General features: G+C 70.3%; 49 protein-coding genes and 4 tRNA genes (2 of these 53 running past the window's edge). 36 read left to right on the top strand and 17 right to left on the bottom strand.

The genetic code is table 11. The features are described 5' to 3' along the window. The 5 genes in view from AC5RV6_RS10580 to kdpF are tightly spaced (at most 26 nt apart) and all read right to left on the bottom strand, a layout consistent with a single transcriptional unit that may run on beyond the window. Positions 1-1,792 carry the 5' portion of a sensor histidine kinase gene (locus tag AC5RV6_RS10580; protein ID WP_494007257.1) on the bottom strand. 692 nt of this gene lie to the left of the window's left edge, so the window shows 1,792 of its 2,484 coding nt (coding positions 1-1,792); the start codon lies at positions 1,790-1,792; its stop codon lies beyond the left edge, outside the window. Between the two features lie 3 nt (positions 1,793-1,795). Further along, on the bottom strand, positions 1,796-2,404 hold the full coding sequence (kdpC, locus tag AC5RV6_RS10575; RefSeq protein ID WP_494007256.1) for a potassium-transporting ATPase subunit KdpC: 609 nt from the start codon (positions 2,402-2,404) through the stop codon (positions 1,796-1,798). A gap of 26 nt (positions 2,405-2,430) precedes the next feature. Then, a complete protein-coding gene (gene kdpB, locus AC5RV6_RS10570; RefSeq protein WP_494007255.1) occupies positions 2,431-4,590 on the bottom strand; it encodes a potassium-transporting ATPase subunit KdpB in 2,160 nt (719 codons plus the stop codon). A gap of 2 nt (positions 4,591-4,592) precedes the next feature. Then, complete coding sequence (kdpA, locus tag AC5RV6_RS10565; RefSeq protein ID WP_494007254.1) at positions 4,593-6,266, bottom strand: potassium-transporting ATPase subunit KdpA; 1,674 nt, start codon at positions 6,264-6,266, stop codon at positions 4,593-4,595. Continuing rightward, positions 6,266-6,355, bottom strand: a complete 90-nt coding sequence (gene kdpF, locus AC5RV6_RS10560) for a K(+)-transporting ATPase subunit F (RefSeq protein ID WP_494007253.1) — start codon at positions 6,353-6,355, stop codon at positions 6,266-6,268. Before kdpF ends, kdpA begins: the two co-directional genes overlap by 1 nt. A gap of 449 nt (positions 6,356-6,804) precedes the next feature. Between kdpF and AC5RV6_RS10555 the strand changes: the two genes are divergently transcribed. The 4 genes from AC5RV6_RS10555 (at position 6,805) to ettA (ending at position 10,489) form a co-directional block, all read left to right on the top strand. Continuing rightward, the gene (locus tag AC5RV6_RS10555) at positions 6,805-7,350 is read left to right on the top strand and encodes a hypothetical protein (RefSeq protein WP_494007252.1); all 546 of its coding nucleotides are present in this window, start codon (positions 6,805-6,807) and stop codon (positions 7,348-7,350) included. A gap of 191 nt (positions 7,351-7,541) precedes the next feature. Beyond that, a complete protein-coding gene (locus AC5RV6_RS10550) occupies positions 7,542-8,213 on the top strand; it encodes a single-stranded DNA-binding protein (protein WP_494007251.1) in 672 nt (223 codons plus the stop codon). Between the two features lie 58 nt (positions 8,214-8,271). After that, on the top strand, positions 8,272-8,769 hold the full coding sequence (locus tag AC5RV6_RS10545; protein ID WP_494007250.1) for a DUF6993 domain-containing protein: 498 nt from the start codon (positions 8,272-8,274) through the stop codon (positions 8,767-8,769). 37 nt (positions 8,770-8,806) lie between these two features. Continuing rightward, positions 8,807-10,489 carry an energy-dependent translational throttle protein EttA gene (gene ettA, locus AC5RV6_RS10540; RefSeq protein WP_494007249.1) on the top strand — a complete coding sequence of 561 codons (1,683 nt, stop codon included), beginning with the start codon at positions 8,807-8,809 and terminating at the stop codon, positions 10,487-10,489. 100 nt (positions 10,490-10,589) lie between these two features. Here ettA and AC5RV6_RS10535 read toward each other — a convergent pair whose 3' ends face one another. Then, positions 10,590-11,492: an acyl-CoA thioesterase gene (locus tag AC5RV6_RS10535; protein ID WP_494007248.1), complete on the bottom strand. Its 903-nt coding sequence runs from the start codon at positions 11,490-11,492 to the stop codon at positions 10,590-10,592. 122 nt (positions 11,493-11,614) lie between these two features. On the opposite strand from AC5RV6_RS10535, the gene AC5RV6_RS10530 reads away from it, so the two are divergent. After that, positions 11,615-12,106 carry an acyl-CoA thioesterase gene (locus tag AC5RV6_RS10530; RefSeq protein ID WP_494007247.1) on the top strand — a complete coding sequence of 164 codons (492 nt, stop codon included), beginning with the start codon at positions 11,615-11,617 and terminating at the stop codon, positions 12,104-12,106. Next, a complete protein-coding gene (locus AC5RV6_RS10525) occupies positions 12,106-12,777 on the top strand; it encodes a DUF8185 domain-containing protein (protein ID WP_494007246.1) in 672 nt (223 codons plus the stop codon). Before AC5RV6_RS10530 ends, AC5RV6_RS10525 begins: the two co-directional genes overlap by 1 nt. A gap of 7 nt (positions 12,778-12,784) precedes the next feature. On the opposite strand, the gene AC5RV6_RS10520 is transcribed toward AC5RV6_RS10525, so the two are convergent. The 5 genes from AC5RV6_RS10520 to AC5RV6_RS10500 all read right to left on the bottom strand — a co-directional run bounded on the left by AC5RV6_RS10520 (position 12,785) and on the right by AC5RV6_RS10500 (position 20,375). After that, entirely contained in the window at positions 12,785-13,192 is a 408-nt protein-coding gene (locus tag AC5RV6_RS10520; RefSeq protein WP_494007404.1) for a globin, read from the bottom strand. A gap of 50 nt (positions 13,193-13,242) precedes the next feature. Next, positions 13,243-13,983: a mechanosensitive ion channel family protein gene (locus AC5RV6_RS10515; protein ID WP_494007245.1), complete on the bottom strand. Its 741-nt coding sequence runs from the start codon at positions 13,981-13,983 to the stop codon at positions 13,243-13,245. Positions 13,984-14,039: 56 nt separating this feature from the next. Next, the gene (locus AC5RV6_RS10510) at positions 14,040-14,534 is read right to left on the bottom strand and encodes an OsmC family protein (RefSeq protein ID WP_494007244.1); all 495 of its coding nucleotides are present in this window, start codon (positions 14,532-14,534) and stop codon (positions 14,040-14,042) included. A gap of 58 nt (positions 14,535-14,592) precedes the next feature. Next, complete coding sequence (gene pepN, locus AC5RV6_RS10505) at positions 14,593-17,145, bottom strand: aminopeptidase N (protein WP_494007243.1); 2,553 nt, start codon at positions 17,143-17,145, stop codon at positions 14,593-14,595. Between the two features lie 179 nt (positions 17,146-17,324). After that, positions 17,325-20,375 (bottom strand): FG-GAP repeat domain-containing protein, encoded by a 3,051-nt coding sequence (locus AC5RV6_RS10500; RefSeq protein ID WP_494007242.1) that lies wholly within the window; start codon positions 20,373-20,375, stop codon positions 17,325-17,327. 211 nt (positions 20,376-20,586) lie between these two features. On the opposite strand from AC5RV6_RS10500, the gene AC5RV6_RS10495 reads away from it, so the two are divergent. Further along, entirely contained in the window at positions 20,587-21,060 is a 474-nt protein-coding gene (locus AC5RV6_RS10495) for a ribose-5-phosphate isomerase (protein WP_494007241.1), read from the top strand. Next, positions 21,060-21,962, top strand: coding sequence for an Fpg/Nei family DNA glycosylase (locus AC5RV6_RS10490; RefSeq protein WP_494007240.1), 903 nt, complete (start codon positions 21,060-21,062; stop codon positions 21,960-21,962). The genes AC5RV6_RS10495 and AC5RV6_RS10490 overlap by 1 nt, the downstream gene beginning before the upstream one ends. Before the next feature lie 132 nt (positions 21,963-22,094). On the opposite strand, the gene AC5RV6_RS10485 is transcribed toward AC5RV6_RS10490, so the two are convergent. Continuing rightward, positions 22,095-22,165 (bottom strand) — tRNA-Gly (locus tag AC5RV6_RS10485). 145 nt (positions 22,166-22,310) lie between these two features. Between AC5RV6_RS10485 and AC5RV6_RS10480 the strand changes: the two genes are divergently transcribed. The 6 genes from AC5RV6_RS10480 to AC5RV6_RS10455 all read left to right on the top strand — a co-directional run bounded on the left by AC5RV6_RS10480 (position 22,311) and on the right by AC5RV6_RS10455 (position 27,516). Continuing rightward, positions 22,311-22,384 (top strand) — tRNA-Pro (locus AC5RV6_RS10480). Between the two features lie 50 nt (positions 22,385-22,434). After that, complete coding sequence (gene tig / locus AC5RV6_RS10475) at positions 22,435-23,802, top strand: trigger factor (RefSeq protein WP_494007239.1); 1,368 nt, start codon at positions 22,435-22,437, stop codon at positions 23,800-23,802. A gap of 271 nt (positions 23,803-24,073) precedes the next feature. Continuing rightward, entirely contained in the window at positions 24,074-24,694 is a 621-nt protein-coding gene (locus AC5RV6_RS10470; RefSeq protein ID WP_494007403.1) for an ATP-dependent Clp protease proteolytic subunit, read from the top strand. Positions 24,695-24,732: 38 nt separating this feature from the next. After that, complete coding sequence (locus AC5RV6_RS10465; protein WP_494007238.1) at positions 24,733-25,407, top strand: ATP-dependent Clp protease proteolytic subunit; 675 nt, start codon at positions 24,733-24,735, stop codon at positions 25,405-25,407. 162 nt (positions 25,408-25,569) lie between these two features. After that, a complete protein-coding gene (gene clpX / locus AC5RV6_RS10460; RefSeq protein ID WP_494007237.1) occupies positions 25,570-26,865 on the top strand; it encodes an ATP-dependent Clp protease ATP-binding subunit ClpX in 1,296 nt (431 codons plus the stop codon). A gap of 36 nt (positions 26,866-26,901) precedes the next feature. Then, the gene (locus AC5RV6_RS10455; protein ID WP_494007236.1) at positions 26,902-27,516 is read left to right on the top strand and encodes a mycothiol-dependent nitroreductase Rv2466c family protein; all 615 of its coding nucleotides are present in this window, start codon (positions 26,902-26,904) and stop codon (positions 27,514-27,516) included. Between the two features lie 85 nt (positions 27,517-27,601). Here the strand turns inward: AC5RV6_RS10455 and valS are convergent, their stop codons facing one another. Continuing rightward, complete coding sequence (gene valS / locus AC5RV6_RS10450; protein ID WP_494007235.1) at positions 27,602-30,229, bottom strand: valine--tRNA ligase; 2,628 nt, start codon at positions 30,227-30,229, stop codon at positions 27,602-27,604. Positions 30,230-30,422: 193 nt separating this feature from the next. On the opposite strand from valS, the gene AC5RV6_RS10445 reads away from it, so the two are divergent. Then, positions 30,423-30,794: a DUF488 domain-containing protein gene (locus tag AC5RV6_RS10445; RefSeq protein WP_494007234.1), complete on the top strand. Its 372-nt coding sequence runs from the start codon at positions 30,423-30,425 to the stop codon at positions 30,792-30,794. Positions 30,795-30,817: 23 nt separating this feature from the next. Here the strand turns inward: AC5RV6_RS10445 and AC5RV6_RS10440 are convergent, their stop codons facing one another. Continuing rightward, entirely contained in the window at positions 30,818-31,291 is a 474-nt protein-coding gene (locus AC5RV6_RS10440; protein ID WP_494007233.1) for a PGPGW domain-containing protein, read from the bottom strand. Positions 31,292-31,429: 138 nt separating this feature from the next. Here AC5RV6_RS10440 and AC5RV6_RS10435 point away from each other — a divergent pair, with 138 nt between their 5' ends. The 6 genes from AC5RV6_RS10435 to AC5RV6_RS10410 all read left to right on the top strand — a co-directional run bounded on the left by AC5RV6_RS10435 (position 31,430) and on the right by AC5RV6_RS10410 (position 38,916). Then, complete coding sequence (locus AC5RV6_RS10435; RefSeq protein WP_494007232.1) at positions 31,430-32,176, top strand: SDR family oxidoreductase; 747 nt, start codon at positions 31,430-31,432, stop codon at positions 32,174-32,176. 329 nt (positions 32,177-32,505) lie between these two features. Beyond that, on the top strand, positions 32,506-35,775 hold the full coding sequence (gene ileS, locus AC5RV6_RS10430; protein WP_494007231.1) for an isoleucine--tRNA ligase: 3,270 nt from the start codon (positions 32,506-32,508) through the stop codon (positions 35,773-35,775). Further along, the gene (locus tag AC5RV6_RS10425) at positions 35,772-37,133 is read left to right on the top strand and encodes a bifunctional folylpolyglutamate synthase/dihydrofolate synthase (protein ID WP_494007230.1); all 1,362 of its coding nucleotides are present in this window, start codon (positions 35,772-35,774) and stop codon (positions 37,131-37,133) included. The genes ileS and AC5RV6_RS10425 overlap by 4 nt, the downstream gene beginning before the upstream one ends. A gap of 6 nt (positions 37,134-37,139) precedes the next feature. Then, positions 37,140-37,658, top strand: coding sequence for a DUF4233 domain-containing protein (locus tag AC5RV6_RS10420; RefSeq protein ID WP_494007229.1), 519 nt, complete (start codon positions 37,140-37,142; stop codon positions 37,656-37,658). Further along, positions 37,655-38,074 carry a nucleoside-diphosphate kinase gene (gene ndk / locus AC5RV6_RS10415; protein ID WP_494007228.1) on the top strand — a complete coding sequence of 140 codons (420 nt, stop codon included), beginning with the start codon at positions 37,655-37,657 and terminating at the stop codon, positions 38,072-38,074. The genes AC5RV6_RS10420 and ndk overlap by 4 nt, the downstream gene beginning before the upstream one ends. Before the next feature lie 146 nt (positions 38,075-38,220). Further along, a complete protein-coding gene (locus tag AC5RV6_RS10410) occupies positions 38,221-38,916 on the top strand; it encodes a CG0192-related protein (RefSeq protein WP_494007227.1) in 696 nt (231 codons plus the stop codon). Here the strand turns inward: AC5RV6_RS10410 and AC5RV6_RS10405 are convergent. Next, entirely contained in the window at positions 38,913-40,022 is a 1,110-nt protein-coding gene (locus tag AC5RV6_RS10405; protein ID WP_494007226.1) for an SDR family oxidoreductase, read from the bottom strand. The genes AC5RV6_RS10410 and AC5RV6_RS10405 overlap by 4 nt on opposite strands. Positions 40,023-40,110: 88 nt before the next feature. Further along, entirely contained in the window at positions 40,111-40,746 is a 636-nt protein-coding gene (locus tag AC5RV6_RS10400; RefSeq protein ID WP_494007225.1) for a vitamin K epoxide reductase family protein, read from the bottom strand. Between the two features lie 410 nt (positions 40,747-41,156). On the opposite strand from AC5RV6_RS10400, the gene AC5RV6_RS10395 reads away from it, so the two are divergent. From AC5RV6_RS10395 to AC5RV6_RS10325, 15 genes are all read left to right on the top strand, one after another. Beyond that, positions 41,157-44,879, top strand: a complete 3,723-nt coding sequence (locus AC5RV6_RS10395; RefSeq protein ID WP_494007224.1) for an Rne/Rng family ribonuclease — start codon at positions 41,157-41,159, stop codon at positions 44,877-44,879. A 384-nt stretch (positions 44,880-45,263) separates the two neighbouring features. Next, complete coding sequence (rplU, locus tag AC5RV6_RS10390) at positions 45,264-45,575, top strand: 50S ribosomal protein L21 (protein WP_494007402.1); 312 nt, start codon at positions 45,264-45,266, stop codon at positions 45,573-45,575. A 63-nt stretch (positions 45,576-45,638) separates the two neighbouring features. Beyond that, complete coding sequence (gene rpmA, locus AC5RV6_RS10385; RefSeq protein ID WP_494007223.1) at positions 45,639-45,899, top strand: 50S ribosomal protein L27; 261 nt, start codon at positions 45,639-45,641, stop codon at positions 45,897-45,899. 103 nt (positions 45,900-46,002) lie between these two features. Next, positions 46,003-47,553 (top strand): GTPase ObgE, encoded by a 1,551-nt coding sequence (obgE, locus tag AC5RV6_RS10380; protein WP_494007222.1) that lies wholly within the window; start codon positions 46,003-46,005, stop codon positions 47,551-47,553. 50 nt (positions 47,554-47,603) lie between these two features. Then, entirely contained in the window at positions 47,604-48,905 is a 1,302-nt protein-coding gene (proB, locus tag AC5RV6_RS10375) for a glutamate 5-kinase (RefSeq protein WP_494007221.1), read from the top strand. 9 nt (positions 48,906-48,914) lie between these two features. After that, a complete protein-coding gene (locus AC5RV6_RS10370) occupies positions 48,915-50,273 on the top strand; it encodes a glutamate-5-semialdehyde dehydrogenase (protein ID WP_494007220.1) in 1,359 nt (452 codons plus the stop codon). Positions 50,274-50,401: 128 nt separating this feature from the next. Further along, positions 50,402-50,632: a hypothetical protein gene (locus tag AC5RV6_RS10365; RefSeq protein WP_494007219.1), complete on the top strand. Its 231-nt coding sequence runs from the start codon at positions 50,402-50,404 to the stop codon at positions 50,630-50,632. A 38-nt stretch (positions 50,633-50,670) separates the two neighbouring features. Further along, entirely contained in the window at positions 50,671-51,372 is a 702-nt protein-coding gene (nadD, locus tag AC5RV6_RS10360) for a nicotinate-nucleotide adenylyltransferase (RefSeq protein ID WP_494007218.1), read from the top strand. After that, on the top strand, positions 51,365-53,038 hold the full coding sequence (locus AC5RV6_RS10355) for a hypothetical protein (protein WP_494007217.1): 1,674 nt from the start codon (positions 51,365-51,367) through the stop codon (positions 53,036-53,038). Before nadD ends, AC5RV6_RS10355 begins: the two co-directional genes overlap by 8 nt. Before the next feature lie 18 nt (positions 53,039-53,056). Then, entirely contained in the window at positions 53,057-53,440 is a 384-nt protein-coding gene (rsfS, locus tag AC5RV6_RS10350; protein ID WP_494007216.1) for a ribosome silencing factor, read from the top strand. Positions 53,441-53,448: 8 nt separating this feature from the next. Then, entirely contained in the window at positions 53,449-54,144 is a 696-nt protein-coding gene (locus AC5RV6_RS10345) for a histidine phosphatase family protein (RefSeq protein ID WP_494007215.1), read from the top strand. 139 nt (positions 54,145-54,283) lie between these two features. Beyond that, positions 54,284-54,356: transfer RNA gene (locus tag AC5RV6_RS10340), tRNA-Ala, on the top strand. Positions 54,357-54,360: 4 nt separating this feature from the next. Continuing rightward, a tRNA-Ala gene (locus AC5RV6_RS10335) sits at positions 54,361-54,433 on the top strand. A 172-nt stretch (positions 54,434-54,605) separates the two neighbouring features. Next, positions 54,606-56,255, top strand: coding sequence for an FAD-dependent oxidoreductase (locus AC5RV6_RS10330; protein WP_494007214.1), 1,650 nt, complete (start codon positions 54,606-54,608; stop codon positions 56,253-56,255). A 41-nt stretch (positions 56,256-56,296) separates the two neighbouring features. Then, positions 56,297-57,199 (top strand): NUDIX domain-containing protein, encoded by a 903-nt coding sequence (locus AC5RV6_RS10325; RefSeq protein ID WP_494007213.1) that lies wholly within the window; start codon positions 56,297-56,299, stop codon positions 57,197-57,199. 9 nt (positions 57,200-57,208) lie between these two features. Here AC5RV6_RS10325 and AC5RV6_RS10320 read toward each other — a convergent pair whose 3' ends face one another. Next, positions 57,209-57,282, bottom strand: the 3' end of a protein-coding gene (locus AC5RV6_RS10320) for a lysoplasmalogenase (RefSeq protein WP_494007212.1). Its footprint extends 694 nt past the window's final position; 74 of the gene's 768 nt are visible here — the last part of the coding sequence; the start codon falls outside the window, past its right edge; it ends in the stop codon at positions 57,209-57,211.

The raw sequence follows: 57,282 nt of genomic DNA, 5'->3' as shown, positions 1-57,282 counted from the left end.
GCGGGCCGATGCCGCGGGCAGCGGCCTCAAGGTCGGCGTGTTCCAGGGCGGCGTCCACCTGCGCGGCGATGACGCCGAGCAGCCGGCGCTCCGAAGCCTCGGGTTCGCCGCCATGCAGTTCCAGGACGGCGTGCGGGCCCGCCGGAATCACCGTGGCGGCGTCGTGCGGGCCCGGCTCCCCGTCACCGGCCACCACGCGCCCGTCGACGAGCACCCGGGCGCCGGTGAAGCCGAACGCCTCCCGGGTGCGGCTGAGCAGCGCGGGCAGTGCCTCCTGCCCGCGCAGGACGTTCCCCGCGATCGTGGCGAGCAGCGCCGACTCGGCCGCCGCGCGGCGCGCGGTGCGGGTGCGCCGCGCGGCTTGGTCCACGACATAGCTGACCAGCACGGCGTTGAGCACGTACAGGCCCAGCGCCAGCATGTGGATGGGTTCATCGACCGTGATCGTGTGCAGTGGTTCGACGAACAGGAAATCCAGGGTGATGCCGGAAAGCAGGGCGGCGAAAAGCGCCGGAAAGATGCCGCCGACCAGGGCGACGACGACAACCAGCAGCTGGTAGGCGAGGACATCGCTCGTGATGGACTCCGCGCTGCGGAACGAGACCAGCAGCCAGGACAGCAGCGGCCCGGCCGCCAGGGCCAGCGCGAAGCCGAGCAGCCGCCGGCGAACGGTGAGCGCGCCGCCGAGCCGGGGCAGCCAGATGCCGCCGCCCGCAGCGGAGTGATTGACGATATGGACGTCGATGTCCCCGGACTCCCGGATGACGGTGGCCCCGATGCCGGGCCCGCTGAGTGCTGCGGACAGCCTCCCGCGGCGGCTGACCCCGATCACCAGCTGGGTGGCGTTGGCGCCGGAGGCGAACTCGACGAGGGCGTGCGGCACATCGGCCCCCACCACCTGGTGGTAGGTGCCGCCGAGTTTCTCCACCAGCGCCCGCTGGCGGGCCAGGGCATCGGGGTGGGCGTCCCGCAGGCCGTCCTGCCCGCTGACATGGACGGCGAGGAGCTCCCCGCCGGCCGTCCGGGCGGCGATCCGGGCCCCGCGGCGGATGAGCGTCTCGCCTTCGGGGCCGCCGGTCAGGGCGACCACCACGCGCTCGCGGGTCTCCCACCGGCCGCGGATGCCGTGTTCGTCCCGGTAGTGCTGCAGCGCGCTGTCCACTTCGTCGGCCAGCCAGAGCAGCGCCAGCTCGCGCAGGGCGGTGAGGTTGCCCAGCCGGAAGTAGTTGGACAGGGCCGCGTCGATCCGCTCCGCCGGATAGATCCGCCCGGCGGCCAGCCGGTCACGCAGCGCCTGCGGCGCCAGGTCCACCACCTCGATCTGGTCCGCCCCGCGCAGCACCTGGTCGGGAACGGTCTCCCGCTGGGGAATGCCGGTGATTTCCTCCACGACGTCGTTAAGGGACTCGATGTGCTGGATGTTGACCGTCGAGATCACGTCGATCCCCGCCTCCAGCAGCTCCAGCACGTCCTGCCAGCGCTTGGCATGGCGGCCGCCGGGCGCGTTGGTGTGCGCCAGCTCATCGACCAGGGCGAGCTGCGGGCGGCGGGCCAGGACGGCGTCGAGGTCCAGGTCCGCCAGCTCGACGCCGCGGTGCACCGCGGTCCGGCGGGGGATCACCTCCTGGCCCTGCGCCATGGCGGCCGTGGCGGCGCGGCCGTGGGTCTCCACGACCGCGACCACCACGTCGGTTCCCTCGTCGGCCAGCCGCCTGCCCTCCTCGAGCATGGTGTAGGTCTTGCCGACGCCGGGGGCGGCGCCGAGGAGCACCCGCAGCCGCCCTCGTTTCATTCCTTAGTCCTCCAGCCCGTCGAGGGCGATGTTCAGTTCCAGCACGTTCACGGTCGGTTCCCCAAGGTAGCCCAGGTCCCGGGCTTTGGAGTGCTCCTCGACCAGGCCGCGGACCCGCGCCTCGTCCAGTCCGCGCGCCGAGGCCACCCGCGCCGCCTGGAGCAGAGCGTATTCGGGGCTGATATGCGGATCCAGCCCGGAGGCGGAGGCGGTGAGGGCATCCACCGGGACCTGATCGGGATCGACGCCGTTGAACTGCGCAACCCGGGTGCGGCGTTCGGCGATCGCCGCCGCCAGCTCCGGGTTCTCCGGGCCGAGGTTGCTGCCGCCGGACGCGCCGGCGTCGTACCCGTCGCCTGCGGCGCTCGGCCGGGGCTGGAACCATTCGGGCAGCGGCTCGCCGGCGTCGTCGGTGAAGGGCTGGCCGATCAGGGTCGACCCGACCGGGACGCCCTGGACCTCGGCGACGGAACCGTTGGCACGGGCCGCGAACGCCAGCTGGCCGACGCCGGTGACGGCCAGCGGATAGGCAAGGCCCAGGGCCAGGGTGAGGACGGCCATGGCGCGCAGGGCGGTCCACACCGGGCGCAGGCCTGAACGGGAGAGATTCATGGGAGGGGGTGCTTTCTCTGGGAGGGCTAGAAGCCGGGAAGGAGGCTGATGGCCATGTCGATGAGCTTGATGCCGAGGAACGGGGCGACGACGCCGCCGACGCCGTAGAGCAGCAGGTTCCGGCCCAGCACCTTCGAGGCGCTCAGCGGCCGGTAGGCCACGCCCCTGAGGGCGAGCGGAATCAGGACCACGATGATCAGGGCGTTGAAGATGATCGCGGAGAGCACCGCCGAGGCCGGGGAGCTCAGTGCCATGATGTTCAGCGCCGCCAGCCCGGGGAACGCGCCGACGAACATCGCCGGAATGATGGCGAAGTACTTGGCCAGGTCGTTCGCGATCGAGAAGGTGGTGAGCGCTCCGCGGGTGATCAGCAGCTGCTTGCCGATCGCCACGATGTCGATGAGCTTGGTCGGATCGGAGTCGAGGTCGACCATGTTTCCGGCTTCCTTCGCGGCGGAGGTGCCGGTGTTCATCGCCACCCCGACGTCGGCCTGGGCCAGGGCGGGGGCGTCGTTGGTGCCGTCACCGGTCATGGCCACCAGGTTCCCGCCGGCCTGTTCGCGGCGGATCAGGGCGATCTTGTCCTCGGGCGTGGCCTCGGCCAGGAAATCATCCACCCCGGCCTCGGCGGCGATGGCCTTGGCGGTCAGCGGGTTGTCGCCGGTGACCATGACGGTGCGGATGCCCATGGCGCGCAGCTGCACGAAGCGTTCCTTCAGTCCGTCCTTGACCACGTCCTTGAGGTGCACGACGCCGAGGACCCGCATCTCGCCGTCGGGGGTGCGGACGGCCACCAGCAGCGGGGTGCCGCCGTCGGCGGAGATGCCCTGGACGGTGTCCTCGACGGCCCGGCGGACGTCGATGGCGATGCCGCCCGAGACGGAAACCCAGTCCAGCACCGCTGATGCGGCGCCCTTGCGGATGCAGGTCCCGTCGGGCAGGTCCATCCCGCTCATGCGGGTCTGCGCGGTGAACGGCACGCCGAGTGCTCCCGACGGCAGCTCGGGGGTGTGTCCGTTCGCGGCGGCCAGGTCCATGATGGAGCGGCCCTCGGGGGTGGGATCCTCGACGGAGGACAGCGCGGCGGCCGTGATCAGCTCCGCTGCGGGCGCGCCGTTGATCGGCAGGAAGCCGGCGGCGCGGCGGTTGCCGTAGGTGATGGTGCCGGTCTTGTCGAGCAGCAGGGTGGTGACGTCGCCGGCGGCCTCGACGGCGCGCCCGGACATGGCCAGCACGTTGCGCTGCACCAGGCGGTCCATGCCGGCAATGCCGATCGCGGACAGGAGCGCACCGATGGTGGTCGGAATCAGGCACACCAGCAGGGCGATGAGTACCGGCAGGGTGACGCCGACGCCTACGGCGGACGCGATCGGGTTCAGGGTGAGCGTGACCATGAGGAAGACAATCGACAGGCTCGCCAGCAGCACGTTCAGGGCCACCTCGTTGGGCGTCTTCTGACGTGCGGCTCCTTCGACCAGGGCGATCATCCGGTCCACGAACGTCTCACCCGGCTTGGAGGTGATGCGGACGACGATCCGGTCCGAGAGGACCCGCGTGCCGCCCGTGACGGCGCTGCGGTCGCCGCCCGATTCGCGGACCACCGGGGCGGATTCGCCGGTGATCGCCGACTCGTCGATGGACGCGATGCCGTGCACGATGTCGCCGTCGCCGGGAATGGTGCCGCCGGCTTCAATGACGACGACGTCGCCGCGGTTCAGGTCGGCGGAGGAAACCTCCTCCAGCCGGGCCTTCCCGGCGCCGGGATCGCGGGCGCCGTCGTACGCCGCCACCCGGCGGGCCGTGGTGCCCGTGCGGGTGCGGCGCAGGCTTTCGGCCTGGGCCTTGCCCCGGCCTTCCGCGAGGGACTCGGCGAGGTTCGCAAACAGCACGGTCGCCCACAGCCAGGCGGCGATGGCTGCGGTGAACGCTGCGGGGACCGGGCTTCCGCCGGAGCTGCCCGGGCCGCCCAGGAACGGCTCGGCCACGGCCAGGACGGTGGTCAGCACCGCTCCGATCTCAACAATGAACATGACGGGGTTCCGCCACATCACCCGGGGATCCAGTTTGCGGAACGCTCCGGGCAGCGCCGCGGCGATGGTGCCCGCGGTCACGGCCCGACGTGCCGGCAGCGGGTCGGGGCCGGAACCGCCGCGGACGGCGGGAGGAGTCTCAATGGTGGTGGACATGGTCAGAGCAGCCCTTCTGCGATGGGACCGAGGGTGAGGACCGGGAAGAACGTGAGTGCGGTGATCAGCACGGTCACGCCGGTGAGGAGGCCGATGAGCAGCGGCCGGTGGGTGGGCAGGGTTCCGGCGGTGGCCGGCACGCGGTCCTGCGCCGCCAGGGAGCCCGCCAGCGCCAGGACAAGGGCGATGGGCAGGAAGCGGCCAAGAAGCATTGCGGCCCCCAGCGCCGTGTTGAGCCAGGGCGTGTTGGCCGTGAGCCCGGCGAAGGCCGAGCCGTTGTTGTTGGCGGCCGAGGTGAAGGCGTAGAGGACCTCGGAGAGCCCGTGGTGCCCGGGGTTCCAGATGGAGACCGCCTCGACGTCGGCCCGGATGCCCGGAACCGCGAAGCTCAGGGCGGTTCCGGCCAGGACCAGGGTGGGGGTGACGAGGATGTAGAGGCTGGCCAGCTTGATTTCCCGGGGGCCGATTTTCTTGCCCAGGTATTCGGGGGTGCGCCCGACCAGCAGGCCGCCGATGAAGACCGTGATGACGGCCAGCATCAGCATGCCGTACAGGCCGGAGCCGACGCCGCCGGGGGCCACCTCGCCGAGCATCATGTTCAGCATGGGCATCATCCCGCCGAGTGCGGTGTACGAGTCGTGCATCGAGTTGACGGCACCGGTGGAGGTCAGCGTGCTGGTGGACCCGAAGAGCGTCGAGGCGAAGATGCCGAACCGCTGTTCCTTGCCTTCCAGGGCGCCGCCGGCCAGTTCCGGGGCGGTGCCTGAGCCTGAGCTCTCCAGCGCGGTCAGAAGGGTCAGGGAGGCCAGGTACAGGGTGGCCATGGCCGCGAGGATCGCGTAACCCTGGCGGTTGTCCCCGATCATCCGGCCGAAGGTGCGGGGCAGGCTGAACGGAATCATCAGCATCAGCACGTTCTGCGCCAGGCTGGTCCATGCCGCCGGGTTTTCGAAGGGGTGCGCGGCGTTGGCGTTGAAGAACCCGCCCCCGTTGGTGCCCAGGTTCTTGATCACTTCCTGGGAGGCCACCGGCCCGCCCGGCAGGGTCTGGGTGCCGCCGCTGAGCGTGGTGACTTCGGTGAAGCCGTTGAAGTTCTGGATCACTCCGCCGGCGATCAGGGCGACGGCGCCGAGAAGCGAGATCGGCAGGAGCAGGCGTACCACGCCGCGGGTGAGGTCCACCCAGAAGTTGCCGAGCGTGCCGGTCCGGACGCGGGCGAAGCCACGGACGAGGGCGACCGCGACGGCGATGCCGACGGCTGCTGACACGAAGTTCTGCACCGCCAGGCCGGCCAGCTGCACGCTGTAGCCCATGGTCAGTTCAGGAGAGTAGGACTGCCAGTTGGTGTTGGCCACGAAGGATGCGGCGGTGTTGAAGGCCAAACCCTCAGGCACGGGCGGCAGCCCGAGCGAGTAGGGCAGCAGGGCCTGCCCGCGCTGGAGCAGGTACAGAAGCACGAACCCGACGAGTGAGAACGCCAGCACCGCCCGCAGGTACGCCTGCCAGCTCTGTTCCGCGTCCGGGGCCACGCCCACCAGCCGGTAGAAGCCGCGCTCGGCCCGCAGATGCCGCCCGGAGGTGTAGATGCGTGCCATGTAATCGCCCAGCGGACGGTAGAGGACAGCCAGGATCAGGGCGAGGGTGGCTGCCTGGAGCACCGCGAACAGGACGCCCATCAGAACCGCTCCGGTTTCACGAGTGCGTACACGAGGTACACGACGGCGGCGACGGCCAGGACGGCGGCGGCGAGGGAGAAAGCGGTCACAGCTTCCGCACCCCCCTCGCGGTGAGGCTGACCAGCCCGAACACGGCAAGCGCGCCGAGCAGGTAAACGATGTCAAGCACAGTGGCTCCTTGAGGAATGAATCGGTGCGCCCGGTCGGGTGCACGGGGGCCGCTGTCCGCGGCCCGGACACCGATTCAACCGCCGCCCGGTGGGGTCCCGGGCACGTCCTAACGGAATCCAAACGGGGCACGGCGGAAACCTAACGCCGCCCAAACGCCGGCGCCGAAAACACCTTCCCCGGGGCCCGACGGGCGCGGCGCACCTTCGTCGGCGCTGCTGCGGCGGCCGGAGGCTGCGGCTGTTTGGATTCCGTGTGGCCCGGCCTCCGGGCGCTTCGGCAGAGGTAGGACTGGGCATTGACAGCAGCACAGCCGCCACGAGGAGCGCCCGGCTACGGGAGCCGGCGGCGGGAACGAAGGGAAACAGATATGAACAGCATCCTGGCCGCCCGGCGGATGGCCCTTGTCTCAGCACAGCAGTGCTGGCCGGACGGCACCGTCCTGACCCGCGCGGACGTGATCGTCAACGGATCGTCGCTGGCCCGGGCCGGCCGCCGGGAGGCCACGCCCTCCGTACGGATCGGTCTCGCCGGCGTCGGTTCGGGGCCGGACGGGCGCAGGGAGCGGTTCAGCACCGTGCTCCTGACCCGGGTCACCGCGGTCTTCGAGCCCGGCAGGCACGGCCGCTCCGAAGTGTGGGTCGATGCCGACCTGGGGCGGTGCCGTGCCGTACTTGCCGCGGCCCGGCTTGTGGGGCGGCGGGCCCGGACGCGGCGCCGCAGCGTGCGCCTGCTCTCCGAGGCCTCGGAGCTGACCGGCGGCCCCGTGCTCCTGCCGGCGGACATCGCGGTCGGGGACCTGCTGGCGATTCCCTGCCAGGGCGCGGTGTCCCTGGCGCAGGTGCGGCTTCGCTTCCCGGGGGCGCGAGAGGAGGACGGCGGGGAACTTCCCCCGGCGCCTGCCTGCCGCAGGTAGCGTCCCGGCTGCCGGCACGGCCTGGCCCGGTCCTCCACAGGCGCCGGCCGGCGCGGGAGAACAGTGATCCCTCCCCAAGGATGCGGCGGCCGGTCCGCACGCCGGTGGCCTCCGGAGATGCTGGTGCCGGACGCCGCCACGGGGCGGCTGCCCGGGCGGCAGCCCGGAGGGACGACAGGGCAGGGGCAACGATGAACGACACCATCACCATTCGCGGCTATGTGGCCACCGAGGTGCGCAGCACGACGACCGAAAGCGGCCTCCCGGTGGCCGGTTTCCGGATCTGCACCACTGAACGGCGCTTCGACAGGATGCTGGGCACGTGGCGCGACGGGCAGACCAACTGGTACACCGTGAACCTGTTTCGCCAGCTGGCGGTCAATGTCGGCGTGAGCGTGCAGAAGGGCGACCGGGTCCTGGTGACCGGCCGGCTGAAGGTCCGGCCCTGGACACGAGATGACGGCCGAAGCGGAACCGCGGTCGAGGTCGACGCGGAGTCGGTGGGGCACGACCTGCAGTGGGGGACGGCACGGTATCGCCGCAACCCGGCCGGCCGGTCCGCGGAGGACGTGGGGTCGGTGGCGGGCGGCCTGTCGGGCGGAGCGGGCCTGGGCGGCGGCGGGATGACCGGCGGCGCAGTGAACGGCGGGGCGGCGACCGGTGGCGAAGCGGCGGACGCCGCCGGCGGGTTCGGGACGTTCACCGACGCCGCCGGCCCTGCCGACGACGGGGACACGCCCGGTCTTCCCGGCACCGGCTGGAGTGTGTCATCCCTGGAGGACGAGCCCGGGGAGGACGGCGGATCGGCGGAGGACATGCCTGCCGATCCGGAGCGGGCCGACGCCCAGGCGGCTCCCTACTGAGATTCCCCGGCCGCCCGGGAAAGGAACCGGCCCGGGGGCGCGTGGCAGAATGATGCGCATGGCCCACCGCTCCGCCTCCCGTCGACGACCCTGGCTGCTGATCACCGTCCTGGCCGTCCTGCTGCTCGGTGCGGCGGGGGCGGCCGCGCTGGTCCTTTCGGGCGGCGACTTTCAGAGCAGCGCCGCTCCCCGGCTGACGGCTCCCGCATCGGCGCCCGGCACCGGTGACGCGGCCGCGGCGCCCTCCGACTCCCCGCCGACGGTCGCAGAGCAGGTTGCCGAACGGGTCCGCACCGAGCTGTCGGCGCTCGCCGCCGACGGCGGCACGCCCGACCGGGAACAGGTCGCCGCGGCGATGACCGCAGCCGGGCTTCCCACGGAAACCCTCCGGGTCTCCCAGGACATCACCCCCACCGGCCTGGCGGTCGACTCGGTCGTGGCCGCGGGAAACGTTGAAGGCAGCTGTGTGTTCGGCGAGGTTCGGAACGGAGCCGTGAACGTGGCCGTGCTGCCGGCACTGGACGACGGCAGCTGCTTCATCGGGGGAGAGGTCTGAATGGCACTTGCCCTGTGCACCCACTAGCCTTGAAGGCATGGCGGAATTTATCTACACGATGACCAAGGCCCGCAAGGCCGTTGGCGACAAAGTCATCCTTGACGACGTAAGCATGTCCTTCTTCCCCGGCGCCAAGATCGGCGTGGTGGGCCCCAACGGTGCAGGTAAGTCCACCATCCTGAAGATCATGGCCGGGCTCGACACCCCGTCCAACGGTGAGGCGCGCCTGAGCGCCGGCTACACCGTCGGCATCCTGCTGCAGGAGCCGCCGCTGAACGAGGAAAAGACCGTCCTGGGCAACGTCCAGGAAGGCGTGGGCGAGATCTACGAAAAGATCCAGCGCTTCAACCAGATCTCCGAGGAGATGGCCGACCCCGACGCAGACTATGACAGCCTGCTCGAGGAGATGGGCAAGCTGCAGGAAGCGATCGACGCCGCCGACGCCTGGGACATCGACTCCCAGCTGGAGCAGGCCATGGACGCCCTGCGCTGCCCGCCGCCGGACGCCGACGTCACCGTGCTCTCGGGCGGTGAGCGCCGCCGGGTCGCCCTCTGCAAGCTGCTGCTGCAGAAGCCGGACCTGCTGCTTCTCGATGAGCCCACCAACCACCTCGACGCCGAAAGCGTGCTCTGGCTTGAGCAGCACCTTTCCAGCTACCCGGGCGCCGTCCTGGCCGTGACCCACGACCGGTACTTCCTGGACCACGTTGCCGAATGGATCGCCGAGGTCGACCGCGGCCACCTCTACCCGTACGAAGGCAACTACTCCACCTACCTGGAGAAGAAGCGGGCCCGCCTCGAAGTGCAGGGCAAGAAGGACCAGAAGCTGGCCAAGCGCCTCTCCGACGAGCTGGAATGGGTCCGCTCCAACGCGAAGGGCCGCCAGACCAAGTCCAAGGCCCGACTGGCCCGTTACGAGGAAATGGCGGCCGAAGCCGAGCGCACCCGCAAGCTCGACTTCGAGGAGATCCAGATTCCCCCGGGACCGCGGCTGGGCTCCCTGGTCCTCGAAGCCAGCAACCTGCAGAAGGGCTTCGGCGACCGCAAGCTGATCGACGGCCTGTCCTTCTCGCTGCCCCGCAACGGCATCGTGGGCGTGATCGGCCCCAACGGCGTCGGCAAGACCACCCTGTTCAAGACCATCGTCGGCCTCGAGCCGCTGGACGGCGGCGACCTGAAGATCGGCGACTCCGTCAAGATCTCCTACGTCGACCAGAGCCGCGGCGGCATCGACCCCAACAAGACGCTGTGGGAAGTGGTTTCCGACGGGCTGGACCACATCCAGGTCGGCCAGGTGGAGATGCCCTCCCGTGCCTACGTCTCCGCGTTTGGCTTCAAGGGGCCGGACCAGCAGAAGAAGGCCGGCGTGCTCTCCGGCGGTGAGCGCAACCGGCTGAACCTGGCCATGACCCTCAAGCAGGGCGGCAACCTGCTGCTGCTCGATGAGCCCACCAACGACCTCGACGTCGAGACCCTCTCCAGCCTGGAAAACGCCCTGCTGGACTTCCCCGGCTGTGCCGTGGTGGTCTCCCACGACCGGTGGTTCCTGGACCGGGTGGCCACCCACATCCTGGCCTACGAAGGCACGGAGGAGAACCCGGCGAACTGGTACTGGTTCGAGGGCAACTTCGAGTCCTACGAGAAGAACAAGGTCGAGCGCCTGGGCCCCGACGCGGCGAAGCCGCACCGGGTCACCCACCGCAAGCTCACCCGCGACTGATTCCCGGGACAAGCAAAGGGGCCGGAACCGCTGATGCGGTTCCGGCCCCTTTCGCTGTCCCGGGCAGCGCCTGCCCGGGAGGCCTGCGGAGGGCGCGCAGTCAGTCGGCGGGGCGGGACTCCTCCGGCACCCGGACCATCCCCTCCTGGGCCACGGTGGCGACCAGCCGGCCTTCCCGGTTGAAGATCCGGCCGGTGCTCAGGCCGCGCGCCGAGGAGGCGCTGGGGGATTCCTGCACGTAGAGCAGCCACTCGTCCACACGCAGCGGGCGGTGCCACCACATGGCGTGGTCGAGGCTGGCCACGCTCATGCCGGGAGCCGTCCAGGCCAGGCCGTGGCGCCGGAGCACCGGCTCCAGCAGCGTGTAGTCACTGGCGTAGGCCAGAGCGGCGCGGTGCAGGTTCTGGTCGTCCGGCATCGGGTCAAAGGTCTTCATCCAGACGGCGTTGCGGGCGCTGCGTTCCGCCCCCGCTTCGACGTAGAGCGGGGACGTCACATGGCGGATGTCCATGGGGCGGCGGTGCGCCCAGGCCTTCGCCACCGGATGGTCGTAGCCGCCGAGCAGTTCGGCGGTGGTGGGCAGGGACTCCGGGTCCGGGACCCCCTCCGGCATCTGTTCCTGATGGTCAAGCCCATCGACGGGGGTCTGGAAGGAGGCAATCAGGGACAGGATCGGCGCTCCGTCCTGATAAGCGTGCGTCCGCCGGGCCGAGAACGAACGCCCGTCGCGCAGCCGCTGCACTCCAAAGGTGATGGGCTGCTCCGTGTCGCCGGGGCGCAGGAAATAGCCGTGCATGGAATGCATCAGCCGGCCCGGCTCCACGGTGCGGGCGGCCGCGACCAGCGACTGGGCCAGCACCTGCCCGCCGAACACCCGGCGCCGCGGCTCCGGCAGGGACGTGCCCACGAAGACGTCCTCGTCCGTCCGCGCGCCGCCGCCGTTGCTGAGGTCCAGCAGGTCCAGCAGGGCCCGGGTCGGATTGAACGTTGGATCGATCGTCATGCGTGTTCTCCCATGGGTAGTGCCGCGCCGCCGGCGCCGTCCTTCGAGAATATGCACTCCCGCCGGGAACCCCCAAACGTGCCGGTTCGGCGGCGGTGGCGGCGTTTGAGAGGATGGAAGGCATGCCAGTTCATCGGTTTCCCATCCAGCTGCGCTTCGGCGACGAAGACGCCAACGGCCATGTCAACAACGTCCGGTACCTGCAGTTCCTCGAAGATGCCCGGGTGCGCCTGGGAATGCTGCCGATCCCGGGCGAAGCGGCCGGGGGCGAAGAGGCTGCCGTGACGTTCCGCCGGCTGGTCGGACCGGCCTGCCGGACCTTCGTGGCCCGGCAGGAGATCGAATACCTCGCCCCGCTGACCTACCGGCCGGAACCCTTGCTGGTGGAGACCTGGACCACGACCATCGGGACCTCGAGCTTCGGCTATGGCTTCCGGCTGACCGACGACGACGGCGTGCCCACCTATGCCCTGGCGGAGGCGACGATGGTCCTCGTCGACGCGGAGTCCGGTGCTCCGCGCCGGCTCAGCGACGCCCAGCGGCGGGTCCTGGCGTCCTGGCAAGCCGGGCCGGTGCCGTTCCGGCGCCGTCCGGTGGCTGCGGGGGAGCGCTGATGGCGGGGGAGGAGCTGGTCCTGGCAGACGCCCAGGTGACGGCGGACCTGCGGACCTTCGTGGTCAGGGCCCGCGGCGCCGCCGACGGCGCGATCCGCCTGCAGGCCTCCGGCACGGTGCTGGCGGCCTGGGTGTGTGCACTGCGTCCCCGGGGGCTGGGCGAAGCCGGCCCGACGGTCCTCGGGCTGCGCACGATGCCGCTTGCCGAGCCCGCCGAGGTGGACAGCACCGTCGAACTCTCCGCGGTGGCGGACCGGCTGGCGCGGATGGCAGGCGGCGCCACGGCCCTGTCGCTGCCTCCGGTCCAGGTGCACGAGACCTGGGCCGGGATCAGCCCGCCCCGCTCGGGGTGGGAGCCGGCAGGCACCGTGTCCGCCGCGACGCTGACCGACGCAGCGGCCGAGGGAATGCGGCTGGTCGCCCAGGCGGTGCCGCAGAATCCCGGCGCCGCCGTCGTGGAATCGGCCCGTAACGCGGTCTGGGGCCGGCCGCTGGAGGACTCGCCCGGTCCGCTGCCGGCCGGTGCGGCCTTTGCCGCCGTGACGCTCGGCTTCCTGCCCCGTCCGGAGCAGGCTGAGCCCGCTCCCGTCCTGCGCAACGGGCGCTGGCTGCGGCTGAGCCTGCCGCACGGACATGTGCTGGTGCGCGAGGGCGCTGCCTTCGCCTTCTGAGGTCAGCTCAGGCGCTGTTGACCATGGAGTGCGCGGCGCGTTCGAGGTAATCCCACAGGGTCGCTTCGTGCAGGGGAGAGAGCTCCAGCTTGTCCACGGCCCGCCGCATGTGCAGCAGCCAGGCGTCGCGGGCGGCGGGCGAGACGGCGTAGGGCATGTGCCTCATGCGCAGCCGGGGGTGCCCGCGCTGTTCGGAGTACGTCCGCGGTCCGCCCCAGTACTGCTCGAGGAAGAGCAGCAGCCGCTCCTTGGCCGGCCCGAGGTCCTCCTCGGGATACATCGGCCGCATCAGCGGATCAGTGGCGACGCCGTCGTAGAACTCGTCCACGAGGCGGACAAAGGTGGCGTGGCCGCCCACGGCCTCATAGAAGTTGTAGCCCGGCTGGGTGAAGGGCCCTCCCGGGGCGGCGCCCAGGGGAAGTGCCGCACCCTGCTGCGGGCGCGGAAGCGGCTGGGGTGCCTCTGTCACGGCTGGTCCTTTCGGGTTTCTGCAGGGGAACCGCTGGCGGTGCTTCCGGGCGCGTCAACGGGCACCGGCTCGGGGTCCGCAGGCTGCACGTAGCGGCCCTGCGAGCGGTTGCCGACCTTGGCGATCTCGCCGTTGCGGACATACCAGACGACTCCGCGCTCATCGGTGAGGCGGGTGATGCGGATGCCCACGGACTGGACGGTGCCCACGATCTCGCCCACTTCAATGGTGTCACCGATCCCGTACTGGTCCTCGATGGTGATGAAGAAGCCGGAGATGGCGTCCTGGATCATTTCGCGCGCCCCGAAGCTCAGCGCCAGGCCAAGCACGCCCACGCTGGCCAGCAGGGGAGCGATGTTGATGCCGATGGCCTCCAGCGCCATGATTCCGGTGATGATGCCGACGGAGAGGGTGACGGCGCTGCGCAGCAGCGCGCCGATGGTGTCCGCGCGCTGGGTGCGCCGCTGGCTCTCGGCCTTCGCCCGGGCGGGGCGGGCCCACTTCAGCTGCCGGCCGCCGAAGAAGGTGTAGCCCTTCTGCGCCCGGGCCACGAGGCGGTTGATGAGGAACCGTGCCACGGCCAGCACCGCCAGGCCGATGACGATGATGATGCCGGCTTCGATCAGTCCCGAGACGTCGAAGTCCCGGACCTCGATGTTGGGCATATCGGCTTCCGCGGCGTGCAGCACGTATTGTCTTCCTTCCCTCTGCAGGCGGCGGAACCGTTGTTCCGCCACCTAAGCAGATTACCGGTGGCGGCCGGGTCCTCCGGACGCGGACCCGGACGCCGTCGTCAGGACGGGCCGGCCGCCGGGAGCACGGCGGCGGGCTCGTGCCGCACCGGGAACGCGACGCTGCGGGCAATGAAGCAGAGCCGGTTCGCCTCGGCGTGCAGCCGCCCGTGCTCCTGCTCCGTGGGCGCCGACCCGGGATCGAAGCTCACGCGCGGCCGGAGCAGGACGTCGGTGAACTCTCCGCTGCCGTCCCGGTTCAGGCGCAGCGTTCCCGCGGCGTCGTCGGCGTAGCCGGTGACGACGTGGCCATGGCGCACCGCCACATGCAGGAAGGAGAGCATGTGGCATTGGGACAGGGCTGCGAGGAGCAGCTGTTCCGGATTCCACCGGTCCCGGTCGCCGTGGAAGGTGGGATCGGCGGTGCCGGCGATGTCCGGCAGCCCGTCGGCGCTGAGGACGTGGTCCCGCCCGTAGGCACGGTACCCGGAGGTGCCGCTGCCGCGGTTGCCCGTCCATTCCAGGCGCACCCCGTAATGGTGCTCGGAGTTGATCATCAGCCTGTCCTTTCAGGGGAACCGCGGCAGCGGGCCGCGGCGCCGGTGTCTGCCGGGCCTACTTGTCGGCGGCCTGGGCCTTCAGCGCCCGGACCAGGCCGTCGCGGCTTTCCAGGATCAGCCGGCGCAGGGCCGGAGCCTCGTCACCGAGCGATTCGAGGAATGCGTCGGTCCGGTCGATCGTCTCCTGCCGGGTGAGCCGGGACGGGTAGAGCCCGACGACGATCTGCTGGGCGATCTCGTGGGTGCGGGTGTTCCAGACCTCGCGCACGGCCTCGAAGTACCGGTCGACGTACGGCTCCAGCACGGAGGCGTCGTGCACCCGGCTGAAGCCGACGATCGCCGAGCGCTGGGCTGCGTTGGGCAGCTCGGACCGTTCGACGATGGACTCCCAGGCCGCGGCCTTGGCCTCGGCGCCGGGCAGGGCGGCCGTGGCCTGGGCGGCCGCCAGCTGACCGGTCGCGGTGGGGTCGCGCTGCAGCTCCGTATTGATCTCCTCCTGCCCGGCGCGGCCGCCGACCACCAGGCCGGTCAGCAGCTCCCAGCGCAGGTCGGCGTCGATCTCCAGGCCCTCAAGGGTGGCCTCACCGGAGAACAGAGCGGCGAGGGAATCGAGCTGGGCCTCGGAGACGGCGTGCGCGGCGAAGGCCTTGACGAACTGCAGCTGTGAATCGGAGCCGGGCGCGGCGGCACGGCTGAGGTCCCACAGGCTGTCGGCTGCGGCGGCCGTCATCGCGTCGCGGTCCGCCGGGTCCACGTAGAACGCCAGCGTGGTCGCCAGCTGGCGCAGCAGGACCTGCACCACGGTGGAATCGCTCTCGTCGGCAATGTTCTGCAGGACGAGCTCGACGTAGTTGCGGGCGGGGATCTCGCCGTCGCGGGTTCCGTCCCAGGCCGCGGCCCAGACCAGGGTGCGGGGCAGCGAATCGGAGATGTCCCGCAGCCGGCGCACGGCGGTGCGCTGGGACTTCGGGTCCAGACGGATCTTGGCGTAGGCCAGGTCGTCGTCGTTGAGCAGCAGCAGGTCAGGCTGCGCCAGGCCGGCGGCCTCGGCCACCTCGGTGAGTTCGCCGTCGACGTCGAGCTCGATGCGGTGCGTGCGGTGCAGCCGTCCGTCATCCCCCTCGTTGTAGAAGCCGACCGCCAGGCGGTGCGGACGCAGAGTCGGGTACTCCTGGACCGCGGTCTGGCGGATGGCCAGCCGGGTGAGCACGCCCTCGTCGTCGGCTTCGATCAGCGGATGCAGGGTGTTGACGCCGGCGGTCTCCAGCCACTTTGCGGACCAGTCGGCCAGGTTCCTGCCGCTGGCCGCCTCCAGCTCGCTGAGCAGGTCGGTGAGGACGGTGTTGCCCCAGGCGTGCTTGCCGAAGTACTCGCGCACCCCGGCCATGAACCTGTCCTGGCCCACCCAGGCCACCAGCTGCTTGAGCACGGAGGCGCCCTTGGCGTAGGTGATGCCGTCGAAGTTGACCTGCACGTCCTCAAGGTCACGGATTTCGGCGACAATCGGGTGCGTGGTGGGCAGCTGGTCCTGACGGTAGGCCCAGCCCTTTTCGAGGGAGGCAAAGGTGGTCCACGCCTGCGTGAACTCGGTGGCCTCGGCTGCGGCGAGGGTGGACATGAACTCCGCGAAGGACTCGTTCAGCCACAGGTCGTTCCACCAGCGCATGGTCACCAGGTCGCCGAACCACATGTGCGCCAGCTCGTGCAGGATCGTGACCGCGCGCCGCTCGATGGTGGCCTCCGGCACGCGGGAGCGGAAAACGTAGCTTTCCAGGAACGTGACGGCCCCGGCGTTTTCCATGGCGCCGGCATTGAACTCGGGCACGAACAGCTGGTCGTACTTCTCGAACGGGTAGGGGGTGCCGAACTGCTCCTCGTAGAAGGCGAACCCCTGCCTGGTCAGCTCAAAGACGTTTTCGGCGTCGAGGTACTGCATCAGCGAGCGGCGGGCGAACACGCCCAGCGGAATGACGCGCCCGTCGGAGCTGGTCAGCTCGCTCCGCACCGACTGGTAGGGGCCGGCAATGAGGGCGGTGATGTAGGAGGAGATGCGCGGCGTCGGCTCGAAGGACCAGGTGGACTTCGGCGCGGCGGCGTCCACGGACTCGGCCGCGACGGGCTCCGGCGTGGGGGAGTTGGAGATGACGTCCCAGTGCGAGGGGGCGGTGACGGTGAAGCGGAAGCTTGCCTTCAGGTCGGGCTGCTCGAAGACGGCGAACATCCGCCGCGAGTCCGGAACCTCGAACTGGGAGTAGAGGTAGACCTCGTTGTCCACCGGGTCCACGAACCGGTGCAGCCCCTCGCCGGTGTTCATGTACAGCGCGTCGGCCTCGACCACGAGCTCGTTGGACTCGGCGAGGTTCGGCAGCTGGATGCGGACGCCGTCGGAAACCTCCGCCGGATCCAGGGCGACGCCGTTGAGGGTGACCCGGTGAACGGCGGCCGTTACGGCGTCGATGAATGTCGAGGCGCCGGCGCGTGCGGAGAACTTCACCACGGTGGTGCTGCCGAAGACCTCATCGCCGCGGGTCAGGTCGAGGTTGACGTCGTAGCTTTCGACGTCGATCAGTTCGGCGCGTTCACGGGCTTCTGCACGCGTGAGATTCATACCGGGCAAGGGTAGGCCTTTCGGTGGGAGACATCGGCCGCCGTCCCGGGTCAGGGCACGGCGGTCGACATGGACAACTGCAACATTCTCTCACCGCGGTCCCTTAAGCCAAGCAACCCGCGCTGTTTCGCGAAAACATCCGTTTCCGCGAAACCGCGCGGGTTGCCGCCCGGGGGCTGCTAGAGCCGGCCCGCCGACCGGGCCGCCTGGTAGCCCTGAGCGCCCATCCCGGTACCGGTGTAGTGCCAGGTGGCTCCGTCCGGGCCGACGCCCAGCAGATCCGGAGCCTTGGTGGCGTCGCCGGTTCCGAGCAGGTAGCTGTAGCTGTTCCAGTACGATCCGACGACCTCGGCCTCCTGCAGGCCTGCTTTCCCGGTGCCCCGGTACAGGAACAGGGTGCCGTCCCCGGCCCGGGCGAGGAGGTCGGCGGTGCCGTTGCGGTCGTAGTCGCCGGGGGCCGTCAGGTTCAGGGTCTCCCAGCCTCCGGTGCCGATCCTGCGTCCCGGCCGGTACCCCTCGTTTCCGCTGCCGATCCGGCCGGTGCCGCTGTAGAGCCAGAGCGACCCGTCGCGGTGCCGGGCCAGGATATCGGGGCGCCGGTCGCCGTCGAGGTCCGGCGTGCCGAGGACCTGCCGGAAGATCTCCCAGCCGCCGCCGATCCGAACCGCCGGGCGGTATCCCTCGTCCTTGCCGCCGACCTTCCCGGTGCCGGCATAGAACCAGAGGGTGCCGTCGTGTGCCCGGGCGACCAGGTCCGCGCGGCCGTCGCCGTTGAAGTCGCCCGGGGAGGTGAGCTCGGCGTACATCTCCCAGCCGCTGCCGATGCGGACGGGGTTGCCGTGCCGGCCGGACCCCAGGCCGGGATGCAGCCACAGGCTGCCGTCGGTCCGGATGCTCAGCAGGTCCGGGCGCTTGTCGCCGTTGAAGTCGCTGACGCTGACGACCTGGCGCGTCCGGCCCAGGCCGGGGGTCGAGCTGCGCACCGGCGCGCGGTAGCCTTCGGAGACGCTGCGGGTGCCCGCATAGAAGGCCAGCGTCTGGTTCGCGTAGCGGCCGATCAGGTCCGGACGGCCGTCGCGGTTGAAGTCGAAGCCGCCGTGGATCTCCTGGTAGATGTTCCAGCCCTGGCCGATGATCAGCCCGGTGCCCCAGGTTCCGTTGCCCTGGCCCGGGAGCAGGCGGATCTTTCCGTCGCTTGTCCGGCCGATCAGGTCGCCCCGCCCGTTGCCGTTGAAGTCCCCGGCCCCGACCAGCTGCGTGTAGCGGTTCCAGCCTCCGCCGAGGTAGCGGGAGGGGCCGTGCCCGCCGTTGCCGGTGCCCGAGTAAAGGAACGCCCCGCCGTCCGCCCGGGTGGCGAGCAGGTCGGCCCGGCGGTTGCCGTCGGCGTCGCCGAGGGCAATGATGCGGTTGAAGTCGTTCCAGCCTCCGCTGCCGATCCGGCGGCCGGGCTTGTACCCTTCGTTGCCTCCGCCGACCTTGCCCGTGCCCGAGTACAGCCACAGCGAGCCGTCGACGTTGCGGGCCAGGATGTCGCTGCGGCCGTCTCCGTCGTAGTCGCCGGGCCCGACCAGGAGGTTGAAGATCTGCCAGCCCTGCCCGATCCGTACCGCCGGACGGAAGGTGCCGCTGCCGGTGCCCGCGCTGAACCAGAGCGTGCCGTCGGTGCGGCGGGTGATCAGGTCGGCGATCCGGTCGCCGTTGAAGTCTCCGGGGGTGAAGGCGCGGTAGGACCAGTCGTCGGGGTAGGCCCCGGTGATAGTGATGCCGGCCCCGCCCTGGTTCATCCAGTCCACCCGGATCTTCAGCCCGGTGTGCGTGGTGAAGGTCTGCCCCACCTGCCAGGCCTGGCGCTCACCGTAGAGCGCGGAGTAGGGGCGGGTGGACGGCTGGATGCTGAGCGAGTTGGTGGCCCAGCTGTTGGCCCGGTCCGCCTTGGTGATCTTGACGCCGCGGTTGCCTGCGGGGCCCGAGGCGAGGTAGGAGTCAAAGCCGGCCGGCTGGCGAAGCTCCACGTAATAGGTTTCGCCGCTGAGCGGGTCCCTGAACTTGACGGCGCGCTGGGCGGCGGTGCCGCCCCAGGGCCGCAGCGTGAAGCTCCGGCTCTTGACGGCGTCGCCGGCGTTCAGGATTTCATTGCCCCGTCCAAAGCCTCCCGCGTCCCAGAAGTAGGAGTTGATCACCGGGAGGCGGTTCAGCTGGGCGTAGCCCATCAGGTCCAGGGTGTCCGCGTATTCACGGCTGCTGCAGGCGCCGTCGTTCCAGCGGCTGCCGCTGGAGCCGACGTCGGCCCGGCCGTTGGTGCACTGCAGGGAATTCGCGTGCAGCAGGCCGAGCGTGTGGCCGAACTCGTGGGTCACCACGTTGCTGGTGAATCCGGACGGAGCCGGCATGAGGATCCGGCCGCCGGTGCCGGTGCTGGTCCACCCGCCGCCCAGGAAGCCGCCGTAGCCGCCGACCTTGAGGTCCGCCGCCGGGGTGAACGCCACCAGGGCTGTATAGGGGGACTCGCGCCAGCCGATCTCCCGGCTGACGGTGTTCATCACCTGCGCGTAGTCCTCCCACGAGCGTGCCTGGGAGTCGTGGCGCCGTACCGTCTTGATGTTGATGCCGAGGCGGCCGTTGGACATGGCCCGCCAGTACCGGTTGGCCTCGTTGACGGCGGCCCGGGCCGCGGCTTCATTGACCCAGCTGCGGTTGTCGGCCAGCGTGGACAGGACGAGGGTGACCTGGATGGTCCCGGTGCGGGTGGCGGCGGCGAACGGAAGGGCGGAACGCGGGCCGGCTGCGGCGGCGCCGGCAGGCTGGTCGTGGTCTTCGCCGAGGCTGTGCACGGACCCGTCCGCCTCGGTTTCCAGCGGTGCATTCGGCCCGGGCACCACATGGCCGGGACCCACCGGATCGAACCCCGCTTCTGCTTCGGCGTCGGGCGCGGGTTCCTCGGCGGCGGGGGAGGCGGGAACCTCCGGGACCACCTCGGGATCCGCGGCGTCGGACGGGCCGCCGGTCGCCGTGGGCGCCGGCAGAGGTGCGTCCGTTGCAGCCGGGGACGGCGGGGACGGCGGGGCCGTCGGCTCCGCGGGGTCCTGGGCCGGCTCGGCACCGGGAACGCCGGTCGGGGCCGGCTCGGCCACGACGGGTTCCTGCACCTGCGCATGGACCGGTGCCGCGGCGCTGCCGAGGGCAAGGCTGCCGGCGAGGAGCGCCACGATGGCGAAGCGTGCAGTTTTCATTGCGGTAGTTCCTTGCGGGCCGGGACCGATGGTGCATGGGTCAAAGACACACGCCGCACATCATTATCGTGCGCAACTGCTCCCGCGTTAGCCACAAGGCAGACGGATGCCGAACTGTTACTGCCGTCCCGATGCCTGCCCGGTTGGAGCCGGCCCGGGGCGGAAAGCTAATCTGGACTCAACCCCGCCCCACCACCTGAACGGAATCCCCATGCGCGTCCACATTGCAACCGACCACGCCGGCCTCGAGCTCAGCGCCCACCTGGTCGGGCACCTCACCGGGCTCGGCTACGAGGTGGTGGACCACGGCCCGCAGGAATACGACGCCGAGGACGACTACCCGGCCTTCTGCATCGACGCCGCGGAGGCCGTCGCCGCGGACCAGGCCGCCGGGGTGGACGCCCTGGGCATCGTGCTGGGCGGTTCCGGCAACGGCGAACAGATCGCGGCGAACAAGGTGCGCGGCATCCGCGCCGCCCTGGCCTGGAACCTGGACACGGCCCGGCTGGCCCGGCAGCACAACGATGCCAACGTGGTGGCCGTGGGAGGCCGCCAGCACAGCGTGGACGAGGCCACCCGGATCATTGAGGCCTTCCTCGCCGAGCCGTTCAGCGGCGCTGAGCGCCACGTCCGCCGCATCGGGCAGATCGCCGCGTACGAGGCGTCCGGACGCATCGGGCACTGATGCCCGAGGGACATTCCATCCACCGCCTGGCCCGCCAGTTCAACAGCGTCTTCGCCGGCGCGGACCTGGCGGTCAGCAGCCCGCAGGGCCGCTTCGCCGCCGGCGCCGCGCGCCTGGACGGGCACCGGCTGCTGCGCGCCGAGGCGCACGGCAAGCAGCTCTTCCTGCACTTTGACAACGACCTGGTCCTGCGGATCCACCTGGGCCTTTACGGCGCCTTCGACTTCGGCGGAGACGAGACCTTCCGAGGAGCCTCGAGCATCGGCGCGCCCCGGCGGGTGGGGGAGCGGGAAACACCGGACGACGGCGCACCCGGCCGTTATCAGGGCCCGCCGGAGCCGAAGGGCGCGGTCCGGGTGCGGCTGGCGTCCGCCCACGGGTGGGCTGATCTGCGCGGCCCCACCGCGTGCGAGGTGGTCACGGAGGCCGAACGCAACACCGTCCTGCGCCGGCTGGGGCCGGATCCGCTGCGCCCGGACTCCTCCGGTGAGGAGTTCGCCCGGCGGCTGCTCGCCAAAGGGTCACCGGTGGCGCTGCTGTTGATGAACCAGGAGGTGCTGGCCGGCGTCGGCAACGTGTACCGGGCCGAGCTGCTGTTCCGGGCGCGCCTGTGGCCCTGGCGTACCGGGCGGCAGCTGGACCGGGACGAGGCCCTCGCCCTGTGGGAGGACGCGGTGGCCCTGCTGGCCGACGGCGTGGCCCGCGGCCGGATAGTCACGACCGCGCCCGCCGACCGCGCCGTGCCGGGCGAACCCGTCGCGGAGGAGGACGCGCATTACGTCTATAAGCGGACCGGGCTGCCGTGCCGGATCTGCGGCACGCCGGTGGCCGGCACCGAGATCGGTGCACGGAAACTGTACTGGTGTCCGGCGTGCCAGGCCGGGGAGGGCACGGACGGCTGAACGCCCCTTAGGGGCAGGACAGGCGGCGCCGGCGGTTAAACAATGCAGGGACCTCCCGTGGGGGAGGTCCCTGCATTTATGCTGTTACAGATCCCTGCGGATCCGGGTTCCTTTGGCTGGAATCCCTGTGAGAGGGGATGACGGGAATCGAACCCGCGTAATCAGTTTGGAAGACTGAGGCTCTACCATTGAGCTACATCCCCGGCGCCGAAGGCAGAAATTACCATAGCACGGCCCGGGGCGGCAGGCGAAACGGCCCGCCGGGCGCACGGCGGCGGACCACTATGTTGGCCCAGACGGCAATTGTGCATACATCAGGCAATGCCGGTAGGCTGTCAGGTGCACTGACGGGGTGTAGCTCAGCTTGGAAGAGCGCCTGCTTTGGGAGCAGGAAGTCGCAGGTTCAAATCCTGTCACCCCGACTCTGTATACGTGCAGACCCCAATCCGAGAACCTCCAGGAGAACTACGCGGTGAAAAGCGCTGTCGAAAACCTCACCCCCACGCGGGTCAAGCTCAACGTTGAAGTTTCGCTTGATGAGCTGAAGCCCAGCATTGATGAGGCCTACAAGACCATCGCCGGCCAGGTGCAGGTTCCCGGGTTCCGCAAGGGCAAGGTTCCCAACCGCATCATCGACCAGCGGGTCGGCCGCGGGTACGTGCTGGAAACGGCCATCAACGAGGGCCTGAACGGCTTCTACCAGGACGCCGTCCGCGAGACCGGCATCCGCCCGCTGACCCGGCCCGAGGTGGAGATCACCGAGGTCCCGGACCCGGCCTCCAACGAAGGCCAGCTGGTCTTCACCGTCGAGCTCGACGTCCGCCCCGAGATTGAGCTGCCTTCCTACGAAGGCCTCGAGGTCACCGTCGACCCGATCGAAGCCGGCGACGCCGACATCGAGAAGGCCCTTGACGAGCTGCGCGGCCGCTTCGGCACCCTGAAGGCCGTGGACCGCCCCGCCAAGGAGCAGGACTTCCTCACCATGGACCTGGTTGCCAAGGTCGACGGCGAGGAGATCGACTCCGCCGCGGACCTGTCCTACCAGGTGGGCGCCGGCACCATGCTCGAGGGCATGGACGAAGCCGTGACGGGCCTGAGCGCCGATGAGTCGGCCACCTTCGCCACCAAGCTCGCCGGCGGCGAGCACGCCGGTGAGGACGCCGAGGTCACCGTCACGGTCAAGGCCGTGAAGGAGCGCGAGCTGCCCGAGCCCAACGACGACTTCGCCCAGCTGGCCAGCGAGTTCGACACGATCGCCGAGCTGCGCGAGGACCTGGCCCGCCAGGCAGCCGAGGGCAAGCGCATGGAGCAGGGCGTCCAGGCCCGCGACAAGGTGCTCGAGAAGCTCATGGAGCTCGTCGAGGTGCCCGTTCCCGAGTCGGTCATCGAGGAGCAGCTGGAGCAGCACTTCAACTCCGAGTCCGGCCACGCCGCCGGCGAGGACCACGACACCGAGGAGCACCGCGCCGAGGTCCGCGAGAACACCGAGCAGGCGTTCCGCAACGAGATCGTGCTCGACGCGATCGCCGACAAGGAAGAGCTCGGCGTCGACCAGAACGAGCTGATCGAGTACATCGTCTCCACCGCCGGCCAGTACGGCATGGACCCGAACCAGTTCGCGCAGCTGATCGACCAGGCCGGCCAGGTGCCGATGATGGTCGGCGAGGTGCGCCGCCGCAAGGCCCTGTCCAAGGTCCTGGAGCTGGCGAAGGTCACCGACACCAACGGTGCCGAGGTCGACCTCAGCGAGTTCGTCCGCCCGCAGGGCGAAGAGGCTGCGGCCGCCGAAGAGGCAGCTGAGGCTCCGGCCGCCGACGAGGCCGCCGAAGACAAGAAGTAGCACTCCGCGGCCCTGGGCCGCAGGGGCGGCACCGAAGGCATCAGCCGACGGTGCCGCCTTCGTTTAACCCCAACCGGGAACCGCCGGCGGCCGCGCGCCGCGGCACCGTGCGCCATCAGCGAACAGCCGGTGTAACGGGAGTAAAAGGTCGGCGGGACAGGTTAGGGTCCAATGAGAGACAAACGGCGGAACGTTTCCGGCTACGGGTCGGCTCCAAACCGCCAGAGCGAGAGGTTACCTGAGTATGGCAACTGCACCCATCACTCCCACCATGGCCAGCGTTGATCCGGCCGGTCGGGACGACTACATCTACAACCGCCTCCTCAAGGACCGGATCATCTGGTTGGGCTCCGAGGTCCGCGACGAGAACGCCAATGCCATCTGCTCTCAGCTCCTGCTGCTCTCGGCGGAGGACCCCGAGAAGGACATCTACCTGTACATCAACTCGCCCGGCGGCTCGGTGACCGCGGGCATGGCGATCTACGACACCATGCAGTTCATCCCCAACGACGTGGTCACGGTGGCCACCGGCCTGGCTGCGTCCATGGGCCAGTTCCTGCTCTCGTCGGGCACCAAGGGCAAGCGCTACGCGACCCCGCACGCCCGGATCCTCATGCACCAGCCCTCCGGCGGGATCGGCGGCACGGCCTCCGACATCAAGATCCAGGCCGAGCTGATCCTGCACATGAAGCGGGTGATGGCGGAGCTCACCGCTGAGCAGACCGGCCAGACCGTCGAGACCATCCTGCGGGACAACGACCGCGACAAGTGGTTCACCGCCGAGGAGGGCCTGGAATACGGCTTCTTCGACAAGATCGCCGCGCACGCCGGCGGTGTCACCGGCGGCGGCGGCACGGACCGGGCCGGCAACGGCGAGCCCGCCGACAGCTGAGCCAAGCCCAGGGAACCTTAGACTTCAGGAGCAAGAACATGAACCACAATTTCGGAACCCCCGGCTTCGGCGCTGCACCGCAGATGCCCTCCAGCCGCTACGTGCTGCCCCAGTTCGAGGAGCGCACGCCCTACGGCTTCAAGCGGCAGGACCCGTACACCAAGCTGTTCGAGGACCGCATCATCTTCCTCGGCGTCCAGGTGGACGACGCATCGGCCGACGACATCATGGCCCAGCTGCTGGTCCTCGAGTCCACCGACCCGGACCGTGACATCACGCTGTACATCAACTCCCCGGGCGGTTCGTTCACGGCCATGACGGCCATCTACGACACCATGCAGTACATCCGCCCCGAGATCCAGACCGTCTGCCTCGGCCAGGCCGCCAGCGCCGCCGCCGTCCTGCTGGCCGCCGGCACCCCGGGCAAGCGCCTGGCCCTGCCGAACGCCCGCGTGCTGATCCACCAGCCCGCACTGGCCGGCGGACAGGGCGGGCAGGCCTCCGACCTGGAGATCCAGGCCGCCGAGGTCATGCGCATGCGCTCCTGGCTCGAGGACACCCTGGCGCTGCACTCCAACCGCAGCGCGGAGCAGGTCAACCAGGACATCGAGCGTGACAAGATCCTGACCGCCGAACAGGCACGCGAATACGGCCTGATCGACCAGGTGCTGGATTCGCGCAAGATCAAGACTCCGGCGATCAACAAGAGCTAAGCGGCCGAAGCCCGTGGCGCGCACCGCGCACCACGGGCTTTGCGGTTGCTGATTACCTCCTCCAAGTACCCTAGAGTGGAACAAGGTGGCTGGCTCGTTTCGTCTTCGGTGACGGCGCTCGTCGGAACCGCTTTTTGAAGGACCATCTGAGGGGACTGAACTATGGCTCGCATCGGTGAGAGCACTGACCTGCTCAAGTGCTCTTTCTGCGGAAAAAGCCAGAAACAGGTACGCAAGCTGATCGCCGGTCCCGGCGTGTACATCTGCGACGAGTGTATTGATCTGTGCAACGAGATCATCGAGGAGGAGCTCTCCGAGGTCTCGGACCTGGGATCGTTCGAACTCCCCAAGCCCCGCGAGATCTTCGAGTCGCTGCAGGAGTACGTGATCGGCCAGGAGCCGGCCAAGCGGGCCCTGGCCGTTGCGGTGTACAACCACTACAAGCGGATCCAGGCCGGCAACCACGCCGGCCGCGCAGCCGGCACCCTGGGCGACGGCGGCGCGGGTGAAGACGTGGAGATCGGCAAGTCGAACATCCTGCTGATCGGCCCCACCGGCTGCGGCAAGACCTACCTGGCCCAGACCCTGGCGCGCCGGCTGAACGTTCCGTTCGCCGTCGCCGACGCCACCGCGCTCACCGAGGCGGGCTACGTCGGCGAGGACGTCGAGAACATCCTGCTGAAGCTCATCCAGGCAGCCGACTATGACGTCAAGAAGGCCGAACAGGGCATCATCTACATCGATGAAATCGACAAGATCTCGCGCAAGAGCGAGAACCCGTCGATCACCCGGGACGTCTCCGGCGAGGGCGTCCAGCAGGCGCTGCTGAAGATCCTCGAAGGCACGGTTGCGTCCGTGCCGCCCCAGGGCGGCCGCAAGCACCCGCACCAGGAGTTCATCCAGATCGACACGACCAACGTGCTCTTCATCGTGGCCGGGGCGTTTGCCGGCCTCGAGGAGATCATCGGCTCCCGGTCCGGCCGGAAGGGCATCGGCTTCGGCGCACCCCTGAACGAGGCGTCGAAGAACGTCGACTCCTACGCCGACGTCATGCCCGAGGACCTGCTGAAGTTCGGGCTGATTCCCGAATTCATCGGGCGCCTGCCCGTCATCACCACCGTGTCCAACCTGGACCGGCCGGCCCTGATCAGGATCCTCACCGAGCCGAAGAATGCCCTGGTGAAGCAGTTCCAGAAGATGTTCCAGCTCGACGGCGTCGAGCTCGCCTTCGAGCCGGCCGCGCTCGACGCCATCGCGGACCAGGCGCTCTCCCGGGGCACCGGCGCGCGGGGCCTGCGGGCCATCCTCGAGGAGGTCCTGCTTCCGGTGATGTTCGATCTGCCCAGCCGCGACGACGTCGCGACCGTGGTGATCACCGAGGAAGCGGTCACCGAGAAGGCCGAGCCGACGCTCATTTCCCACGACGTGGTCGCCAAACGGCGTACCAAGTCTGCCTAGCAGGCTTCCCGAACATTCAGTTTCCGAAGGAGTTCCATGCCCGAGTCCGCCCCGGCTGCCGCCGATTTCTGGTTCGATCCGATGTGCCCGTTCGCCTGGGTGACCTCCCGCTGGATGGAGGAGGTGGAAAAGGTCCGCGACGTGCGCACCGAGTGGCACGTCATGAGCCTGGCCGTGCTCAACGAGGGCCGCGACCTGCCCGCCGATTACCGGGCCCGGATCGACCGGGCCTGGGGCCCGGTGCGCGTGATCATCGCCGCGCAGGAGCTGCACGGCCGTGAGTACGTCAAGAAGCTGTACGACGCCATGGGCACCCGGATCCACAACCAGGGCAACGACGATTTCACCGACGTCATCAGCGCTTCGCTGGCCGAGGTGGGACTGCCCGCGGAGCTGGCCGAGTACGCCGGCAGCGACAAGTTCGACGAGCAGCTGCGCGCCTCCCACACCGCGGGCATCAGCCAGGTGGGCGAGGATGTGGGTACCCCCGTCGTCGCGTTCAACGGCACCGCCTTCTTCGGCCCGGTGCTCACCCGCATTCCGCGCGGTGAGGAAGCCGGCCGGATGTTCGACGGCGCGCTGATGCTGGCGGCCAACCCCGCCTTCTTCGAGCTCAAGCGCAGCCGCACCGAAAGCCCGCGCTTCGACTGAGTGTCCTTGGTCTTCCCGCCCGGCGGGACGACGGGAAAGGCCCCGCCCGGAGGAATCCGGACGGGGCCTTTTGCGTCTGGGCGGGTTACTCCGCCGGGGCGAGCTCGACGTCGGTCACGGCCAGCTCGCCGTCGGCGACGGCAAGGCCCAGGTCCCGCACGTTGCCGGCGGCCTGCAGGTCGGCCTGTCCGGCGCGGACCCGGGCGATCTGCGTCTCGGAGCCGGTGACGGTGGCCTTGAGCACCTCGGTGCGCTGCTTGACCTTGGCTTCGGACTTGGCCTTCCGGATGCCGCCCAGGGCCAGCGCGACCGTGCCGAGCAGGGCCGGGTCGGCGTCGGCGACGGCACCGGAGAGGCCCTCGGTGGAGGGCCAGCTGGCGGTGTGCACCGAACCGGCGCGCCACCAGCTCCAGACCTCTTCGGTGGCGAAGGGCAGGAACGGGGCGAACAGGCGCAGCAGCGCGTCCAGCGTGGTCGCCAGGGTGGCGAGCACGGAGGCCTGCTCGGCGTCGCCGACGCCGCCGTACGCCCGGTCCTTGATCAGCTCCACGTAGTCGTCGGTGAAGGACCAGAAGAACGACTCGGTGATCTGCAGGGCCTTGGCGTAGTCATACTTCTCGAACGCCGCGGTGGCCTGGTTGACCACGTCCACCAGCTGCACCAGCAGGGAGGCGTCCAGCGGGTTGACCACCACGGAGGCTTCGGTGCCGGAGCCGATGACGTTGCGCTGCGTCGCGCCCAGGTTCAGGACGAACTTGGAGGCGTTGAGCAGCTTGATGGCCAGCCGGCGGCCGATCTTCATCTGCGCGATCTCATAGGCGGTGTCCGCGCCCAGCTTGGCCGAGGCCGCCCAGTAGCGCACTGCGTCGGAGCCGTACTCGTTGAGCACGTCGGTGGGAACCACCACGTTGCCCTTGGACTTGGACATCTTCTTGCGGTCCGGATCCAGGATCCAGCCGGAGATGGCGGCGTGCCTCCACGGGGCGCAGCTGTTCAGCGCGTCGGCGCGCACCACGGAGGAGAACAGCCAGGTCCGGATGATGTCGTGGCCCTGAGGGCGCAGATCGAACGGGAAGACCTTGCTGAACAGCTCCTCGTCCCGCGCCCAGCCGCCCACGATCTGCGGGGTCAGCGAGGACGTGGCCCAGGTGTCGAGCACGTCCGCGTCGCCGATGAATCCGCCGGGCCGGTTGCGCTGGGACTCCTCGAAACCCGGTGCCGGCTCGGCGGCGGGATCGATGGGCAGCATGTCCGGCGTCGGCAGGATCGGCTCGTCGTAGACCGGGTTTCCGGCGGCGTCCAGCGGGTACCAGACCGGCACCGGGACGCCGAAGAAGCGCTGGCGGGAGACCAGCCAGTCGCCGTTGAGGCCTTCGACCCAGTTCTCGTAGCGGGAGCGCATGTGCGCCGGGTGGAAGTCGATCTCCCGGCCGCGGTTGATCAGCCTCTCGCGCCGGTCGGCGTCGCGGCCGCCGTTGCGGATGTACCACTGCCGGCTGGTGACCACTTCGAGGGGCTTGTCGCCCTTTTCGAAGAAGTTGACCGGGTGGGTGATCTTCTTCGGCTCGCCTTCGAGGTCGCCCGAGGCGCGCAGCATCTCGACCACGGCCTCCTTGGCGGAAAACACGGTCTTGCCGGCCAGGGCGGCGTAGTTCTCCTGTGCCTGCCCGCCGGTGATCCACTCCGGGGTGTCCGCGAGGATCCGGCCGTCGCGGCCGATGACGGCGCGCGTGGGCAGGTTCAGTTCCCGCCACCAGGTGACGTCGGTCAGGTCGCCGAAGGTGCAGATCATGGCGATGCCGGAGCCCTTGTCGGGCTTGGCGAGGGGGTGGGCCTTCACCTCGACCTCCACGCCGAACAGCGGCGAGGTCACGGTGGTGCCGAACAGCGGCTGGTACCGCTCGTCGTCGGGGTGGGCCACCAGCGCCACGCAGGCGGGCAGCAGCTCGGGACGGGTGGTCTCAATGAAGACCTTCTCCCCGTCGGGCCGGTGGAAGCTGATCCGGTGGTAGGCGCCGGGAACCTCGCGGTCCTCGAGCTCGGCCTGGGCGACGGCGGTGCGGAAGGTGACGTCCCACAGCGTGGGGGCTTCGGCCATGTAGGCGTCGCCGGCGGCGAGGTTCTCCAGGAAGGCGCGCTGGCTGACGGCGCGGGAGGTGTCGTCGATGGTGCGGTAGGTGCGCGTCCAGTCCACCGAGAGGCCCAGCTGGGTGAACAGGTCCTCGAAGACCTTTTCATCCTCGACCGCCAGCTCCTCGCACAGCTCGATGAAGTTGCGGCGGGAGATGACGTCGAAGTCGCGCTGGTTCTTCGGTGCCGTGGCCGGCGGCCGGTAGCCCTCGATGTAGGGCTTGGTGGGATCGCAGCGGACGCCGTAGTAGTTCTGCACGCGGCGCTCGGTGGGCAGGCCGTTGTCGTCCCAGCCCATCGGGTAGAAGACGTTCTTGCCGCGCATCCGCTGGAAGCGGGCCAGCACATCGGTCTGCGTGTAGGAGAACATGTGTCCCACGTGCAGCGAGCCGGAGGCGGTGGGCGGGGGAGTGTCGATGGAGTAGACCTCGTCCCGGACGGTGTCCTCGCGGAAGGCGTAGGTGCCTTCCTCGCGCCAGCGGCGGCTCAGGGACTGCTCCAGGCCCTCGAGGGCCGGCTTGTCGGGAACGTTCACGGTCACGGGTTCTTCGGGCGTGTCTGTGCCCGGGTTGTGTTCAGCCATGTTCTCCATTCTCCCATGTGGGCGGGGCGGCGGGGTATGTTGCGCCGGACGCCGTCAGGCGGCGTCGGGAGGGGTGCAGGGGCGCGGGTGCGGCAGGGAGGCAGGGCAGCGGGAAGGCAGCTGCCGGCCCGCCGGCTCCGATACGGCCGCGGCCGGTGCCGCCGCCGCCGGTCGGCGCGTACCATCGGCGGGCATGGCGAAGGAACAGGGGAGCATCCGGATCCGGCGCATCTACGAGCCCGACGACGGCGGCTACCGGGTGCTGGTGGACCGGCTCTGGCCGCGCGGGGTGTCAAAGGAACGGGCGCATCTGGATGAGTGGCTGAAGGACCTGGCGCCGAGCACGGACCTGCGCAGATGGTTCGGGCACCGGCCGGACCGCTGGGAGGGGTTCGTGTCCCGGTACCGCGATGAGCTGGCAAGGAAACCGGAGACGGCCGACTTCGCCCTTGCCTGCGCCTCCCGGGCCGACACCGTGCTGCTCTACGGGGCGCGCAATGAGCGGCGGAACGAGGCCGTGGTGCTGCGGGAGTTCCTGCTGGAGCTGCCCGAACCGGCGGCTTAGGAGCGGAGGCGGCGGCGGAACCGCTACGGCGCGGTGGAGGCTTCCGGGCCCGGCCGGCCGGCCCCCCGGAAACGGTGGTAGCTGTAGACCAGCAGCGCCACGGCGATGCAGCCGGAACCGATGAGCGTGCCGCCGGTGGCCCAGCCGCCGGGCAGCCACCAGTCCTGATGCAGGGGCCACCAGTGCGGCGCCCGGCGCCACAGCCCCCAGGTGACGCCCGCGGCCATCAGCGCCAGGGCGCCGCTGAGGGCCAGGGCGATGCGGGGCCAGGTCTGCACCCCTTCCTCGGCGGCCTTGAACGCGCGCACCTTCACCGGGCGCAGCCAGCGGTGGGCCCACGCGTAGCGGAGCGAGAGCACGGCCAGCCCGGCGGCGATCATCAGCAGCCCGGGGCCGGGCAGGACAAGGGCTGCCACCCCGACGACGACCAGAGTCCAGCCCGCAACTTCGATGCCGGTGCGGCGAAGCCAAGCAGGAATCAGATCCGTTCGAGCCATGGGTACCAGCTTTCCACATCCGCCGTCGGCACACACCCTGCGTGCCGGGGCGGGCTGCGCCGGGCCTCCGAGGGAGCCTCCCGCAACACTGCGGCACACGGGCGGAGGCTGCCGGAACCAACGGTTAGGGTAGGCCCCATGACCAAGCGTGTAGTTGTCACAGGAGCAAGTTCAGGCATCGGTGCCGCCGCCGTACGGGCCCTTACGGCAAGCGGCTGGACCGTGTATGCCGTCGCCCGCCGCGCCGAGCGCCTCACCGCGCTGGCAGCGGAAACCGGGGCGGTGCCCGTCGCCGCCGACATCACCGCCCAGGCCGACGTCGACGCCCTGGCCGAGCGGGTGCTGGCCGACGGCGGCCTGGATGCGCTGGTGAACAACGCCGGCGGGGCCTGGGGGATGGACTCCGTGGCGGTCGGATCCGTGGAGGACTGGGCCCGGATGTACGAGGTCAACGTGCTCGGCACCCTGCGCGTGACCCAGGCCTTCCTGCCGGCGCTGCGCGACAACGGCGAGGGCAGCGTGCTGATGCTGACCTCGACGGCCGCCTTCACCGCCTACGAGGGCGGGGCCGGCTACTGCGCCGCCAAGGCGGGGGAGGAGCTGATGGCCCGCACCCTGCGCCTGGAGGAAGCCGAGCACAACGTGCGCGTCATCGAAGTCTGCCCGGGCATGGTGAAGACGGACGAGTTCTCCCGGAACCGGCTGGGCAGCGAGGAGGCCGCGGAGAAGGTGTACGCCGGCGTCGCCAAGCCGCTGACGGCGGAGGATGTCGCCGACGTCATCGCCTACTCGCTGAACCTGCCGCACCACATCAACCTGGACCAGATCGTGATGCGGCCGGTGGCCCAGGCCGCCCAGCACAAGGTCATCCGCCGCGGCGCCTGAGCCCCGGCCGGACAGCGGCCCGGTGCTGCCCTTCGACAGCGCCGGGCCGATCCCCTAAAATGGCCAAAGCAGCTATGACCCGGCCATCACCGGCGAGCTTCCGGAAGAACAGCCTCCGCCCTTCGGTGAAGCGCCCAGTAGAACCGGACGGGTAAGCCCGTCACAGCAGTCAATGAGCGGCGGCCGACGCCCGCGCCCGGATCCCGGGACGGACATCGGTCAGCAAGCGAGGTGGTACCGCGGTGAACCGCCGGCGACGCAAGGCCGGTGGGACGTTCGCCCTCGCATCCTGTACCAAGCCCATTCCTTGCCGCTACCAGGATGACGACATGCCACAGATCTACCCCAAGGCGTCCACGACGCCGTCCGCCGACGGCGCTTCCTCCTCGCCCCGCTTCCCCGAGATCGAAGAGCGGGTGCTGAAGTACTGGGACGCGGACGGCACCTTCCAGGCCTCCATCGATGCCCGCCCGGCCGGGACCGACGGCGACAACGAGTTCGTCTTCTACGACGGCCCGCCCTTCGCCAACGGCCTGCCGCACTACGGGCACCTGCTCACCGGCTACGTCAAGGACCTGGTGGCCCGCTACCAGACCCAGCTTGGCCGCCGGGTGGAGCGCCGCTTCGGCTGGGACACCCACGGGCTGCCCGCCGAGCTCGAAGCCATGAAGCAGCTGGGCATGAGCGACAAGACCCAGATCGAAGCCATGGGCATCGACAAATTCAACGACGCCTGCCGCGCCTCGGTGATGAAGTACTCCCGCGAGTGGCAGGACTACGTCACCCGCCAGGCCCGCTGGGTGGACTTCGAGAACGACTACAAGACGCTCAACGTCGAGTACATGGAGTCGGTCATCTGGGCGTTCAAGACGCTGCACGAGAAGGGCCTGACCTACAGCGGTTTCCGGGTCCTCCCGTATTGCTGGAAGGACGAGACGCCGCTGTCCAACCATGAGCTGCGCATGGACGACGACGTCTACAAGAACCGGCAGGACCAGACGGTCACGGTCACCTTCCCGATCATCGCCGGGGACAATGTGCTCTCCGCCGAGCTCGAGGGCGTCCAGGCCATCGCCTGGACCACCACCCCCTGGACCCTGCCCACCAACGTCGCCCTCGCCGTCGGCCCCGACGTGCGCTACGCCGTCGTGCCCGCCGGGCCGAACGGCACCCTGGCCGGTGAGGGGCGGTTCATGCTCGCCGAAGACCTCCTCGGTTCCTACGCGAAGGACCTGGGGTACGACGACGCCGACGCCGCCCGCGCCGCCGTCACGTCCGTCCACACCGGCGCCGAGCTGCGGGGGCTGCGCTACGTGCCGCTCTGGGACTACTTCGCCGACGCCGAAAAGTGGGGTACGGCCAACGCCTTCCAGATCGTGGTGGCCGACTACGTCACCACCACCGACGGCACCGGCATCGTCCACCAGGCCCCGGCGTACGGCGAGGACGACCAGAAGATCTGCGAGGAGAACGGCATCCCCGTCACCCTCTCCGTGGATGAGGGCGCGAAGTTCCTGAACCTGTTCGCCGACGGCCCGCTGGCCGAAATCGCCGGGCTGCAGGTCTTCGAGGCCAACAAGCCGATCACCCGCGTCCTGAAGGCCCAGGGCCGGCTGCTGCGCCAGGCCAGCTACGAGCACAGCTACCCGCACTGCTGGCGCTGCCGGAACCCGCTGATCTACAAGGCGGTCTCCTCCTGGTTCGTGGAAGTCACCAAGATCAAGGACCGGATGGTCGAGCTGAACCAGCAGATCAACTGGATCCCGGGCAACGTCAAGGACGGCCAGTTCGGCAAGTGGCTGGAAAACGCCCGCGACTGGTCGATCAGCCGCAACCGGTACTGGGGCAGCCCCATCCCGGTGTGGGTCTCCGATGATCCCAACTACCCGCGCACCGACGTGTACGGCTCCCTGGCGGAGCTGGAGGCCGACTTTGGCCGGCTGCCGCTGAACCACGACGGCGAGCCGGACCTGCACCGCCCGTTCATCGACGAGCTGACCCGGCCCAACCCGGACGACCCCACCGGCAAATCCACCATGCGCCGCGTGGAGGACGTGCTGGACGTGTGGTTCGATTCCGGGTCGATGCCCTACGCCCAGGTGCACTACCCGCACGAAAACGCCGACTGGTTCGAGCACCACAACCCGGGCGACTTCATCGTCGAGTACATCGGCCAGACCCGCGGCTGGTTCTACACGCTGCACATCCTCGCCACCGCCCTGTTTGACCGGCCCGCGTTCCGCAACGTGATCAGCCACGGCATTGTCCTGGGCTCCGACGGGCAGAAGATGTCCAAGTCGCTGCGCAACTACCCGGACGTCTCCGAGGTCCTGGACCGCGACGGCTCCGACGCGATGCGCTGGTTCCTGATGGCCTCGCCGATCCTGCGCGGCGGCAACCTGATTGTCACCGAACAGGGCATCCGCGACGGCGTCCGGCAGGTCATGCTGCCGCTGTGGAACGCCTGGCACTTCTTCAGTCTGTACACCAACGCCGCCAACAACGGGGCGGGCTACGAGGCGAAGCTGCGCCACGACGCCAAGGACCCGCTGGACCAGTACATGCTGGCCGCCACCGGCGGGCTGATCCGGTCCATGCGCACCTCGCTGGACGCCTACGAGGTCTCCGAGGCCTGCGAGCTGCTGCGCTCCTACATGGACGTGCTGACCAACTGGTACATCCGCCGCAGCCGCACCCGGTTCTTCGATGAGGACACCGAGGCGTTCGACGTGCTCTACACCTGCCTGGAGGCAGTGTGCCGGGTCGCCGCGCCGCTGCTGCCGTTGATCTCCGAGGAGATCTGGCGCGGGCTCACCGGCGGGCGCTCGGTGCACCTGACCGACTGGCCCGAAGCCGGCGCTTTCCCGACCAACGCCGACCTGGTGACCCGGATGGACACCACCCGGCGGATCTGCTCGGTGGGCTCCTCGCTGCGCAAGGGCGCGAACCTGCGCGTGCGCCTGCCGCTGCGGGAAATGACCGTGGCGGTGCCGGGCGCCGAGGCGCTGACCGGACAGTTTGCCGCGATCATCGCCGATGAGCTGAACCTGAAGAACGTGGCCCTGGTCGACGCCGCCGACGCCGATCCGGCCGAGTACGGCATCAGCCAGAAGCTGGTCGTCAACGCCCGGGCCGCCGGCCCGCGGCTGGGGAAGAACGTGCAGACCGCGATCAAGGCCGCCAAGGCCGGGGACTGGTCGGTGGATGACGCCGGCACGGTCACCGCCGGCGGGCTGGAGCTGGAACCGCACGAGTACACCCTGGACACCGTGGTCGACGCCGCCGAAGGCGAAGCCGCCAAGGCCGTCACCGTGCTGCCCGGCGGCGGCTTCCTGGTCCTGGACACGGAGGTGACGCCGGAACTGGCCGCCGAGGGCACCGCCCGCGACGCCATCCGCGCCGTCCAGCAGGCCCGCCGCGACGCGGACCTGCACATCAGCGACCGGATCCGCACCGTCGTCGTCACGGGCCCCGCCTCCGCCGCGGCGCTGGAAGCCAACGCCGGGCTGATCAAGGGCGAGACCCTCACCGCGGATCTTCAGGTCCGGGCCGACGGCGCGGACGACGAGTTCGAGGTCACCGTGGAGGTGATCCGATGAGCGGGGACATCGACGGCTTCTCGGTGGAGAGCGTCTACGCCGAGCTGCTCAGCCGCGCGCCGGAAAACAAGATGGAACCGCGGATGGCGCCGCTGTTCCGCGCCATGGAGCTGCTCGGGGAGCCCAACAAGGCCTTCCCGATCATCCACCTCACCGGGACCAACGGCAAGACCAGCACCGCCCGGCTGATCGAGGGCGGCCTGCTGGCCTACGGGCTGCGCACCGGCCGCTACACCAGCCCGCACCTGAGCAAGGTCACCGAACGGATCAGCATCGACGGCAAGCCGGTCGACGATGAGACGTTCGTGCGGATCTGGGACGAAATCCGGCCCTACCTGGAGATGGTCGACGCCGAACTGGTCGCCGCCGGCCAGCCGAAGCTGACCTACTTCGAGTGCGTCACCATCCTGGCCTACGCCGTCTTCGCGGATGAGCCGGTGGACGTGGCCGTGATCGAGGTCGGCCTGGGCGGCATCACCGACGCCACCAACGTCGGCGACGGACAGGTCTCCGTGGTGACCCCGATCAGCCTGGACCACACCGAGCTGCTCGGCGACGACGTTGCCGACATCGCCTACGAAAAGGCCGGCATCATCAAGCCGGGCGGGTTCCTGGTCAGCGCCGCCCAGCCGATGGGCGCCGCGCAGGTGCTGCTGGAAAAGGCGCGGGAAGTCGGCGTCCCGTACCGGTTCGAGGGCGTCGAGTTCGGCGTCGCCTCCCGGGTCATGGCGGTCGGCGGCCAGATGGTCACCATCGACGGCCTGGCCGGACGCTACGAGGAGGTGCCGGTGCCGCTGCACGGTGAGCACCAGGCGCAGAACGCCGCCGTCGCCGTCGCCGCGCTGGAGGCCTTCATCGGCGGCGGAACCCGGGAACTGGACGTGGAGCTGCTGCGCACCGGCTTCGCCGCGGTCACTTCGCCCGGCCGCCTGGAGACCGTCCGCACCGCCCCGACAATCATCGTCGACGCCGCGCACAATCCGGCCGGCATCAAGGCCGCCGCCGCCGCCGTGAAGGAAGCCTTCAACCTCACCGCACTGACCCTGGTGGTCGGCATCCTCGCCGAGAAGGATGCCCCCGGCATCCTCGAGGAGCTGAGCGAGGGCTTCGGTGACATGGTCAACGGCGTCTGCCTGACCCAGTCGATGTCTCCCCGGGCCATTCCGGCCGAGGAGCTCGAGGAGGACGCCCTCGACGCAGGTTTCTCCGAGGACCTCGTGCACGTCGAGCCGAAGCTCGACGACGCCCTCGAGTGGGCGGTCGCCCGCGCGGAGGAAACCGGGGACCTGGGCGGGGGAGTGCTCATCATCGGTTCGATCACCCTGGTCGCCGAAGCGCGCACCCTGCTCGGAAAGTAGGCCGAGATGGCGAAACTGACCAAGGCCCAGCGCGAGTGGCGCCCGGGCATGCCCAAGAAACGCCGATCCACGAAGGTGCTGTTTGCCTCCACGGTCCTGGCCCTCGAGGCCTTCGTGGTCCTGTTCGCCACCCTGGTGGTGTTCGGGCTGAACCGGGACACGCTGAACCCGTGGCTGGTCATCGGCGGCGGCCTCGTGCTGGCGCTGGCGATGATCGGCACCTGCGCCTTCCTGACCAAACCGGCCGGCCTGGCCGTGGGCTGGGTGCTGCAGCTGCTGCTGATCGTTACCGGGTTCCTGGAACCGATGATGTTCCTGATCGGCGTGCTGTTCGCGGCCACCTGGTGGTACGGCCTGCGGGCCGGGGCGCGGGTGGACCGGGAGAACCGGGAACGGGACCGGCAGCAGGCCGAATGGGACCGGGCCCGGGCCGCCGGCGGCCGGGATGCCGCAGCCGGCCCCGAAGGCACCACGCCAGCGGATAGGCTGGGAGCAGACCCCGACACCCGAGGAGAAAACACGTGAGCACCGAGCGCACACTCGTCCTGATCAAGCCCGACGGCGTCCGCCGCGGCCTGACCGGCGCCATCCTGGCCCGCATCGAAGCCAAGGGCTACCGGCTGGCCGAGCTGCGGCAGGTTGCCGCCACCCGGACCCTGCTCGAGGAGCACTACGCCGAACACGCCGGCAAGCCGTTCTACGAGCCGCTGGTGGAGTTCATGCTCAGCGGCCCGGTGGTGGCCGCCGTCGTCGAAGGTGAACGCGTCATCGAGGGCTTCCGCTCCCTGGCCGGCACCACCGACCCGACCACCGCCGCCCCGGGCACCATCCGCGGCGACTTCGGCCGGGACTGGGGCACCGCCGTGCAGCAGAACCTGGTCCACGGCTCGGACTCGCCCGAGTCCGCCGCCCGCGAGATCGGCATCTGGTTCGGCAAGTAACCGGACCGTCCAATCGTGAAAAGGCACCTCGCCGGCGCGGGGTGCCTTTTCCTTTGCCCCGTTTCTTCCTTTGCCCCGTTTCGTCGGCGTCTTCCCCGGCTGCGGGCGGGGTTGCGCGATGAGGGGCATCGCCTAGGCTGGGCGGCATGGCTCTCATCTACGACGCGACCCTGCGCCCGACCAAGACCGAAATGATCGCTTCCTGGCTGCCCGGCACCGGCTGGTTCGCCGGCCCGGCACAGCCCGACGTGCAGCGCGTCGCCGCGTTCCGCTGGGATGACCCCGCGGGCGAGGTCGGCGTCGAGACGCATCTGGTCTCCGTCGACGGCACTGTCCTCCAGGTGCCGCTCACCTACCGGGCGGCCCCGCTGGCGGGCGCGGACGCCTTCCTGCTGGGCACCATGGAGCACTCCGTGCTCGGCCGGCGCTGGGTCTACGACGCCGTGGGGGATCCGGTCTATGCCGAGGCGCTGGCCGCCGCCGTGCTCGACGGGCAGGACCAGGCCGAGCAGCAGACCCCCGACGGGGACGTCCTGCCGCCGACCGTGGCGCTCAGCGGCACCGGATATCCCGCAGGCCGGGACCTCGTGGAAGGGCTCGACGACGGCCCTGACGGCCCGGCGTCCACGCTGACGGCCGCCGGGCTGGTCTTCTCCGTGCTTCGGGCACCGGACCTGGACGGGCCGGCGGTGCAGGCCCCGGCCCTGACCGCCACCTGGGCGGGGCAGCAGGTCCCGGTGGTGCTGGCGTACGTGTCCGGGCAGCAGACGCCTGCCGCGGACGGCAGCACCGGCGACATCGACGCCGCCGGCCCGGGGGCCGGAACGGAAACCGCAGGCTAGGGAATCAGCCGCTCGGCGCGCAGCCGGGCAAAGAGGTCCTTGAAGGCGTCCTCGGTGCGCCGGTAACCCGTAAACCCGGCCAGCCGGCTCTTGCTCATGTCGGTCAGGACCTCGATGTTCCGGCCCAGGTCCGCGTCCGTGTGCCACCAGGAGGCGAGCCGGTCAACGTCCGCCTCAGCCAGGCTGTGGCGGGCGGCCACATCCTTCCAGGCCCCGGCCATGTCGCCCATCTGCGCTTGGAGGGGGCGCGGTTCGGTGTCGAAGCCTTCCGCCTCGACGCCGAACTCCGCCGCCAGCCGGGGCCAGAGCGTCCGCCAGCGGAAGACGTCGCCGTTGACCACGTTGAACGCCTCGTTGGCGGTCTGCCCGTCCGTGGCGGCCCACAGCATGTGCTCCGCCAGCAGCCCGGCGTCGGTCATGTCGGTGACCGAGTTCCACTGAGTCTCCGAGCCGGGGAAGATGAACGGCATCCCCAGCTCCCGGCAGAGCGTCGCCTGCACGGCCAGCGTCTGGCCCATGTTCATGGCGTTGCCGGGAGCATAGCCGACGACGGTGTGCGCCCGGTGCACGGACCAGGCGAAGCCGGAGCGCTCGGCCGCGGCCATCAGCTCGTCTTCCTGGGCGTAGTAGAAGTTCTCCACCGGCAGCCGGGGCTCCTCCTCGGAGAAGGGGGTGTCCGGCATCGGCCCGGCCCCGTAGGCCTCAAAGGGGCCCATGTAGTGCTTGAGCCCGGTCATCAGGGCCACGTGCTCCACCGGGGCATGCTCCAGCGCGGCAAGCAGGTTGCGGACCATCCCGGCATTGACCGCGATGTTCTCAGCTTCGGTGGGCTGGCGCGACCACGAGGTGAAGAACACGTGGGTGGGGTTGGCGGCGCCCAGGACGGCCTTCAGCTCCTCGGCGGAGGTGAGGTCCGCTGCGATGGGCAGGACCCCGGGATGGGCCGGATCCGCCGCCGTGACCCGCCGGGACAGGGCAAGCACGCGCCAGCCCTCCTTGGTCAGCAGGTCCACCAGGGCGCGGCCCGCGATGCCGGTGGCGCCGGCCACCAGCGCCGTCGGGGGCACGGTCTCGGAATGGGAACGGGCCGGGCGGGTTCTGAGCATGGATCTCCCTCACATATGCTGCCGCCGGACGGGCATCCGGCACTTTCGCGGCAACACGGGGCCGGGGGAGGAAATTCCTTCGGGCCGGTCAGCCCGCGAAGGCGGGCAGGAACCGGAAGAAGATCGACGCCGCCGTCGCCACCCACAGCAGGACGACGATCGGCCAGATCCACTCCCGCAGGAACCGCACGAGCCCGGCCGGGGCAGGCAGCACACCGGAGGCCAGGTTCCGCACGGTGGTGAACACGAAGAGCGGGATCATCGCGGTCCACACGACGATGCAGTAAATGCACAGGACGTAGATATCGAACAGCGCCTGGCTCCACAGCCACACCACGAACACCATGCCCAGGGTCACCCCGGCCTGCACGCCCGCCCAGTACCAGCGGGGGAACCGGGCGCCGGCCAGCAGGGAGACGCCGACGGTAATGGTGACGGCGAAGGCAACGATGCCGATCAGCGGGTTCGGGAAGCCGAACAGCGAGGCCTGCCAGGTCTCGAAGACGGTGCCGCAGGAGACGAACGCGCTCAGGTCGCAGCTGGTGATGTAGTTGGCGTCCGCGTAGACGCGGAGCCGCTCCAGCACGAGGATGCCGGACCCCACCCACCCGACCACCGAAGTAATCAGCATGATCCAGCCGATGTGGCGGTCGGATATCGTGCCCGGCAGCTCGGCTGCCTCCGGTGGCTGCGGCGAGATGCGGGAGGATGGTGAGGTCGGCACGGGTTCTCCTTCTGCCGGTGGTTTTCTCCGATTCTATGCGCGGCCTCGGGCCAAAAAGGGACGCTTGTGAGATAATGGCTGTGGCCGACGGAGGAACCACATTCCGTCGTCGGTCCAGCGACAGGCTTCCGGTTCTGCCGGCGACGCTTCCCGAGCATGCTGCCCACCAATCCGGGTGGGCCGCCGGGGATCCGCCGGGCAGACCTACCAGATACAAGCCGAAACGAGAGCGTTCCGTGCCGGTAGCAGGAAAAGCGCCGCTGGTCGTCGGGAGAGACCGCGCCTGCAGATGGCGCGAGCCCCGGTCGGCAATTGGATGACTTCCGGCGGGCCATGACGCCCCAGCCGATTTACATTGCCCCTGGGCATTGGAATGTGGCCAGTGCCGCAGGGGCCGGAGTGCACGCTAGATGACTACCGAAGACACAACAGAAAAAGCAGCGGAACTCGAACCGACGGGTGACAGCGGGCAGACCGACACGGCAGCCGCGCCGGCTGAAGCCCCCGCTGAAGCCGAGGCAAAGGCCCCGCCCCGCAAGCGGGCTGCCCGAACCCGCCGCAAGGCCGTGGCGCCCGAAGGCCCCGCCGATGCGGAGGGCACCGTGAACAGCGACGCCGCCGCTGAGGCGTCCGGCGGAACCCCTGCTGCGGAGTCGGCCCTGACATCCGACACCGCTCAGGAGACAGCTGCAGTCCAGGACGCCGACGCGGCTCAGGAAGCCGGTGCGCCTGCCGACACCACGGTGCAGAAGCCGAAGCGGACACGGACTCCGCGGCGCAGCAGTGCCGCTGCCGGCGCTCCCGCCTCCCGCGCCGCCGTCGATGCGCCGGCCCCCGCTGCACAGGCGCCGGAACAGGAGGCCTCCCCGGCCGGGACCGTGACGGCCGCCGCCCAGGCAGCCGCCGACGACACCGTCGCCGCACCGGAATCACCCGCGGCCGAGGCCGCAGGCGTGGTCCCCGCCAAGAAGACAACCCGCCGGCGCCGCCCCTCGGCCAAGGCCGAATCGCCGAAGCCCGCCGAGGGCAGCATCGAGGCCGACGACGCCGCCGCCCAGAACGTGGACCCGGCCGCGACCGCCGCCGCAGCAGCCGCCGACGATACCGTCGCTGCTCCGGGATCCGCCGCCGCGGAAGCCGCCGGCCTCGATGCCGACGCACCGGCCGCAGCAGCCGCAACGGGCGGTGCCGCCTCCGACGGCCAGGCATCTGAGAAGCCCGTCCGGGCATCCCGCCGGCGGAGCGCCGGCACGCGTGCCCGGAAGGAAGCCGCCGCAGCCGAAAGCCCGGAGGCAGACGCTGCCGCCACGCCGGCCGCGGATGCCGCCGCCGCCGGCACCGCTGCCCCCGCAGGCGAACAGCCCGGGGAACGGCAGCCGGAGGAGGCACCGGAGGAGGACACCTCGGCACCCGGTTTCCTGGATCCCTTCGCCCTGCCGCAGGACCCGACCATTCCGCTCTTCCATGCCCCCGACCTGACCGTGGTCCGGACGCCCGCGGATGAGGCGCCCGAGCCGGAGGAGGACGCCGAGGAGGATACTTCCGAGGCCGGCCGCCGCCGCCGTCGTCGGCGTGGCCGCACCAGGGCAGAGGCAGACGCCGAGGCAGCCCCGGCAACGGATGGCGCTGAAACCGGAAGCGGGCCCGAGGAGGGCCAGGACGGCGTGACGTCGCGCCGCCGCCGTCGCCGCCGCCGCGGCGAGGCGGACCTGGAGCTCACCGGTGGAAGCGATGACGATCCGCCCAACACGGTGACCCGCGTCCGGGCCCCCCGCGCCCACGCGGACGCCCCTCCCACCGACCGGGTGACCAGCGTGAAGGGCTCGACCCGGCTGGAGGCCAAGAAGCAGCGCCGCCGCGAATCCCGCGAGTCCGGCCGCCGCCGCCACATCATCACCGAGGCCGAGTTCCTGGCCCGCCGCGAATCGGTGGACCGGCAGATGGTCGTCCGCCAGCGCGGCGACAGGATCCAGATCGGCGTCCTCGAGGACGGCGTGCTGGCCGAGCACTTCGTCTCCAACACCCAGCAGGACTCGCTGATCGGCAACGTGTACGTGGGCAAGGTCCAGAACGTGCTGCCGAGCATGGAAGCGGCCTTCGTGGACATCGGCCGCGGCCGCAACGCCGTCCTGTACGCCGGCGAAGTCAACTGGGACGCCGCAGGCCTGGACGGCCAGCCGCGCCGGATCGAGCTGGCGCTGAAGTCCGGGGATTCCGTCCTGGTGCAGGTCACCAAGGACCCCGTGGGCCACAAGGGCGCCCGGCTGACCAGCCAGATCTCGCTGCCCGGACGCTACCTCGTGTACGTTCCCGGCGGCTCCATGACCGGCATCTCCCGCAAGCTGCCGGACACCGAACGGGCGCGGCTGAAGAAGATCCTCAAGGACCACCTGCCGCAGAACGCCGGCGTTATCGTCCGCACGGCGGCCGAGGGTGCCTCCGAAGAGGAGCTGATGAATGACATCAACCGGCTCCGCGCGCAGTGGGAACAGATCGAGGCCAAGTCCAAGTCGACCAAGACCCTGCCGCCGGAGCTGCTCTACGGCGAGCCGGACCTGACCATCAAGGTCGTCCGCGACGTCTTCAACGAGGACTTCTCCAAGCTCATCGTCTCCGGCGAGGAAGCCTGGGACACCATCGAGGCCTATGTGACCTACGTGGCGCCCGACCTCGTCGACCGGCTGGAGAAGTGGACCTCCGAGGAGGACATCTTCGCCGTCCACCGCATCGACGAACAGATCGCCAAGGCGCTCGAACGCAAGGTGTTCCTGCCCTCCGGCGGTTCGCTGGTCATCGACCGGACCGAAGCCATGACCGTGGTGGACGTGAACACCGGCAAGTTCACCGGCAGCGGCGGCAACCTCGAGGAAACCGTCACCAAGAACAACCTTGAGGCCGCTGAGGAGGTCGTCCGCCAGCTGCGGCTGCGCGACATCGGCGGCATCATCGTCATCGACTTCATCGACATGGTCCTTGAAGCCAACCGCGACCTGGTGCTGCGTCGGCTCGTCGAATGCCTGGGCCGGGACCGCACCAAGCACCAGGTGGCCGAGGTCACCTCGCTCGGCCTGGTCCAGATGACGCGCAAGCGGATGGGCACCGGCCTGCTGGAGGTCTTCGGGGAAACCTGCGAGCACTGCGACGGCCGCGGCGTCGTCACCCAGGACGTTCCGGTGGAACACCGCCGGCACGCCGTCTCGGAGGACAACCACCAGCACCACCTGAAGCAGGAAAAGCAGTCCCGCGGCGACCGCCGGCGCAAGGGCCGCAAGGAGCCCGTCGCGGCACCGGCCCAGCCCGTCCAGGCCGACGCCGAGCCGAAGGCCGAGGCCGAAGACCCGGAGGCCAAGGCCAAGGCCGCCGCCGCCCGGGCCGCCCTGGCCACCATCGCAGCGGCAGCAGCCGCTGCGCATGAACCCGGCCAGGAGCAGGACTCCGCCGATCCTTCCGCCGAGCAGGCACAGGACCGCGGGGACGACGCCGACCGCAACGGCGACGCCGACCGGCCGGAGGGGCGCCGTGACCGCGGCCGCCGCGGCCGGCGGCGGGACCGGGATGCAGCCGCCCCCTCCGCGGATGCACCGGCGCCTGAGCCCACCGCAGACGCTCCCGGGGAGCCTGCAGGGGACGAGGCACCGGTTGCCGAGGGTCCGGTGCTGCGGATCCAGGGTGAAACCGTCGTGGTGCCGCGTCGTGAGCGCCGCCGCCGCCCGCCGGCCGAGCCTGCCCTGACCCTGGAGAGCCTCACCGAAGCCTTCGACGTGGTGGCTCCGCGCAGCGGCTCCGAGCAGCCGGCGGCACCCGCGGCCGACGACGCTGCGGAGCCGGCGTCCGCCGGCCGGCAGCCCTCCGCTGAGGGCGCGGCCGCAGCGAAGCCGGCCGACGCTCCGGAACCGGCCGGCTCCGGAGCCGGCGACGGCGCCCGGCCGGCCCGTCGCCGCCGCCGTGCCGCCAGCAGCCCGCAGGGCTCCGGCGACGCCGTCCGCATCGAAACCGCGGCCGCTGAGGCCACGGGCGAGGGTACCCGCCGTGTCGCGGCCGCAGGGCAGGGTGCACCGGCACCCGCCGCGGAGCCGCAGAAGGCCGCAGCGCCGGTCATCCTGGGCGTGGGCGTGCCGGCGTCCGAACTGTAGGCAGCCGGTCCGGTTTCCCCCGTGGACCCGGCCGCAGCAGGCGCACCGCATCGGCGGTGCGCCTGCTGCGTTTAACGGCATGCCAGCGGCCTGCGTGCGGCCCTCCTGCGGCCCTCCTGCGGCCTGGCGCCGGGGCCCGGCGGGAAGCAGGCCGAAAGTAGGATAGAGTTGTACCCCAAGCAGTTCGCCGCCCTCCGCGGCGCGCCGGGTGTGCCGTGCATTTGCGGGTTCCGCAGTGCTTAGCGTAATCTTGAACCTCGGTGCGAACGCCTTCCGGCCGTAGACGGGTCAGGCGTAACTGCATTGCGCAGCCGGACATCACCTTCAGAGTCCGGCCGGAAGCGCATCCAAAGTATTTAGACGTCGAGAGAAGTGAGTTCCCAAGTGGTGTACGCGATTGTCCGCGCCGGCGGCCGCCAAGAAAAGGTTTCCGTTGGAGACCTCGTGACCCTGGACCGCGTCCCCGGTGGAGCCGGCAGCACTTTTGAGCTGCCTGCCCTGCTTTTGGTTGATGGCGACAAGGTCACCTCCTCCGCCCAGGACCTGGCCAAGGTCACCGTGACTGCCGAGGTCGTCGAAAACCTCCGCGGTCCGAAGATCGTCATCCAGAAGTTCAAGAACAAGACCGGCTACAAGAAGCGCCAGGGCTACCGCTCGGCACTGACCAAGGTCAAGGTCACCTCCATCAACTCCTGATTCCGCTGCCGGTCCGCCGGCACCCGGTTTCCAGTTCAGCCAGAGCAAAGGCAGGCATAGAAAATGGCACATAAGAAAGGTGCGAGCTCTACTCGCAACGGCCGCGACTCGAACGCACAGTACCTCGGCGTGAAGCGCTTCGGCGGCCAGGTCGTCAAGGCCGGCGAGATCCTCGTCCGCCAGCGCGGCACCCACTTCCACCCCGGCGCCGGCGTCGGCCGTGGCGGTGACGACACCCTGTTCGCCCTCGAGGCGGGCGCAGTCGAGTTCGGCAGCCGTCGTGGCCGCCGCGTGGTGAACATCGTGGCAGCTGCCGCGGAGTAATCCACTTCCAGCTTTGTCGACGGGGCGGGCCGAATGGCCCGCCCCGTCGTGTTTTAAGCCGAGTAGACTTGGCGTTATCCCCCCAGGCCCTTGAAGGAGAACTATGGCCAGCTTTGTAGACCGTGTTGTACTGCACGTAACCGGCGGTACGGGTGGTCACGGCTGCGTGTCCGTCAAGCGCGAGAAGTTCAAGCCGCTCGGCGGTCCCGACGGCGGCAACGGCGGCCATGGCGGGGACGTCATCCTGCGGGTTGATCCCCAGGTCACCACCCTGCTCGACTACCACCACACCCCGCACCGGCACGCCGGCAACGGCGGCGGCGGAATGGGCGACTGGCGCGCCGGCAAGACGGGGGAGCCGTTGGTGCTGCCGGTGCCCGAGGGCACCGTGGTGAAGTCCCGTTCCGGCGAGGTCCTGGCCGACCTGGTCGGTGAAGGCGCGGAGTTCATTGCCGCCGCCGGCGGGCAGGGCGGGCTGGGCAACTCCGCCCTGTCGTCCCAGAAGCGCAAGGCCCCCGGCTTCGCGCTGCTCGGCCTGCCGGGCGAGGAACGCGACATCATCCTCGAGCTGAAGTCGATCGCCGACATTGCCCTGGTCGGCTTCCCGTCCGCCGGCAAGTCCTCCCTGATCGCCGCCATGTCCGCGGCCCGCCCCAAGATTGCCGACTACCCGTTCACCACCCTGGTGCCGAACCTGGGTGTCGTCGAAGCAGGTGATGTCCGCTTCACCGTGGCGGACGTGCCCGGCCTGATCGAAGGCGCCTCCGAGGGCCGCGGCCTGGGCCACAACTTCCTCCGCCACGTCGAGCGATGCGCCGCCCTGGTGCACGTCCTGGACTGCGCCACCCTGGAAACGGACCGCGACCCGCTGACCGACCTCGACATCATCGAGGGCGAACTGGGCAAGTACGAAGTGGACATGTCCTACGCCGAGGGTGAAGCCGTGCCGCTGAACGAGCGTCCGCGCCTGGTCGCGCTGAACAAGGTCGACACCCTGGACGGCCGGGAAATGGCCGAATACGTCCGCCCGGAGCTCGAACGCCGCGGCTACCAGGTCTTCGAGGTTTCCGCAGCCAGCCATGAAGGGCTGCGGGAACTGGGCTTCGCCATGGCGCGGATCGTCCGTGAGGCCCGTGAACAGCGCAGCGTGGCGCCGGTCAAGGTGCAGCCGGAGGTGCTGCGTCCCCGGGCGGTCAACAAGAAGGACTTCACCATCCGGCGCGAAGAGCGCAACCTGGAGCCGCTGTGGCGGGTCCTTGGCGACAAGCCGGTGCGCTGGGTGCAGCAGACGGACTTCACCAACGACGAGGCCGTGGGCTACCTCGCCGACCGGCTTGCCAAGCTGGGCGTGGAGGACGGGCTGTTCAAGGCCGGCGCCACTCCGGGCGACGCCGTCGTCATCGGCGAGGACGATGCCGTCATCTTCGACTGGGAGCCCACCATGGCTGCCGGGGCGGAACTGCTGGCCGCCTCCCCGCGCGGCTCGGACATCCGCATCGAGGACTTCTCCCGGCCCACCCGCGCCGAAAAGCGCGAGGACTACCAGCAGCGCAAGGACGCCCGCGCCGCGGCCCGGGCCGAGCTGGAAGAGGAGCGGCGCGCCGGGATCTGGACCGAATCCCTGAACCGCGGGGCAGCGGACGGGGACGACTAGGCTTCACAATGCCCCGGCTCCCCGGAGCCGGGGCATAGGCTGGTCTGGTCATGACTGATAACGCACACACAGACCAGACAGCACCCGCGCCCGCCGCCGCGACGGCGGTACCGGAGAAGCGCCGCCCTTTGAAGTCCCGCGCCGGGCTGGCCCGTGCCCGCCGCATCGTGGTCAAGGTGGGCTCCTCCTCCCTGACCTCGGTGGCAGGCGGCATTTCCGACGACGCGCTGCAGCAGCTGGCCGCCGTCCTGTCCGCACGCCACCGGCAGGGCACCGAGATCATCTTCGTCTCCTCCGGGGCGATCAGCGCCGGACTGGCCCCGCTGGGCCTGACGAAACGGCCCAGCCACCTCTCCACCCAGCAGGCCGCCGCGAGCGTGGGCCAGGGCCTGCTCATGGCCCGCTACAACGAGTTCTTCAGCCGGCACGGCGTCACCGTCAGCCAGGTCCTGCTCACCGTGGAGGACCTGATGCGCCGCTCCACCCACACCAACGCGCACCGGGCCATGGAACGGCTGCTGAACTTCGGCGTCCTGCCCATCGTGAACGAGAACGACACGGTGGCCAGCCATGAGATCCGGTTCGGCGACAACGACCGCCTCGCGGCCCTGGTGGCGCACCTGGTAAAGGCCGACGCGCTGATCCTGCTCTCCGACGTCGACGCCCTCTACGACGGCCCGCCGTCCGCCGGCGCCGTCCGCATCCCGGAGGTCACCGGCCCCAAGGACCTGGAGGACGTACGGATCGGCAAGGTCGGCCGTGCCGGCACCGGAACCGGCGGCATGGTCACCAAGGTGGAGGCCGCCACCATCGCCGCGGCCTCAGGCATTCCGGCGCTGGTCACCTCCACCGCCAACGCGGCGGCGGCCCTGGCCGGCGAGGACGTCGGCACCTGGTTCAGCACCCGCGGCCGGCGCCAGCCCATCCGGCTGCTCTGGCTCGCCCACCTCGCCCGCATCCGCGGCACCCTGGTGCTCGACGACGGCGCGGTCAAGGCCGTAGGCCAGCGGCGCCGCTCGCTGCTGGCAGCGGGCATCACCGAGGTCCGCGGCAGCTTCGAGCCCGGCGATCCGGTGGCCCTGGCGGACAGCCGCGGCGTCGTCGTCGCCCACGGGCTGACCAACTACGGTTCCGACGAACTGCCCGCCATGCTCGGACGCTCCACCCGGGAACTCTCACAGGAACGCGGGCGCAGCTACGACCGGGCGGTGGTGCACGTGAACGACCTCGTGGTGCTGCCGGGCAGCCGGCACGCCGATGCCCTGTCGGCGGCCCCGGAGAACCCGTCCCGCGAGCCGGCGGGCCTGCCGGATACCGCGCCTGCCCCCGCCGACGCACCGACCGCCAACTAGACTGGGAGCATGACCGTGAACACCTCCACAGCCGCAGCCGAAAACGCCGCCGAGGAAGCCGCCGCCGCCTCCGACGGAGTCGAGACCCGCGAACCGGCCGAGGGCGCCGACGGCATCGAAGCGGGGGTCCTGGCCGTCGCCGACGCCGCCCGCACCGCCTCGCGCAGGCTGGCCCGCGCCACCCGCGCGCGCAAAGATGCGGCCCTGGAAGAGATCGCCCGCCGCGTGCTGGCCGGGCAGGACCGCATCCTTGCCGCCAACGCCCAGGACCTGGAAGCGGGGCGGAGCAACGGCACCTCCGCCGCCCTGCTGGACCGCCTCACCCTGACGCAGGAGCGCATCGGCGGGCTCGCCGACGCCCTGAAGATGCTCGCCGGGCTGCCGGATCCGGTCGGCACCGTGGCCCGCGGACAGACCCTGCCCAACGGCCTGCGGCTGCGCCAGGTGCACGTGCCCCTCGGCGTCGTGGCCGCCATCTATGAGGCCCGCCCCAACGTCACCGTCGACATCGCCGGCCTGGCGCTGAAGAGCGGCAACGCCGTCATCCTGCGCGGCGGCAGCGCGGCCGGACGCACCAACGCCGTGCTGGTGGAGATCATCCGTGACGCCCTTGAGGCCGCCGGCCTCCCGGCCGACGCGGTGCAGAGCATCGACCAGTACGGCCGGAGCGGGGCCAACGTGCTGATGAAGGCGCGCGGGAAGGTCGACGTGCTCATTCCCCGCGGCGGCCGTGACCTGATCCAGACCGTGGTGGCCAACGCCGCCGTGCCCGTCATCGAAACGGGGGAGGGCAACGTCCACATCTACCTGGACGCCTCCGCCCCGGCCGAGATGGCGGTGCCGATCCTGCTCAACGCCAAGACCCAGCGGCCCAGCGTCTGCAACACCGTGGAGACCCTGCTCCTGCACCGCGACGCCGCCGCCGCCCCGGATGTGCTCGCCGCGCTGGCCGGCGCCGGCGTCCGGCTGCACGTGGACGAGCGGGTGGCGGCACTGCTGCCCGACGGGACGGAATCAGTGCCCGCCTCCGAGGAGGACTGGGGCCGTGAGTACATGGACCTCGACCTCGCCGTCGCGATGGTCGATGACATGGATGAAGCGCTGGAGCATATCCGGCGCTGGTCCACCGGCCACACCGAGGCCATCCTCACCAATGACCTGGCCCAGGCCGAACGCTTCATCGCGGAGATCGACTCGGCGGCCGTGATCGTCAACGCCTCCACCCGGTTCACCGACGGCGGGCAGTTCGGACTCGGCGCCGAGGTGGGCATCTCCACCCAGAAAATGCACGCACGCGGGCCGATGGGCCTGACGGAACTGACCACCACCAAGTGGATCGTGCAGGGCGACGGGCACGTGCGCGGCTGAGGCCCGAACCCGGCCCGGGCCGGCCTGTGCAGGCGCTCCGGGCCGGTTCCCGCCTGCCGGGCGGCTACCATTGGTAAAGACACCATGCCGGGAAACCGGCCCGACAGATACTTCTCAAGGGGAGATCCATGCTGATCCAGCTTTCCAGCGCCGTGACCGCGGCTTCCGAAGGGCACGTCGAGCTGCCGATGTCCGCCTACGCCTACGGCGGCATCATCTTCGGGATCTTCCTGGTCCTGATGCTGGCCACGGTCATGTTCACCAGCCTGGGCCACCGCCACGAGGCCACCGCCGAGCACGTGGACCCGCAGCGCCAGTTCACCAACAAGCATGACCACGGCCAGGGCATCGAAGGCTGACACCGGCCGCGGTGGATAAAGCAGGAACAGTTTTCCATATGGATGCCAGGCGCGACGGCGCGGACGGCCGGTCCCGGCCGTTCCGCCTGGGCGTGATGGGCGGGACCTTCGACCCGATCCATCACGGCCACCTGGTGGCCGCCAGCGAGGTGGCGGCGGAGTTCGACCTGGACGAGGTGGTCTTCGTGCCCACCGGCGAGCCGTGGCACAAGTCGGACCAGGTGGTCAGCCCCGCCGAACACCGTTACCTGATGACGGTCGTGGCCACGGCATCGAACCCGCGCTTCACCGTGAGCCGGGTCGACATCGACCGGCCCGGGCCGACGTACACCATCGACACGCTTCGGGACCTGCGGCAGGCCCGGCCGGACGCCGAGCTGTACTTCATCACCGGGGCGGACGCGATGGCGCAGATCCTGTCCTGGAAGGACATCGGCGAGCTGTGGTCCCTGGCCCACTTCGTGGGAGTGACGCGTCCGGGCCATGAGCTGCAGAACATGGGACGCGAGGATGTGAGCCTGCTGGAGGTCCCCGCCATGGCGATCTCCTCCACCGACTGCAGGCAGCGCGTCGCCGCCGGCCAGCCGGTCTGGTACCTCGTGCCCGACGGCGTCGTGCAGTACATTGCCAAGCACCGGCTGTATGCGCCGGATCCGGATCCGGCCCCGCGTGCAGCCGCCAGCGACACAGCCAACCAGCAGCTCCAAGCGACAGATAGCGGATGGGTAGGAAATGACTAACGGTCCAGAGTCCGTAGACGCACCACGGCGAAGCCGTCGGGCGGCTGACGTACCGGCGGACGCTGGCAGGCCCGCCCCGGAGCGGGAATCCCAGCAGCGCGCCAGGGACCGCGAGGCCCTGAGGGCCTACAAGGCGCTCACCGAGAACCAGCCGAAGCCGGCCGCGGAATCCGCCGCGCCGCCCACGCGCCGACAGCTTCGGCTGCAGCAGCAGCGCGCGGCGCAGGAGGCGTCGCAGGACCGGCAGACTACGCAGGACCAGGAGGCGGCATCGGCTCCCGGCCGGCGCCGCACCTCCGGAACTGCCGCCGGTACCCCCGCCGAAGGTTCCTCCGGTCCCGAAGCCGCGCCGGCGGCGAAGGCAGCGGCCCCGAAGGCTCCAGCGCGCAGCGCCCGGCCGGCATCGGACGGCGGACCGGCCGCGCCGGCCGCGAAGGCAGCAGCCCCGAAGGCTGCAGCGCGCAGCACCCGCGTGGCATCGGACAGCGGACCGGCCGCGCCCGCCGCGAAGGCAGCAGCCCCGAAGGCGCCGGCCCACAGCCCCCGGGCCGCAGCCGCACGCGGCGATGCCGCCGTCGAGCAGCCCAGGTCCGCGCCAGGTACGTCGAAGGATCCCGCTACGGCAAAGGATCCGGGTTCGGCGAAGGCAGCGCAGGCGGGTTCGCCGAAGGCGGCACCCAGCCGCCGCGCCCGCCGCCTGGCTGAGGCCGGCCGGGCCGCTGAAGGCGCGGGCACGGCAGCCGGCGCCGCAGAGGCACGGCCGGAGGCCCCGTCCTCCGGTGCCGTCCCCACCGCCGGCGCCGCGGTGAAGCCTGCCGCGCGCGCCGGCGCCCCTGTCACCGGCGACGCAGCGGAGCGCGATGGCGCAGCGTCCGGCCGCGCCGCCCGGAATGCCGAGGAGCCCCCAGCCCGTGACGCCGCCGCTGCGGAGTCGGCAACCGGCGGTGCGGACGAGGATCCAAACGCCGACGTCGCCAACATGAGCGTGGAACAGGCCCTGGCGGCGCGCCAGGCACTGGAGGGCCAGGCCCGCAACCAGGTGGCGATGATGGAGGCGATGCGGAAGGAGGACCCCTACTCGGTGGACCTCGAACTGCTCGCCCAGCAGAAGGCGCTGGCCGAGCGGGCTGCGGTGCTGAACAAGCGCACGCAGAACATCCAGCGTCTTTCCGAGGAAAACCAGCAGCGCCGGCCGCAGACGAACGACCCGACCACCGCGCACAACCTGGCGATGGTCACCCCGCTGGAGTTCGTCCGGGTGCCGGGCATGGACCGCCCCGTGATGAAGCGTCCGCCGACGGCCCACGTCCCGATCGTCACCGATCGGCAGCAGCAGGCTCCGGCCAAGCAGCCGGCCCGCAGCCAGGACCGGCGGTCCCAGCCGCGGCCCGCCGGAAAGGATGCCGCGGCCGACGCCGCCGCCGAGGCGCGCCACGCCCGGATCCTTGCCAGGGCCGACGCCCTGGTGAACGCCCCGCTTGACCCCGACCAGGGCGCCCATCCGATCGGAGCGCGCAGCGCCTTCGGTCTGGATCCGCTTGACGTCATGACGGCCGGACTCGGCCGTACCCGGAGGATGCGCTGGGTATCCTTCGGCCTCGCCGGTGCAGGGTTCGCAGCCCTCGTCACCAGCATCTTGCTGATCGTCGGCGGCTTCGGCAGCTGACGCAACCCTAGGAGACATGTGAGCGCCACCGAAACATCCATCGAGACCGCCCGGACGGCTGCCGCCGCCGCGGCCTCCAAGCTGGCCGACGACATCATCGCGATTGACGTCAGCGACCGGCTTGCCATCACCGACGTCTTCCTGATCGCCTCGGCGTCGAACGAGCGGCAGGTCAACGCCATTGTCGACGCCGTGGAAGAGGAACTCGCCAAGACCGGGCTGAAGCCGGTCCGCCGCGAGGGCCGCTCCGAGGGCCGCTGGGTCCTGCTGGACTACGCCAACGTCGTGGTCCATGTGCAGCACGAGGAGGACCGGGTCTTCTACGCCCTGGACCGCCTCTGGAAGGACTGCCCCGTTCTCGACCTGCAGCTGGAACAGCCCGCAGCGTCGGCTGACTCGTAAGCGCGGGGTTGGCCTCCCGCTCACCCTGGGACCCGGCGAACACGGGCCGCCGGGTACTCTTCTGGCGCCACGGCCGCACTGAATGGAACCGTGCCGGCCGTTTCCAGGGACAGCTGGACATTCCGCTGGACGCCGTCGGGAGGGCCCAGGCCGAGGCGGCCGCCCGGCGGCTGCGCCTGCTGCGGCCCGCCGTCGTCATCTCCTCCGACCTGGCCCGCGCCCGGGACACGGCCCTGGCGCTGGGCAGGGCTGCCGGACTCGACGTCGACCTGGACGCCAGGCTGCGCGAAACGATGGCCGGGCGCTGGCAGGGCATGAGCTTTGCCGACATCACGGCCGACGACGGCGAGTCGCTGGCCCGCTGGTCCGCCGGAGCGAGCGACGCCCGGGCCGGCGGTGGAGAGACCCGGGCCGAGGTCGGCCGGCGGGTGGCCGAAGCTGTGGGGGAGGCCCTGGAGCGTGTCCCCGGGGACGGGCTGCTGGTGGTGGCCAGCCACGGCGGAGCTATCCGCGCCGGCATCTGCGCCCTGCTGGAGCTGCCCGAGAACTCCTGGGCCGTGATCGGCGGGGTCTCCAACGCCCACTGGAGCCTGCTGGATGAGCGCGGCCCCGCCGGAGGCGGACCGCGCTGGCAGCTCGCCCGGCACAACTTCGGTCCCGAGGACCTCCCGGTGCAGGCCCCGGCAGCACCGCAGGAGACGTAGCGGGACCGCGCAGCCGCCCGAATTGCATCGCTGTAGTTCGATTTTGCACCGGCCGGGCGGCTGTACTATAGTAGAGGAGTTGCTTCGCCGGAGGGCGAAGAAAACAACACACCGGAGGCCGGTCAAACGGTACTTTTCAGGGGCTGTGGCGCAGCTGGTAGCGCACCTGCATGGCATGCAGGGGGTCAGGGGTTCGAGTCCCCTCAGCTCCACTCCGGGGGTATGGCGCAGTTGGTAGCGCGTCTGCATGGCATGCAGAAGGTCAGGGGTTCGAATCCCCTTACCTCCACATCGGGAAGAGAGGTCCGCATCCGCGGGCCTCTCTTTTTTGTTGTCCCATTTTCCTGTCCGTCCGCTCGTCGATCTGACATACTCCTGTCGCATCGGACCCGCCGCGCGGCTGCGAAGACGCTGAACCGGAGACGGCCGTCCGCAGCCTGCACTCGGAGTGGGGGAGCGTCATGGAAGACGTCGATGTCATCGTGGTTGGAGCGGGAACGGGAATGTTCGCGGCCCTGGCGGCCGCCAACCGGGGAATGAGCGTCCTGGTCGTGGAGAAATCCGCGCACGTGGGCGGTTCCACCTCGCTCTCCGGGGGAGGTTTCTGGATACCGGGCAACAGCATCCTCCGCGACAACGGACAGCGGGACGACCCGGAGCGGATCCGTACCTACCTCCGGGCCGCCACCCGGGGCGAGGTCGAGGACGAGCGGTGGCAGACACATATCGACCTCGGGCCGGACGCCGTCGACCTGCTGCGCCGGGCCACACCGTTGAAGTTCCAGTTCATGAAGGAGTACGCCGACTACTTTCCGGAACTGCCCGGAGGCTCGGCGACCGGCCGGGCCTGCGAGCCCAAACCCTTTGACGCCAAGGTCCTGGGGGAGGACCGTGCCCTCCTGCGCCGCCCGACGCTGACCGCGCCGTTCCCCATGCCGATCACCGGCCGGGGCTACAAATGGCTCAACCTCGTGGCCCGCACGCCCAAAGGCGTGGTGACGGGCGCCCGGCTGATGGGCCTCGGCGTGGGCGGAATGGCGCTGGGCCGCGAGTACCTGGCCGGCGGCCAGGCCCTCGCCGCGGGGCTGCTCGCCGGGCTGCGCGCGGCCGGCGTGCCGATCTGGACCAATGCGCCGCTGACCGACCTGGTGCTCGAGGACGGGAAAGTGGCCGGCGTCGTCGTCCGGCGGGACGGCGAAAACGTCACCGTCGGAGCGCGGCGCGGCGTCATCCTCTCCACCGGCGGCTTCGACCGCAATGCCGAGATGCGGGGCAAATACCAGTCACCGTCGGTGGACGGCTCCTGGAGCTTCGGCGCCGAATCCAACACGGGAGACGTGGTCGCCATTGCCGAAAGCCACGGCGCCGACCTGGCCTTCATGGATGCCGCGTGGTGGTTTCCGGCGGTCCCGGTGCCGGGTCCGCAGCCGGGCGCGCTGCTGGCGGAACGGTCACTGCCGGGCCAGATCATCGTCAACGGCCACGGTCGCCGGTTCATGAACGAAGCGGTCAACTACATGACCGCCGGGCAGATCATCACCGGCAGGCACAGCGCGGAGGATCCGCACATTCCGGCCTGGATGATCTTCGACCAGCGTTACCGCAACCGGTACCTGTTCGGCGCGGGGCTGTTTCCCCGCCAGCCGCTGCCCAAAGCCTGGTACGACGCAGGCATCGCCAAGCAGGAACCGACGCTGGAGAAACTGGCGTCGTCCCTGGGCATGGCGGATCTGCCGGCGACCGTGGAGCGGTTCAACCTGCTGGCCAACTCCGGGCGGGACGACGACTTCGGCCGCGGCGACAGCGCCTACGACCGCTACTACGGCGACCCGACCGTCACCCCCAACCCGTGCCTCGGGCCGATCGATTCCGGGCCGTACTACGCCGTGCAGGTGGTGCCCGGAGACCTCGGCACCTGCGGCGGGATCCGCGCTGATGCAAAGGCCCGGGCCCTGCGGGCGGACGGATCCGTGATCCCCGGGCTGTACGCCATCGGCAACGCCGCCGGCAATGCGTTCGGCCGGGTCTACCCCGGCCCCGGCGCCACCATCGGCCAGGGGCTGACCTTCGGATATGCGGCCGCGAAGGACCTCGCCGGGCAGCCGGCCTGAGCCGCGCCCGACCGGGGTTCGGTTATGGCAGGCTGGGGGCCATGAGGATTGAGCCCCCTGCACCCGGTGAGCCGCGCCGTCCCTTTGGTCCCCGCAATCCCGGCGATGCGTGGGTCACGGCCCCGGACGGGGAACGCTACTGGGGCCGGTTCGGGGCGGCGGGGCTGCTTGCCCTGGACCCTGGCCGGGGCGTGCTGCTGCAGCACCGCGTCTCGTGGAGCCATCACGGTGACACCTGGGCGCTGCCCGGCGGCGCCCGCCATGAGCACGAATCGGCCCTGGCGGCGGCGCTGCGCGAGTCAGCGGAGGAAGCCGGGGTGCCCTCCGCTTCCGTCCGGCCCCGCCTGATGAGCGTCCTCGACCTCGGCGTCTGGTCTTATGCCACCGTGGTGGCCGACGTGACCGAACCCTTCGAGCCGGTGATCAGCGATCCGGAAAGCCGGGAGCTCGCCTGGGTGCCGCCCGACGACGTTGCCGGCCTGCCGCTGCACCCCGGCTTCGCATCCTCGTGGGAGAAACTGCGCCGGCTGCTGGGAGTCCGGCCCGCCGTCGTCGTCGACGCGGCCAATATTGTCGGTTCGGTGCCGGACGGCTGGTGGAAGGACCGCGCGGCGGCTGCGCAGCGGCTGCTGGAGGCGGCAGCGGCGCTCAGCGCGCACGGCGTACCGGGGGACGCTTTGGACCTGCCGGAGGATACCTGGTTCCCGGAGGTGACGGTCGTGCTGGAAGGCAGGGCCCGCGGCGCGGCCGACGCTCCCGGCGTCACCGTCCGGCGGGCGGAGGCCGCCGGCGACGACGCGATCCTGGCGGCGGCCGTCGACCTCGCCGCGCAGGGGCGCAGCGTCACGGTGGCCACCAGCGATCGGGAACTGGCCGCCCGGTGCCGTGCCGCCGGCGCCAGGATCATCGGCGCCGGGAGCATGCGGGAACTGCTGCAGTACTAGCAGCGGTGCCTAGGAAGCGGCGGCGGTCCGGCGCAGCCGGGCGAGAAGGCCGCGTCGCCGGGCCGGGGCGGGTTCCGCCGCGG

The organism is Arthrobacter saudimassiliensis, assembly GCF_059090665.1.
Note: the sequence above shows the minus strand (reverse complement) of the source record. Positions and strands in the feature narration are given on the sequence as shown.

Coding starts and splice junctions, on each gene's coding strand:
- kdpC (WP_494007256.1), bottom strand. CDS start 2,404: ATGAATCTCTCCCGTTCAGGCCTGCGCCCGGTGTGGACCGCCCTGCGC.
- kdpB (WP_494007255.1), bottom strand. CDS start 4,590: ATGTCCACCACCATTGAGACTCCTCCCGCCGTCCGCGGCGGTTCCGGC.
- kdpA (WP_494007254.1), bottom strand. CDS start 6,266: ATGGGCGTCCTGTTCGCGGTGCTCCAGGCAGCCACCCTCGCCCTGATC.
- AC5RV6_RS10555 (WP_494007252.1), top strand. CDS start 6,805: ATGAACAGCATCCTGGCCGCCCGGCGGATGGCCCTTGTCTCAGCACAG.
- AC5RV6_RS10550 (WP_494007251.1), top strand. CDS start 7,542: ATGAACGACACCATCACCATTCGCGGCTATGTGGCCACCGAGGTGCGC.
- AC5RV6_RS10545 (WP_494007250.1), top strand. CDS start 8,272: ATGGCCCACCGCTCCGCCTCCCGTCGACGACCCTGGCTGCTGATCACC.
- ettA (WP_494007249.1), top strand. CDS start 8,807: ATGGCGGAATTTATCTACACGATGACCAAGGCCCGCAAGGCCGTTGGC.
- AC5RV6_RS10535 (WP_494007248.1), bottom strand. CDS start 11,492: ATGACGATCGATCCAACGTTCAATCCGACCCGGGCCCTGCTGGACCTG.
- AC5RV6_RS10530 (WP_494007247.1), top strand. CDS start 11,615: ATGCCAGTTCATCGGTTTCCCATCCAGCTGCGCTTCGGCGACGAAGAC.
- AC5RV6_RS10525 (WP_494007246.1), top strand. CDS start 12,106: ATGGCGGGGGAGGAGCTGGTCCTGGCAGACGCCCAGGTGACGGCGGAC.
- AC5RV6_RS10510 (WP_494007244.1), bottom strand. CDS start 14,534: ATGATCAACTCCGAGCACCATTACGGGGTGCGCCTGGAATGGACGGGC.
- pepN (WP_494007243.1), bottom strand. CDS start 17,145: ATGAATCTCACGCGTGCAGAAGCCCGTGAACGCGCCGAACTGATCGAC.
- AC5RV6_RS10500 (WP_494007242.1), bottom strand. CDS start 20,375: ATGAAAACTGCACGCTTCGCCATCGTGGCGCTCCTCGCCGGCAGCCTT.
- AC5RV6_RS10495 (WP_494007241.1), top strand. CDS start 20,587: ATGCGCGTCCACATTGCAACCGACCACGCCGGCCTCGAGCTCAGCGCC.
- AC5RV6_RS10490 (WP_494007240.1), top strand. CDS start 21,060: ATGCCCGAGGGACATTCCATCCACCGCCTGGCCCGCCAGTTCAACAGC.
- AC5RV6_RS10470 (WP_494007403.1), top strand. CDS start 24,074: ATGGCCAGCGTTGATCCGGCCGGTCGGGACGACTACATCTACAACCGC.
- AC5RV6_RS10465 (WP_494007238.1), top strand. CDS start 24,733: ATGAACCACAATTTCGGAACCCCCGGCTTCGGCGCTGCACCGCAGATG.
- clpX (WP_494007237.1), top strand. CDS start 25,570: ATGGCTCGCATCGGTGAGAGCACTGACCTGCTCAAGTGCTCTTTCTGC.
- AC5RV6_RS10455 (WP_494007236.1), top strand. CDS start 26,902: ATGCCCGAGTCCGCCCCGGCTGCCGCCGATTTCTGGTTCGATCCGATG.
- valS (WP_494007235.1), bottom strand. CDS start 30,229: ATGGCTGAACACAACCCGGGCACAGACACGCCCGAAGAACCCGTGACC.
- AC5RV6_RS10445 (WP_494007234.1), top strand. CDS start 30,423: ATGGCGAAGGAACAGGGGAGCATCCGGATCCGGCGCATCTACGAGCCC.
- AC5RV6_RS10440 (WP_494007233.1), bottom strand. CDS start 31,291: ATGGCTCGAACGGATCTGATTCCTGCTTGGCTTCGCCGCACCGGCATC.
- AC5RV6_RS10435 (WP_494007232.1), top strand. CDS start 31,430: ATGACCAAGCGTGTAGTTGTCACAGGAGCAAGTTCAGGCATCGGTGCC.
- ileS (WP_494007231.1), top strand. CDS start 32,506: ATGCCACAGATCTACCCCAAGGCGTCCACGACGCCGTCCGCCGACGGC.
- AC5RV6_RS10425 (WP_494007230.1), top strand. CDS start 35,772: ATGAGCGGGGACATCGACGGCTTCTCGGTGGAGAGCGTCTACGCCGAG.
- AC5RV6_RS10420 (WP_494007229.1), top strand. CDS start 37,140: ATGGCGAAACTGACCAAGGCCCAGCGCGAGTGGCGCCCGGGCATGCCC.
- AC5RV6_RS10410 (WP_494007227.1), top strand. CDS start 38,221: ATGGCTCTCATCTACGACGCGACCCTGCGCCCGACCAAGACCGAAATG.
- AC5RV6_RS10405 (WP_494007226.1), bottom strand. CDS start 40,022: ATGCTCAGAACCCGCCCGGCCCGTTCCCATTCCGAGACCGTGCCCCCG.
- AC5RV6_RS10395 (WP_494007224.1), top strand. CDS start 41,157: ATGACTACCGAAGACACAACAGAAAAAGCAGCGGAACTCGAACCGACG.
- rpmA (WP_494007223.1), top strand. CDS start 45,639: ATGGCACATAAGAAAGGTGCGAGCTCTACTCGCAACGGCCGCGACTCG.
- obgE (WP_494007222.1), top strand. CDS start 46,003: ATGGCCAGCTTTGTAGACCGTGTTGTACTGCACGTAACCGGCGGTACG.
- proB (WP_494007221.1), top strand. CDS start 47,604: ATGACTGATAACGCACACACAGACCAGACAGCACCCGCGCCCGCCGCC.
- AC5RV6_RS10370 (WP_494007220.1), top strand. CDS start 48,915: ATGACCGTGAACACCTCCACAGCCGCAGCCGAAAACGCCGCCGAGGAA.
- AC5RV6_RS10365 (WP_494007219.1), top strand. CDS start 50,402: ATGCTGATCCAGCTTTCCAGCGCCGTGACCGCGGCTTCCGAAGGGCAC.
- nadD (WP_494007218.1), top strand. CDS start 50,671: ATGGATGCCAGGCGCGACGGCGCGGACGGCCGGTCCCGGCCGTTCCGC.
- AC5RV6_RS10355 (WP_494007217.1), top strand. CDS start 51,365: ATGACTAACGGTCCAGAGTCCGTAGACGCACCACGGCGAAGCCGTCGG.
- AC5RV6_RS10330 (WP_494007214.1), top strand. CDS start 54,606: ATGGAAGACGTCGATGTCATCGTGGTTGGAGCGGGAACGGGAATGTTC.
- AC5RV6_RS10325 (WP_494007213.1), top strand. CDS start 56,297: ATGAGGATTGAGCCCCCTGCACCCGGTGAGCCGCGCCGTCCCTTTGGT.